Source organism: Bacillus sp. V3B, assembly GCF_024494465.1.
Taxonomy (GTDB): Bacteria; Bacillota; Bacilli; order Bacillales; family Cytobacillaceae; genus Bacillus_BD.
Map to the genome: position 1 here is coordinate 57,672 of NZ_JAETXM010000011.1, position 57,671 is coordinate 115,342.

Annotated in this window: 51 protein-coding genes, 8 pseudogenes and 2 riboswitches (2 of these 61 cut by a window edge); of the genes and pseudogenes, 44 read left to right on the forward strand and 15 right to left on the reverse strand. The window is 36.7% G+C overall.

The genetic code is table 11. The features are described 5' to 3' along the window. Nucleotides 1-154, reverse strand: a pseudogene (locus JMM81_RS13375) (transposase) (its annotated part extends 199 nt beyond the left edge of the window); the annotation flags it as partial. An 891-nt stretch (nucleotides 155-1,045) separates the two neighbouring features. Between JMM81_RS13375 and JMM81_RS13380 the strand changes: the two are divergent. The 4 genes from JMM81_RS13380 (at nucleotide 1,046) to JMM81_RS13395 (ending at nucleotide 5,153) form a co-directional block, all read left to right on the forward strand. Continuing rightward, nucleotides 1,046-1,990 (forward strand): DUF6744 family protein, encoded by a 945-nt coding sequence (locus tag JMM81_RS13380; protein ID WP_256242074.1) that lies wholly within the window; start codon nucleotides 1,046-1,048, stop codon nucleotides 1,988-1,990. A gap of 499 nt (nucleotides 1,991-2,489) precedes the next feature. Next, nucleotides 2,490-3,587 (forward strand): AAA family ATPase, encoded by a 1,098-nt coding sequence (locus JMM81_RS13385; RefSeq protein ID WP_256242075.1) that lies wholly within the window; start codon nucleotides 2,490-2,492, stop codon nucleotides 3,585-3,587. An 82-nt stretch (nucleotides 3,588-3,669) separates the two neighbouring features. Then, the gene (locus tag JMM81_RS13390) at nucleotides 3,670-4,101 is read left to right on the forward strand and encodes a hypothetical protein (protein WP_256242076.1); all 432 of its coding nucleotides are present in this window, start codon (nucleotides 3,670-3,672) and stop codon (nucleotides 4,099-4,101) included. Beyond that, the gene (locus JMM81_RS13395; RefSeq protein WP_256242077.1) at nucleotides 4,041-5,153 is read left to right on the forward strand and encodes a VWA domain-containing protein; all 1,113 of its coding nucleotides are present in this window, start codon (nucleotides 4,041-4,043) and stop codon (nucleotides 5,151-5,153) included. The genes JMM81_RS13390 and JMM81_RS13395 overlap by 61 nt, the downstream gene beginning before the upstream one ends. A 143-nt stretch (nucleotides 5,154-5,296) precedes the next feature. On the opposite strand, the gene JMM81_RS13400 is transcribed toward JMM81_RS13395, so the two are convergent. The 3 genes from JMM81_RS13400 to JMM81_RS13410 all read right to left on the reverse strand — a co-directional run bounded on the left by JMM81_RS13400 (nucleotide 5,297) and on the right by JMM81_RS13410 (nucleotide 6,422). Beyond that, on the reverse strand, nucleotides 5,297-5,620 hold the full coding sequence (locus JMM81_RS13400; RefSeq protein ID WP_256242078.1) for a Spo0E family sporulation regulatory protein-aspartic acid phosphatase: 324 nt from the start codon (nucleotides 5,618-5,620) through the stop codon (nucleotides 5,297-5,299). Between the two features lie 84 nt (nucleotides 5,621-5,704). Then, complete coding sequence (locus JMM81_RS13405) at nucleotides 5,705-6,112, reverse strand: nucleotidyltransferase substrate binding protein (RefSeq protein WP_256242079.1); 408 nt, start codon at nucleotides 6,110-6,112, stop codon at nucleotides 5,705-5,707. Next, nucleotides 6,081-6,422: a nucleotidyltransferase domain-containing protein gene (locus JMM81_RS13410; RefSeq protein WP_256242080.1), complete on the reverse strand. Its 342-nt coding sequence runs from the start codon at nucleotides 6,420-6,422 to the stop codon at nucleotides 6,081-6,083. The genes JMM81_RS13405 and JMM81_RS13410 overlap by 32 nt, the downstream gene beginning before the upstream one ends. Nucleotides 6,423-6,768: 346 nt before the next feature. Here JMM81_RS13410 and JMM81_RS13415 point away from each other — a divergent pair. The 3 genes and pseudogenes from JMM81_RS13415 to JMM81_RS13425 all read left to right on the forward strand — a co-directional run. After that, nucleotides 6,769-7,478: pseudogene (locus JMM81_RS13415) on the forward strand (IS110 family transposase); the annotation flags it as partial. 88 nt (nucleotides 7,479-7,566) lie between these two features. Continuing rightward, a pseudogene (locus tag JMM81_RS13420) lies at nucleotides 7,567-8,274 on the forward strand (IS6 family transposase). A gap of 237 nt (nucleotides 8,275-8,511) precedes the next feature. Further along, a complete protein-coding gene (locus tag JMM81_RS13425) occupies nucleotides 8,512-9,735 on the forward strand; it encodes a benzoate/H(+) symporter BenE family transporter (RefSeq protein WP_256242081.1) in 1,224 nt (407 codons plus the stop codon). Nucleotides 9,736-11,172: 1,437 nt separating this feature from the next. On the opposite strand, the gene JMM81_RS13430 is transcribed toward JMM81_RS13425, so the two are convergent. After that, nucleotides 11,173-11,811 carry a recombinase family protein gene (locus JMM81_RS13430; RefSeq protein ID WP_256242082.1) on the reverse strand — a complete coding sequence of 213 codons (639 nt, stop codon included), beginning with the start codon at nucleotides 11,809-11,811 and terminating at the stop codon, nucleotides 11,173-11,175. Nucleotides 11,812-12,224: 413 nt separating this feature from the next. Here JMM81_RS13430 and JMM81_RS13435 point away from each other — a divergent pair, with 413 nt between their 5' ends. Then, the gene (locus JMM81_RS13435; RefSeq protein ID WP_256242083.1) at nucleotides 12,225-12,596 is read left to right on the forward strand and encodes a hypothetical protein; all 372 of its coding nucleotides are present in this window, start codon (nucleotides 12,225-12,227) and stop codon (nucleotides 12,594-12,596) included. A 273-nt stretch (nucleotides 12,597-12,869) separates the two neighbouring features. On the opposite strand, the gene JMM81_RS13440 is transcribed toward JMM81_RS13435, so the two are convergent. Next, the gene (locus JMM81_RS13440) at nucleotides 12,870-13,538 is read right to left on the reverse strand and encodes an ATP-binding protein (protein WP_375162384.1); all 669 of its coding nucleotides are present in this window, start codon (nucleotides 13,536-13,538) and stop codon (nucleotides 12,870-12,872) included. Nucleotides 13,539-14,267: 729 nt separating this feature from the next. Further along, nucleotides 14,268-15,362, reverse strand: coding sequence for a PTS sugar transporter subunit IIC (locus tag JMM81_RS13445; RefSeq protein ID WP_256242084.1), 1,095 nt, complete (start codon nucleotides 15,360-15,362; stop codon nucleotides 14,268-14,270). Between the two features lie 459 nt (nucleotides 15,363-15,821). Then, nucleotides 15,822-15,918: riboswitch (glycine riboswitch) on the reverse strand. A gap of 379 nt (nucleotides 15,919-16,297) precedes the next feature. Beyond that, nucleotides 16,298-16,400, forward strand: a riboswitch (glycine riboswitch). 298 nt (nucleotides 16,401-16,698) lie between these two features. Between JMM81_RS13445 and glyA the strand changes: the two genes are divergently transcribed. The 11 genes from glyA to purU all read left to right on the forward strand — a co-directional run bounded on the left by glyA (nucleotide 16,699) and on the right by purU (nucleotide 28,408). Continuing rightward, nucleotides 16,699-17,949: a serine hydroxymethyltransferase gene (glyA, locus tag JMM81_RS13450; protein ID WP_256242085.1), complete on the forward strand. Its 1,251-nt coding sequence runs from the start codon at nucleotides 16,699-16,701 to the stop codon at nucleotides 17,947-17,949. Between the two features lie 15 nt (nucleotides 17,950-17,964). Then, the gene (locus tag JMM81_RS13455; RefSeq protein ID WP_256242086.1) at nucleotides 17,965-18,477 is read left to right on the forward strand and encodes a serine dehydratase beta chain; all 513 of its coding nucleotides are present in this window, start codon (nucleotides 17,965-17,967) and stop codon (nucleotides 18,475-18,477) included. After that, the gene (gene sdaAA / locus JMM81_RS13460; RefSeq protein WP_256242087.1) at nucleotides 18,477-19,358 is read left to right on the forward strand and encodes an L-serine ammonia-lyase, iron-sulfur-dependent, subunit alpha; all 882 of its coding nucleotides are present in this window, start codon (nucleotides 18,477-18,479) and stop codon (nucleotides 19,356-19,358) included. Before JMM81_RS13455 ends, sdaAA begins: the two co-directional genes overlap by 1 nt. 14 nt (nucleotides 19,359-19,372) lie before the next feature. Beyond that, on the forward strand, nucleotides 19,373-20,485 hold the full coding sequence (gene gcvT, locus JMM81_RS13465; protein WP_256242088.1) for a glycine cleavage system aminomethyltransferase GcvT: 1,113 nt from the start codon (nucleotides 19,373-19,375) through the stop codon (nucleotides 20,483-20,485). Nucleotides 20,486-20,804: 319 nt separating this feature from the next. Next, entirely contained in the window at nucleotides 20,805-21,200 is a 396-nt protein-coding gene (gene gcvH / locus JMM81_RS13470; RefSeq protein WP_256242089.1) for a glycine cleavage system protein GcvH, read from the forward strand. A gap of 1 nt (nucleotide 21,201) precedes the next feature. Continuing rightward, the gene (gene gcvPA, locus JMM81_RS13475; protein ID WP_256242090.1) at nucleotides 21,202-22,554 is read left to right on the forward strand and encodes an aminomethyl-transferring glycine dehydrogenase subunit GcvPA; all 1,353 of its coding nucleotides are present in this window, start codon (nucleotides 21,202-21,204) and stop codon (nucleotides 22,552-22,554) included. Further along, a complete protein-coding gene (gene gcvPB, locus JMM81_RS13480) occupies nucleotides 22,547-24,040 on the forward strand; it encodes an aminomethyl-transferring glycine dehydrogenase subunit GcvPB (RefSeq protein ID WP_256242091.1) in 1,494 nt (497 codons plus the stop codon). Before gcvPA ends, gcvPB begins: the two co-directional genes overlap by 8 nt. A gap of 344 nt (nucleotides 24,041-24,384) precedes the next feature. After that, a complete protein-coding gene (gene lipA / locus JMM81_RS13485) occupies nucleotides 24,385-25,263 on the forward strand; it encodes a lipoyl synthase (protein ID WP_256242092.1) in 879 nt (292 codons plus the stop codon). A 30-nt stretch (nucleotides 25,264-25,293) separates the two neighbouring features. Continuing rightward, nucleotides 25,294-25,599 (forward strand): HesB/IscA family protein, encoded by a 306-nt coding sequence (locus JMM81_RS13490; protein ID WP_256242093.1) that lies wholly within the window; start codon nucleotides 25,294-25,296, stop codon nucleotides 25,597-25,599. Between the two features lie 360 nt (nucleotides 25,600-25,959). Beyond that, nucleotides 25,960-27,360: a dihydrolipoyl dehydrogenase gene (gene lpdA / locus JMM81_RS13495; RefSeq protein ID WP_256242094.1), complete on the forward strand. Its 1,401-nt coding sequence runs from the start codon at nucleotides 25,960-25,962 to the stop codon at nucleotides 27,358-27,360. Between the two features lie 178 nt (nucleotides 27,361-27,538). After that, nucleotides 27,539-28,408, forward strand: coding sequence for a formyltetrahydrofolate deformylase (purU, locus tag JMM81_RS13500; protein ID WP_256242095.1), 870 nt, complete (start codon nucleotides 27,539-27,541; stop codon nucleotides 28,406-28,408). A gap of 630 nt (nucleotides 28,409-29,038) precedes the next feature. On the opposite strand, the pseudogene JMM81_RS13505 reads toward purU, so the two are convergent. Continuing rightward, nucleotides 29,039-29,746, reverse strand: a pseudogene (locus tag JMM81_RS13505) (IS6 family transposase). A gap of 98 nt (nucleotides 29,747-29,844) precedes the next feature. Here JMM81_RS13505 and JMM81_RS22935 point away from each other — a divergent pair. From JMM81_RS22935 to JMM81_RS13540, 7 genes and pseudogenes are all read left to right on the forward strand, one after another. Then, nucleotides 29,845-29,964, forward strand: a pseudogene (locus tag JMM81_RS22935) (hypothetical protein); the annotation flags it as partial. 1 nt (nucleotide 29,965) lies between these two features. Continuing rightward, on the forward strand, nucleotides 29,966-30,223 hold the full coding sequence (locus JMM81_RS13515) for a hypothetical protein (RefSeq protein ID WP_256242096.1): 258 nt from the start codon (nucleotides 29,966-29,968) through the stop codon (nucleotides 30,221-30,223). Beyond that, a complete protein-coding gene (locus JMM81_RS13520) occupies nucleotides 30,165-31,364 on the forward strand; it encodes a F510_1955 family glycosylhydrolase (RefSeq protein ID WP_256242097.1) in 1,200 nt (399 codons plus the stop codon). The genes JMM81_RS13515 and JMM81_RS13520 overlap by 59 nt, the downstream gene beginning before the upstream one ends. 9 nt (nucleotides 31,365-31,373) lie before the next feature. Then, a pseudogene (locus JMM81_RS13525) lies at nucleotides 31,374-31,499 on the forward strand (HU family DNA-binding protein); the annotation flags it as partial. A gap of 806 nt (nucleotides 31,500-32,305) precedes the next feature. Next, a complete protein-coding gene (locus tag JMM81_RS13530) occupies nucleotides 32,306-32,956 on the forward strand; it encodes a 2OG-Fe(II) oxygenase (RefSeq protein ID WP_256242098.1) in 651 nt (216 codons plus the stop codon). Nucleotides 32,957-33,576: 620 nt separating this feature from the next. Further along, a pseudogene (locus JMM81_RS13535) lies at nucleotides 33,577-33,933 on the forward strand (DNA/RNA non-specific endonuclease); the annotation flags it as partial. A gap of 196 nt (nucleotides 33,934-34,129) precedes the next feature. Then, nucleotides 34,130-34,582, forward strand: a complete 453-nt coding sequence (locus JMM81_RS13540) for a DUF3888 domain-containing protein (protein WP_256242099.1) — start codon at nucleotides 34,130-34,132, stop codon at nucleotides 34,580-34,582. A 145-nt stretch (nucleotides 34,583-34,727) separates the two neighbouring features. Here the strand turns inward: JMM81_RS13540 and JMM81_RS13545 are convergent, their stop codons facing one another. Further along, a complete protein-coding gene (locus tag JMM81_RS13545; protein ID WP_256242100.1) occupies nucleotides 34,728-34,997 on the reverse strand; it encodes a hypothetical protein in 270 nt (89 codons plus the stop codon). Between the two features lie 539 nt (nucleotides 34,998-35,536). Next, nucleotides 35,537-36,661 carry an IS110 family RNA-guided transposase gene (locus JMM81_RS13550; protein WP_256242101.1) on the reverse strand — a complete coding sequence of 375 codons (1,125 nt, stop codon included), beginning with the start codon at nucleotides 36,659-36,661 and terminating at the stop codon, nucleotides 35,537-35,539. Between the two features lie 292 nt (nucleotides 36,662-36,953). Between JMM81_RS13550 and JMM81_RS13555 the strand changes: the two genes are divergently transcribed. From JMM81_RS13555 to JMM81_RS13575, 5 genes are all read left to right on the forward strand, one after another. Further along, entirely contained in the window at nucleotides 36,954-37,712 is a 759-nt protein-coding gene (locus JMM81_RS13555) for a tyrosine-type recombinase/integrase (protein ID WP_256242102.1), read from the forward strand. Beyond that, complete coding sequence (locus JMM81_RS13560) at nucleotides 37,687-38,034, forward strand: tyrosine-type recombinase/integrase (protein ID WP_256242103.1); 348 nt, start codon at nucleotides 37,687-37,689, stop codon at nucleotides 38,032-38,034. The genes JMM81_RS13555 and JMM81_RS13560 overlap by 26 nt, the downstream gene beginning before the upstream one ends. Continuing rightward, nucleotides 38,031-40,007 carry a tyrosine-type recombinase/integrase gene (locus tag JMM81_RS22940; protein ID WP_256242104.1) on the forward strand — a complete coding sequence of 659 codons (1,977 nt, stop codon included), beginning with the start codon at nucleotides 38,031-38,033 and terminating at the stop codon, nucleotides 40,005-40,007. The genes JMM81_RS13560 and JMM81_RS22940 overlap by 4 nt, the downstream gene beginning before the upstream one ends. A gap of 22 nt (nucleotides 40,008-40,029) precedes the next feature. Then, nucleotides 40,030-40,416 carry a DUF6262 family protein gene (locus JMM81_RS13570; RefSeq protein WP_256242105.1) on the forward strand — a complete coding sequence of 129 codons (387 nt, stop codon included), beginning with the start codon at nucleotides 40,030-40,032 and terminating at the stop codon, nucleotides 40,414-40,416. A 428-nt stretch (nucleotides 40,417-40,844) separates the two neighbouring features. Then, nucleotides 40,845-41,030: a DUF8096 family protein gene (locus tag JMM81_RS13575; RefSeq protein WP_256242106.1), complete on the forward strand. Its 186-nt coding sequence runs from the start codon at nucleotides 40,845-40,847 to the stop codon at nucleotides 41,028-41,030. Nucleotides 41,031-41,820: 790 nt separating this feature from the next. Here the strand turns inward: JMM81_RS13575 and JMM81_RS13580 are convergent. Next, on the reverse strand, nucleotides 41,821-42,720 hold the full coding sequence (locus JMM81_RS13580) for a LysR family transcriptional regulator (RefSeq protein ID WP_256242107.1): 900 nt from the start codon (nucleotides 42,718-42,720) through the stop codon (nucleotides 41,821-41,823). 230 nt (nucleotides 42,721-42,950) lie between these two features. On the opposite strand from JMM81_RS13580, the gene JMM81_RS13585 reads away from it, so the two are divergent. After that, on the forward strand, nucleotides 42,951-43,865 hold the full coding sequence (locus tag JMM81_RS13585) for a VOC family protein (RefSeq protein WP_256242108.1): 915 nt from the start codon (nucleotides 42,951-42,953) through the stop codon (nucleotides 43,863-43,865). A 348-nt stretch (nucleotides 43,866-44,213) separates the two neighbouring features. Here the strand turns inward: JMM81_RS13585 and JMM81_RS13590 are convergent, their stop codons facing one another. From JMM81_RS13590 to JMM81_RS13605, 4 genes are all read right to left on the reverse strand, one after another. Then, the gene (locus tag JMM81_RS13590; RefSeq protein WP_256242109.1) at nucleotides 44,214-44,531 is read right to left on the reverse strand and encodes a Spo0E family sporulation regulatory protein-aspartic acid phosphatase; all 318 of its coding nucleotides are present in this window, start codon (nucleotides 44,529-44,531) and stop codon (nucleotides 44,214-44,216) included. Between the two features lie 621 nt (nucleotides 44,532-45,152). Beyond that, nucleotides 45,153-45,602 carry a PaaI family thioesterase gene (locus JMM81_RS13595; RefSeq protein WP_256242110.1) on the reverse strand — a complete coding sequence of 150 codons (450 nt, stop codon included), beginning with the start codon at nucleotides 45,600-45,602 and terminating at the stop codon, nucleotides 45,153-45,155. A gap of 15 nt (nucleotides 45,603-45,617) precedes the next feature. Continuing rightward, a complete protein-coding gene (locus JMM81_RS13600; protein ID WP_256242111.1) occupies nucleotides 45,618-47,168 on the reverse strand; it encodes a solute symporter family protein in 1,551 nt (516 codons plus the stop codon). Further along, nucleotides 47,165-47,518: a DUF485 domain-containing protein gene (locus JMM81_RS13605; RefSeq protein WP_256242112.1), complete on the reverse strand. Its 354-nt coding sequence runs from the start codon at nucleotides 47,516-47,518 to the stop codon at nucleotides 47,165-47,167. Before JMM81_RS13605 ends, JMM81_RS13600 begins: the two co-directional genes overlap by 4 nt. 968 nt (nucleotides 47,519-48,486) lie before the next feature. Here JMM81_RS13605 and JMM81_RS13610 point away from each other — a divergent pair. The 12 genes and pseudogenes from JMM81_RS13610 to JMM81_RS13665 form a co-directional block, all read left to right on the forward strand. Further along, nucleotides 48,487-50,247, forward strand: coding sequence for an adenine deaminase C-terminal domain-containing protein (locus tag JMM81_RS13610; RefSeq protein WP_256242113.1), 1,761 nt, complete (start codon nucleotides 48,487-48,489; stop codon nucleotides 50,245-50,247). Between the two features lie 57 nt (nucleotides 50,248-50,304). Next, nucleotides 50,305-50,681: pseudogene (locus JMM81_RS13615) on the forward strand (IS6 family transposase); the annotation flags it as partial. A 71-nt stretch (nucleotides 50,682-50,752) separates the two neighbouring features. After that, nucleotides 50,753-50,920 carry a hypothetical protein gene (locus tag JMM81_RS13620; protein ID WP_256242114.1) on the forward strand — a complete coding sequence of 56 codons (168 nt, stop codon included), beginning with the start codon at nucleotides 50,753-50,755 and terminating at the stop codon, nucleotides 50,918-50,920. A 52-nt stretch (nucleotides 50,921-50,972) separates the two neighbouring features. Continuing rightward, complete coding sequence (locus JMM81_RS13625) at nucleotides 50,973-51,200, forward strand: PaaI family thioesterase (RefSeq protein ID WP_256242115.1); 228 nt, start codon at nucleotides 50,973-50,975, stop codon at nucleotides 51,198-51,200. 686 nt (nucleotides 51,201-51,886) lie between these two features. Then, on the forward strand, nucleotides 51,887-53,212 hold the full coding sequence (locus JMM81_RS13630; protein ID WP_256242116.1) for a phenylacetate--CoA ligase family protein: 1,326 nt from the start codon (nucleotides 51,887-51,889) through the stop codon (nucleotides 53,210-53,212). A gap of 91 nt (nucleotides 53,213-53,303) precedes the next feature. Continuing rightward, nucleotides 53,304-54,260, forward strand: coding sequence for a 1,2-phenylacetyl-CoA epoxidase subunit PaaA (gene paaA, locus JMM81_RS13635; protein WP_256242117.1), 957 nt, complete (start codon nucleotides 53,304-53,306; stop codon nucleotides 54,258-54,260). 24 nt (nucleotides 54,261-54,284) lie between these two features. Then, nucleotides 54,285-54,638 (forward strand): 1,2-phenylacetyl-CoA epoxidase subunit PaaB, encoded by a 354-nt coding sequence (gene paaB, locus JMM81_RS13640; RefSeq protein WP_256242118.1) that lies wholly within the window; start codon nucleotides 54,285-54,287, stop codon nucleotides 54,636-54,638. Continuing rightward, nucleotides 54,635-55,447 (forward strand): 1,2-phenylacetyl-CoA epoxidase subunit PaaC, encoded by an 813-nt coding sequence (paaC, locus tag JMM81_RS13645; RefSeq protein WP_256242119.1) that lies wholly within the window; start codon nucleotides 54,635-54,637, stop codon nucleotides 55,445-55,447. The genes paaB and paaC overlap by 4 nt, the downstream gene beginning before the upstream one ends. A 26-nt stretch (nucleotides 55,448-55,473) precedes the next feature. Beyond that, a complete protein-coding gene (paaD, locus tag JMM81_RS13650; RefSeq protein ID WP_256242120.1) occupies nucleotides 55,474-55,974 on the forward strand; it encodes a 1,2-phenylacetyl-CoA epoxidase subunit PaaD in 501 nt (166 codons plus the stop codon). Between the two features lie 15 nt (nucleotides 55,975-55,989). Next, nucleotides 55,990-56,295, forward strand: a complete 306-nt coding sequence (locus JMM81_RS13655; protein ID WP_256242121.1) for an EthD family reductase — start codon at nucleotides 55,990-55,992, stop codon at nucleotides 56,293-56,295. After that, nucleotides 56,288-57,067, forward strand: coding sequence for an enoyl-CoA hydratase/isomerase family protein (locus tag JMM81_RS13660; RefSeq protein ID WP_256242122.1), 780 nt, complete (start codon nucleotides 56,288-56,290; stop codon nucleotides 57,065-57,067). The genes JMM81_RS13655 and JMM81_RS13660 overlap by 8 nt, the downstream gene beginning before the upstream one ends. 14 nt (nucleotides 57,068-57,081) lie before the next feature. Continuing rightward, nucleotides 57,082-57,671 carry the 5' portion of an enoyl-CoA hydratase-related protein gene (locus JMM81_RS13665; protein ID WP_256242135.1) on the forward strand. 184 nt of this gene lie beyond the right edge of the window, so only the first 590 of its 774 coding nucleotides appear in the window; the start codon lies at nucleotides 57,082-57,084; the stop codon falls past the right edge of the window.

A 57,671-nucleotide genomic window follows, 5' to 3' on the forward strand; every position in this document is an offset into this window, starting at 1 on the left:
TCTTTGATTTCTTTTGATTACTCCTTACCGAACTTATCCGGTGGGAATGGCTTTTTTCATGTTCTTCACGGTCTTGATTAATTTCTTCTTGAAGGCGTTCTTGATATGCATGTGTTTCTTTGTGAACGACTTTCCTCTCGAATTTGCGCCAATTTAATAAACGCACAAGAGGACTTCCCTAAAATGGAAGGTTAGAATCGTTAAAAGGGAAGTTAGTCGGATTATTAATATAGTAAAAAAATACCTTTTTCAGTAATATAGGTAGTTATCTTTCGTAATAAAAGGAAAACAAAATAGAATTTGTGTATAATAAATACAAAATTAGACAAGAATGGGTGAATTAATATACTGAAAAATACAAATACCTGCAAAATTCAAAATATACAATTTACATATAAATAATATATTAAATAGCGTTAATATAAAACGAGTATAGACTATATATAAAACTAGTATGTTGATGAACAGTCTTTAAATCAACAGAATTATCGAATGGTCGGACAATCAAGATGGCAAGTAGCTATTTTGTGTCCGGAGGAGATTCATCTCCCATCTATTTTTATTGGGCTACGCCCTCCTCATTCCTCAGGGAGGGAGTATTGCCGCCTATAAGATATGGAGGGAAAAGAGGGTTATTAGACCTATCAGTGTATTGAAAAATTCTCAGTTATCCAGAATAATGCTAAGTATTGGAAGTGTTGTTGAGGTAAAATATTTCATTATGCTATAATGAAATATATCCTTATAAACTTATCTATACTTCTTATTTTTAGAAGTCACCGTCAGATTTCATTCGTTTCTATACGTCTGAAAATATTCGGCTTAAAAACCCTTTAATGCTCTTGTTGATTTTCAGCAATTGCAGTGGTATATCCACTATGAGACATGATTTTAGCACGACTTTTCCTTAGGTGAAGTATGTCTAATTTTTCCTGTGATCTATTAAAAAATTTAAGATTGAGATATCAAAAGACGATTGTTTTCCCTTATAGGGGTACAGTCGTCTTTTTTTATATATAAAAACCTAAAAGGAGAGAGATTTTAAATGACAAGTGTAATGGATGGACTAAAACAACAAAATATTGTTGCTTCAAAGCAAGGAGGAGAGAATAAGCTAGGGGATCTTTTCTGGTATTCCATCGGCAATCAATTGATTTCTCGTGAGGATTTAAAGCGAAAATTTGATGATGCCAACATGGATCACAAATGGCTGCCAAATCCAATTCGCATTTCTGACGCATTTAGGAGAGCTACAGGAGAAATCCAGAAAAAACAAAAGAGGGTGCCAACCAACGATCCAACAACTTTCCTGAACTTTTTGATTAGAGAGGTCTACTACGATCATAAAAGGGTTCAACGGAACATTGTTATTGAAAAGGTTGATAAAAAAGGGAAGTCATTGGAATATAACTCCACAGCTACAATCATTGAATTTAACAAAGATGATGGTACAATCTCTATTACTACAAACGGTAGTAGAGATGAAGGAGAACAAAAGGCAAAAAGTTTAGCTTATGAATCCAAAGAGCTTTTTAATACGTATTCCAAAAACTATGATGCTCAAACACTGCGGATCATGGTCAAAAACATCCTTGATTCCATGTCGCCCACAGCAGTCCGTCCCAGTGGTGGTGTCTATTTCGTTCCACGAAATCACCAAGATAGCTTAGATGCTGTAGTGGACTTGGTGAATCGTCTTGATAGTTCAGAGGCTTTTTCTGTTCCTTTATTTGATACAAAAAGTAACAGAGGAATGGTGAACAAAAAGATCCGTGATGATATGATTTCTGCCATTTCTAAATGTAAATCTATCGTCCACTTTTCAGGACTGAGAAAATCTCAAGTTACGGATACCCTTAATGAAGCCAGGCGGGTGGTAAAAACATTTAATGAATACCAAAGTGTGGTTAATCTTGATTTTGAATTATTGAGTGATAGTTTAGTGGAATTAAAAAACTTATCGATAGCCGTTATACAAAAGACAAAATAAAAAAATAGAAAGTCATTTTTAATTAAAAGTCACGGGAAAGAGAACACTTGGGTATTTTGTATGCCAATGTGATTTCTTTCCTTTTTTTATTACAAAGAGATTCAGTCAACTACCCACCACTTAATTTTCAACGAAATTTGAAGTGGAGGCTTGAAAAAGCCCTTAGTTGTCTAGCCTAAGTTCTTCGAGAACTACGTTGGTTTGGTTATCACACCTCCGGATGATACTCTAGTCCGTTGCACTGTGCAGGCTCTGTAATAGTTCTGAATGGGTAAGAACGGTCAACCTGATTTTTGGTGATTTTGTCACAAGACCTTACCAACATTGGCGAAGGGTAACTACTCCTATAAAGGAGGAACACTTTATTATAGTGTTCACACTTTAGGCTAACGCCTAACCGAAATTCATCCCCTCCCTATTGTTGGGCTGCGCCCTTCACACGATTGAGGAAGGGGAATTCTTTCGGAAAGCTGTTAAAAACAAAAGGGAGCGATAGTTTATGAATAAAATTCAAGAAATTAAGAAAGCATTGAACCAAAAATACTTTGAAAGAGAAAGCGAAATTGAAGCCATTCTGACGGCCATTCTTTCACGTCAACATGTGCTTTTAATCGGCCCAGCTGGAACAGGTAAGTCAGCTCTTTCAGCCGAGTTTTCCAAGATTATTAAGGATTGTAACTACTTCCAATGGCTCCTCACTCGTTTTTCCACTCCAGAAGAATTATTCGGTGTGTTGAGCCTTAGCGAATTGGAAAAAGGCATGTATAAACGCAATACAACTAGTAAACTGCCAGAAGCTCACTTTGTTTTTTTGGATGAAATTTTCAAGGCAAATTCGGCCATTCTGAATAGTTTACTAACGTTAGTAAATGAGCGTTTATTCTATAACGGTGAAATGCCTGTAAAAGTGCCTTTGATGTCTATTGTTGGCTCTTCAAATGAATATCCAGAGGAAGGGGAAGGTTTAGAAGCATTGTTTGACCGATTCTTGCTGCGTTTTGAAGTAGAGTATGTGAATGATACTCAAAATTTCATTTCTATGCTGCAAGGAAACATCGATCATATAGAGATTCCTTCTATGTCCATGAATGAATTGCTAGAATACCAATTTATGACCGACATGATGTATATTCCGGACGAGGTTTATCAGACTTTAGCTGAAATTCGTATGGATCTCGAAGGTGAAGGTATCAGGCCTTCTGATCGTCGATTTAAGCAAAGTTTGTCACTCTTGAAAGCGAAAGCTTTTATGGAAGGAAGGCAACAAGTGACACGCAGCGATATTATGTTGTTACAAAACACGTTATGGGAAACGATTGAACAAAAAGAAGTAACGGCACAAGTCGTGAGAGAAAACGCACAGGATAAATTTCAAAAATTGATAGAAGAAAGAAAGCAGGAAGCGAATGAATTACAAGTTTCCATAAATAGAGATTCTTCAGTAGAAGAAAGGATAGAGGTTCGAAATAAACTGTTAATCATTCAAAATGAGTTGGATGAAATCTATAAACAGCAGAAACATCCGATGATTCCGGAATTAAGCTCTGACATTCAGAGATTTGCAGATGAAATAGCCAACAATATTCTAAACGTCTAAAAAAGACAGATAAAACAGCCAGAGATCAGATTTTTTCTTTGGTTGTTTTTTTCAAAATAAATTTAGAAGGGAAAGATAATCGATGGATCGTAGAAGTGTCAAGAACTTAAATCGAAGAGAGAGAGTTTATAAGAATCCGACAGTCAATGCGGATTCGTTTGATAAAAGGCAGTTTAATAGTTTACTGAATAAATCTAAAGGACTGCAAGAATTAAAGGGGAAAGGAGACATTGTATTTCCTATGTATTCTCAATTAATGGGGGATATTTGGAGCTCATTTTATAAAAATAAGCCACAATTGTTAGCAGAAATACCAGAAGAGTTGGCTTCTAACCAAGCCTATATACAAACAATCATGAAAGATGAAGAGTTTGAGGATTACCGGAAAAATACGAAGTTTGATGAAGTTTCTGCTGCCCTTTCAACTATTTCATTTGGTAATAAGGTATTGGAATGGATTCAAAAAAACAATTTGAGGACAGGGAGTTTAACAAAGCTATTCAACAGGCTCTGAAAGCTCAACAACAACAGAAACAAATCGAACGACCGTTTGATCAAAACCTATCAGACCAACAAAAAAAAGAGCAGGAAAAGGCTGAACAGCAAATGAAACAAAGTATGCAGCAGTTAACTGAAAAACTTCAACATAAACTGGATGGTTCAGGCCATCAACTACAGTCTATGTTAAAAAGTTCAATGATTGAAGCAAAAGACAGTAAGGATAAGATGGAAAAGCTTATTAGTGGAATGGGACAAGGCAATGGTAAAAGTGAAATTGAAAAAGTCCCTGTAAAGGAACAATTTGAATTAGCAGAAATGTTACAAAAAAATCCAAATCTGAAGGAGATTGCTGATTGGGCGGGACGATTCAAGCAGATTGCCCATGCCAAGCAGAAGCATTTACATCATGAATCTATCGAACGCAGTGGTGTAACAATCGGAAATGAAGTAGATCGTCTACTTCCAATGGAGCTTTTCAATCTGGCAATCTCACAAGCAAAAGCTGATTTTATTAGGCGTTTTGCAGAGGGTCAGACCATGATTTACGACAAAAAAGGCAAGGATACATTGAGAAAGGGCCCCATTATTCTGTGTCTGGATCAATCGGGGTCTATGAAGAAATTAGATACCCAAAGTAAAGGGTTCGCTCTTGCTTTGTTGGCTATAGCTAGAAAACAAAAAAGGGATTTTGCATTGATCACATTTTCTACAAGTGCAGAAGTTAAAGTATTTCCAAAGGGGAAAAGCACCACGGATGACGTAATCCAATTAGTTGGAGACTTTTTAGGTGGTGGAACAAACTTTTATGAACCTTTAAAAAAATCATTGTCACTTATTGAAGAAAGCCGTTTTAAACAGGCTGATATTGTATTTGTGACGGATGGCCAAGCAAATCTTCCAGCTGATTTCATGGAAGAATTTAGGCGTACAAAGGATAAGAAGAAGTTTGAATGTCTTTCAGTTTTAATTGGGGTAGAAGTTGATATTGATACAGTGGAGAAATTCTCTGATAGAATAATTGATGCTGCTGATTTCATGGAAGCCAATGAGGCATTTAGCATTTAAACCATATTTAGAGGAGATAAAGACTTTAGAATGATTCTAAGGTCTTTATCTAATAATATATCGATTTAGTGGTGGATAGTTGATTTTTGAGTTTCTTCCATATTTAGAGTAAATACAAAATAAGTTGTTTGAATTGTTAATTCCTAAACAGCTTTATTGTCATTTAACAACATGTTCCTATTTTTGGGTTTTTCGTAAGAAAGTTTTTGATAAATCGTGATGAGTTCGTCTAATTTCTGACTGCAACAAAGGGTGTCATGGCTATTTAATCCAGTTGTTAGCGCAACCTGGATTAATTCCTTTTTCAATTGATTGATTCTGTCCTCTAATTCATCTATCTCTATAGAAAACATAGAAAGAGGCGTCATATTGAACCAAGTAAAGAAAGATACAAAAAAGGCAAACGACGTAGAATGTAAAGTTCTAATACTATCATTATTAACCTTAAATAAATCTGCAGCTTCCATGTAATATAATCTCTCCTTCTTATGAACTTACGTCATCTTACGAGACAGCACGATAATATTACAGGCATGTTTGTACAAACCAAACTACATTATCTTTGATATTTCTTCCTCCAATTTATCGTACAAGTTGGATAAAAGCTGGCTATATTGACTCTTAACTTTCTCATAAATTAGTTTAGCTTCTTCCTCATCATAAAGATGAGAGGTTTTATTACGATCTACCATCATATCAATCCATTGTTCCCCGTCTTCAATTAAGCCGTATGTAAATGCTTCTCTTATCGTTGCCCTAGGACTTTTAATTTCAGTAATCCCTGTATATTCTAAGAACATTTTCATCAACTTCCAACTTAATTCAAACGTGAACTCAAATCGCTGGATAACACCATCGAAAACAATATCAGATTCTATTTGAATTTTTGTTGCTTCATTCAGTCTAGTACTCGCACGTTTGTAATCGTTAAGCTTCTCGTAGAGCCTTTCCTTGTTCATATATAACTATCCCTTCTTTCCTAATATTGGAAATTAGTTTCTCCTTATTTAGACGATCCATAAAAACAACATCAATTTTTAACGGAGTGGGCATTTCATTAATAGCTTGTTCTATTAAGTTTTGCTGAGTATGAGAACTTTCTTTTGTAAAAACAGCTAAATCAATATCAGAGGATCTATGGTAATCACCTCTTGCTCTTGAGCCAAATAATAAAATTTTATCTATGTGATCCTTCTTCAAGCAATAGCTTTGTAATACACTAATAAAACGTTTTGATATTCCTGTTTCATTCCATTGAGGATATATCATGTTTTTCACCTCAATCCTTTATAGCAACTTACAATAATTTTAACATAAATATCCAAATTATGTTTGAGTTCTTCTTCAACTAAATGGTCCTTTCATATTATAAGGTCAATCAGAAAAGAAAAAATTTCTGGTTGACCATTTTTTATATCGATATATGATTACGGTAGCTGGGGTAGAACGTAATGGCCCTTGGGACTCGATCCCGTCCGTTAAACAGTTCACCCCCTACTTGTAGAAACATGATTGAGGCTGGTCGGGACAATGATCTCGTATAACAAGCGAAGCTATGATACTACATGGAGGAATAGGGGTTAACGGTTAATAGATTTTCAGGAGGGGATAAATGATGAATCCAGTCATAGGTCTGGATGTGGCAAAAGGTGAAAGTCAGGTTCAAGCAAAAAGCAGCCGTACAAAAAGAGCTTCAAAGTAGCACATACTCTTGAAGGGTTAAATTGTCTTTTAGATTTTATTAGAGAAGTAGAAGATGTATCAGGAGGACGGCCTCCCATAATATTAGAATCAACTGGACATTATCACACACCTATTGTGCAATATTTCGAGGACAGAGGGTACTTACTGATTATCGTGAACCCTCTCATATCATATCGGGCTAAGAGTTCTAGTTTACGTAAGGTAAAGACTGATATTATTGACGCTCATCACCTCTGTGATTTGTATTATAAAGAGGACTTAGAGCCTTACAAACAACGAGGAATCCAACTTTTAAACCTTCGTAATCTTACAAGACAACACGAAAATATTACAGGCATGTTTGTACAAATCAAACTGCAATTTCAGGCAGTTCTGGATCAAGTATTTCCTGAATACTGTGGAGTTTTTGGAGCCTTATATTCGGATGTTTCTTTACTGACTTTACAAGCATTTCCTACTTCAGAAGAAATCTTGGAAGCAGGCGAAGAAACCATTGCTAACAAAATAAAAGAGTTTTGTAAAAGTCGTTCACAACAATGGGCAAACAGTCAGGCAGAAAAACTAATGGCTGCCGCAGCTCAAAACCCATTTCAGAAAGCCTTATATAATAGGGTTCTGGTGCAAAAATTTCAAACCACTTGTAAGTAATCTTTGAATCTTGGACATACTGAATACTGATACTAGTACTCTAAAAAAGGACGTGATTAGTATGGAAAAGCAAAATCTATTCAAATGGAAACATGATCAACCTGATCTTATTTTATTAACCGTAAGATGGTAACTGCGGTACAACCTCAGTTTTCGTGATTTAGTCGAAATGATGGAAGAACGTGGCTTATCGATGGCTCATATAACCATTATGCGTTGGGCGCATCAATATGGACCTGAATTAGATGAACGAGTACGACGTTATCTTAAGAAAACCAATGATTCCTGGAGAGTCGATGAAACCTATGTGAAAGTCAAAGATCAATGGATGTATCTGTATCGTGCCGTTGATTCAGAAGGGAATACCATTGATTTTTATTTAAGTAAAGTAAGAAATAAACAAGCAGCCAAGCGCCTTTTTAAGAAAACCTTGGCTTTTTCGCACGTTTCTAAGCCTCGTGAGATAACGGTAGACAAGAACCCGGCTTATCCCATCGCTATCCAAGAGTTAAGAGAAGAAAAGCAGATGCCTGAAGGCATTCAACTAAGGCAAGTTAAATATCTAAACAATATCGTGGAGCCGGATCATCGCTTTATTAAAAAACGAATTCGCCCGATACTTGGATTAAAATCCTTACGGTCTGCCAAACGAATTATTGAGGGGATAGAGGCTATGCACATGATCAAAAAAGGACAGATTCCCCAAAGGGAGAAGTCTGTCCAAAATCAAAAAGAATTCATCCATCAACTGTTTGGACTAGTTGCATAGGACCAGGGGTCACTAGAAATCTTTCGCTTTTTTATGTTTTCTTCAAGTATTTGCACCAGAACCAAAATATTTTCTCATAATGTACTCCAAATGGTAAACAATATGACAAATGAGGTTGGTCGACGTGACTCAACAGACTTATCATACATAGTTGCAAAAAAGGAATGGGAGTATGATAATCCATGATCACTTGTCGATTACAAGAAACATGAAAAAATAAAGGATTGAGGTGAAGGTATGAAGGTTGAAAAGGGTATTGGATTTAAACATGTATTTTCAGATTTTTTTAGGGATATGAATCTTCAGAACTTTGGCGCAGGGCTTGTAGCGGGTATCTTCGGTTTAAGTGCAGGGGCTATTTTTCTGAGTGCAGGTACCGCTGGTGGTCTGGGAACCGATTTCATTATGATTTGGGTCACTAGCTTTTATTTAATCAATGGATTATTTGGAATACTTGTGCCAGCTTATTACAGACTACCGATACCAATGGCTAATTCAATCCCCGGTGCCCTTTTATTTGTGGCGATTATTCCAGTCGTAGGGGTTGGACCAGCGTTAGGGGCAACCTTAATTGCAGGATTTCTATCATTTCTAGTTGGACTTTCTGGTGCAATGAAACATGTTATGCGTTTTACCCCGGCACCGATTGTCATGGGTATGATTGGCGGAGTGCTTTTGAAATTTGGTTTAAATTTAGTGGAACCGTTTGAGAGTGCAATAGTACCAGCGATCATTATGATTGGAGCATTTGCGTTGACGATGAAATTTCTTCCTAAATTTCCAGCAGTACTTGGTGCTTTAATTGCCGGTATTATCTATCTTTTGGTGATTGGTGTTAGCTTTGCAGATGTCGAATTTGCCATAGATTATCCAAGGTTTGTCTTACCAGAATTTTCGCTCTATGCTTTCCTTGCTTATGGTCTGCCGTTAACAATTATTTTAATAGGTGTGGAAACTCCAGCAGGCGTTGGTTTGGTTAAATCAGGTGGATACAAAGAGGTTCCAGCAAATGGGATCACAGCTATCAATGGGTTCGCAACGATGGTTTCCGCATTCTTCACCCTTCATAGTACATGTATTGCAGCACCAATGACGGGTATTTGTGCCTCTCGCGATGCAGGGGATAGAGATAAGAGATGGGTCGCTGCGGTTATCGTTGGTATCATTTTTGTGTCAAGTGCTGTTTTTTATAGTGGGATCATCGCAATTTTCGGAGCAACACCACCGTATTTTGTTGCTATTATTGCAGGGCTTGCTTTAGCAAAAGTGCTAGCTTCTGCCATCGGGACAGCTGTGGGCGGTGAAACACATCAATTAGGTGGGTTATTTGCTTTCTTAATCGCAGCATCTGGTATCCAGCTGTTTTCCATCGGTGCGTCTTTTTGGGCTCTCGTTTTTGGGATAGCCATATCTCTTCTTGTGGAAACGAAAGACTTTAAATTTGGCAATAAAATGTTTTGACCCATGTTTGATATCGTATTTTTCTATCAAGTCCCACATCGCACAAGGTAATTTATTTTACTTACTTCTTCTTGTTGTCCTTGTTGTTCTGGCTCTGCTCGATCTTCTTCTGCGTCTCCTTCGAGATCTTGATCTTTATGTTAGACCCGATGTCGTTCGGCTCCGACTTGCCGTCCTTCTTACTCATGTGGGTTCCTTTCATTCTTGTCTTGGGGGGCTTTCCCCTGCTGACATGAACAACTCTAGCACGCTCACGCCACCCGTCAAAGCTGAAACGGTGTGACCTACCTCACACTCATTCCTCCATCAAATCAGTTAACAAATTTTCCAATCGTTCAACTCTATCTGTCATTTTTTCCATAGCTTAAATGTTTTTTGCAATGATCATTTCCAGTCGCATTCTTCTTTCAGTTATTTCTTTTTCATGTGCCATTTTTTCACTGCAATTGGGTCTATGTTTTTTAAAAATATGTCCATGATTTATCTCTCCTTTTGAACAAAAAACAATTTCGGGCTTACCACTATCTAAAAAGAGAAAAGAGCATAGGGAAAAACTGATATCACCGAGGGTGATATACTAGGCAAAGCCTAGTGTTTTTACGATATTATGAAAACTCTCTAAATGCTCCCTTCGTGGTCACTGAATTAGTCCTGAGTGTCCCCTTTGTGGTTCGATCTTTAGACCTAAAATGTCCCCTTCACCTCCCTAGGTGGGCTGATTGTGCTCACCTGTTTTTCATTATTTTTGATAAAAAAAGAGAAGAGAGAAACCAAAGTCCCCTTCTCTTTTTTTGTTTGTTTTTTATTATTCTTTTCTATGTTTTTTGCGATAGTTAGCGATATTTCTACTTAAAGCTTCGCCTGTATTTTGTCCAATTTGGTACGTTCGTTTTACTGTTTTTACGGATGGATTGTTGCGAACTTTATTAGAAACAATTTGTCCTAGATGTCGAGTTTCCCTATCCGTTCTTTTTTCTTCTAGGGGTATGGAAACGATTCTGGATTTCAGGGGCCACTATGGGGGTAAATACCATTTAATCAATTTTGAGAAGTGTATTTGAGAAGCTTTAAACCTTGAAAATCAATAAATCATTACATTATCAATAGGGTACACTCTATTGATAGTAATCGAAAAAGCATTTGGACCGTTCTAAAATCTAGTTTGTAAAGTTATGTGCAAATTACCTTGTCAAAAATACGCAAAATAAAATGTAAAGTGACAAGCTAGCAATCTCTCATAACTGACGTAACAAAAGTATGTAACAATATCATTTGTAACAATACTTGTAAAGGGATATTTTTGATACAATATATGTTACGGGGGAGAGGATACATATGAAATTTGGATACATGGATTTTGGTGCAAAAACTTCAACACAACCTCTATAAAATTAATATTTATTAAATAACACTGATTCTTGGATCTATAAATTAACATCACTGTACATTTTCTAACCGACTTTTTTCTATTATATTGTCTTTCTCATATTCTTTCACAAATTTATAAAAAGCATTCTTTTTAATATTCAGTTGTTTCATAGCCTTTGTTGCGGTGATTTCACCATTTTTCCATGCAGCATATACTTCTCCAAAATTTTCGGGTATTGGATTTTTAGGTCGCCCAAATTTTACTCCCTTTTTTAAAGCAATATCAATTCCTTCTCTTTGGCGAGTACGAATCTTCTCACGTTCTTCTTCGGCCATCCATGATAAGATTTGCAAGACAAGATCAGCGATTAAAGAACCTAAATTATCTTTATTTTTTGTGGTATCTAATAAAGGCATATCGAGTACAACAATATCAACGCCTTTCTCTTTGGTCAGCTCTCGCCATTCGCTTAAAATCTCCTCTTTATTTCTGCCGAAGCGATCTAACGAATGGACATATAAAATATCTCCTTCACGTAATATTTCTTTCAATAACTGGTAGCGAGGACGGTCAAAATTTTTCCCCGATTGTTTATCTGTATAAATATCACGTTCATCTATACCCATTTGTAACAAAGATTCTCTTTGACGAGCTTCATTTTGATCTTTGGTACTAACTCGTTCATATCCGAATTTTTTACTCGGCATTTTTGCACTCACTCCTATCCAATTTTTTCCATTTTACCAAAGATACGTTTAAAAAACTATATACCTATTAATAAACGTTTATTAAGTAATTTTAAATATTTTTAAACGCTTATTTAAGTATATAAAAGATTAGATTTTTGTGTCCTAGAAAAGTATACTTTTTAAAATAGGGTGAATTAAAGATAGACTAAATAATAGTCAATGTGAGAGATGGGAAGTTCCTGCATTTGGACTAAATCTAAGCAGGAAAAATCAACAATACCTAGTTTATTCACTTTCTACATCTTATATCTTCCACGGTGACCACGCTGATCGGGTGGTCACAGGCACCGAATTGTTATAAGTTTATTTATTTAGGCTCATCTCTTGCTGCTGCAAATGGAATAAACCCTATACCAGTGGTCGATGTCACTGTGGATCTCTCTATACTTACAGGAATCTTTGATCGCATAAGAAAATCTTTTGGTTTAAGTAAAGAAATTATTGAAGATAATAAACCTTTGTATAATGAAAGGTTACTTTCTATTGCAAATAATGTCTTAAAATATTCTACTAAGACAGCAATCACTAAATCACTCGAAAAAGTTGCTAAAGACCAACTTGAGAAACAAGCAGTCAAAACAACATTAAAACAGATTGGAAAAAGGATACCACTAATAGGTCAAGGTATTTCAGCCACTACATCATTTATTGTAACCTTTGCGGCCAGCAAGAGTTATTGTAACGATTGCGCAGAAATTGCTATAGCAATTCTAAAAGATAAACTCTATTCCAGTACAAATTAAAATATATTTTTCGAAATAAAAATAAACCCCTTAGTTAAATAAAAGGGGTTTATTTTATCTACCACTCCTAATATAGTTAATTAAGTTCCAACCAGTTCTGTAAACCAATAATCTCCGTAAGCATTCCATAAAGTTCGTGGTCAGACCCCAACTCAGTTAAAGTTTAAAGCGATAAAGTACGAAGGTAAGGCAGAGGGCAAATGTGCTCTGTCTTCTCTAAATATAAAAGTAGAAGGTCGTAGCCAGACAACATATCCATCTTACATTTGATTCTTATCCTTTCCCTACCTTCATCTGTTCTTTGTTATGATTCTCACGCCTTAATGTGATCGCTTTCCAAATCGATTCATCCGTGATCTCTTCACAGTCCGATAAATCAGATATGGTCCTTGCAAGACGTATCATTTTAATTTCAACACGATTACTCCATTGCTGTTTGGACGAGATTTGCCTGATCATATTTCGCTGGTTTTCCTTCAAGGGACTTGTTGCTGACAATTTTTCAAATGAAACCTTAGCATTGCAAATTTGTTCTTGATATCGTTCATATTGTCTTTTCCTTGCTCCTTCTACCCTATTGCGGATTTCAGCGGATGATGGCCGTGATTGAGAGGATTGATCAAGATTAACTGATTTTAAAGAAAGCAGAATATCGATTCGATCATGGATCGGCCCTGAAATTCTATTTCTATACGATTGGATTTGTTTTGGAGTACAAGTACAGTAATGAGTATTGGAACCAAGAAACCCACAAGGGCATGGATTCATTGCAGAAATGAGAATAAAAGCAGCAGGATACTTAACAGTAGAATGTACTCGACTAATTGTGATCTTCCCCGTTTCAAGCGGTTGTCTTAACATATCCAATGTCTTCTTTGGAAACTCCGCTATTTCATCAAGAAACAAAACCCCATGATTCGAAAAAGATAAAAAACTAGATATAGGATTATGACCAACACTGAAACACTAGATTTTGTATCTAATTCATCTTTTTTATCTTTATATAATGTTGTTTCTGCAAGAATAGATAGTATGGGGGATAGATGTATTTATAAATGAGGCAAATAAAAAAGCCCACCACCGCTTCATGGTGATGAGCTAAAAAGACGTGTTTCTTCTATCGTAAGATCACTAATTCCATGCTGGGCGTTTCTAACTTGCTTGCCGACAATGAGCATCGATTCTTCCTCATCACATATCATATCGATTTTCTAAGCAATTCTTCGATATCACTTTCTTTGTAATTAAGCTCTGCAAAAGTAGTTGCACCAATTTTTATCGCCTTATCATTGGATACATTGTACATATTAATTGCCTCCCAAAAAAGAGACAAGTTGATTTGATATTTTTACCATATCATATTTTGTGTAAATATGATTGACGTAAGAAAAAATAATAATCAACCCTCCTACCCGGACAAGGTACCTGTCCCTATGTCCTTTGCAGCGGCGAAGATTAATCTGGCTATACAATCCTCACCAGCAGGGTACTGAACATCAAAAAGAGAGAGCATGTAATGTCCATGCTCTCCCTTTTCTAATCTATAGGACAGTTTTAGATTGAATCGAAGATCAATGTAAATCCAGTCCGGTGAGCACCGTACCCAAGCGACATCCGCCCCACTCGTCCACAAAAATGGTAACCGGACAAGGTACCTGTCCCCATGTCCTGCTATGCATTCATACTTTCAGGTTTCAGGTTAGATTCCTTTACTCTTGCTTCTTCATTTTTTTCTTCTAATTCCTCATCATCCCTAGTTAACAGCTCTTCTTCGGTTTTAATTGGGTAATTTTTAAATATAAATGAGCAAATCCATCCAACTGTGACTCCTAGTACGGCGACAATTAAGCCATATAGGAGGACTTGTACAGGCGGGTTCCAAGCAAATGTAGATGCAAATCCTGGAACAACCGCAGCTGTACCTGGAGAATCATTTACCAAACCTGATAAAGCTATTACAACACCTGCTATTCCCCCATAAATAAAGTTTGTAACGTATACTGGGATTGGATTGGCTGCAATAACATGAGCTTTTGTTAAAGCTTCAATCGCTACTGAAATAGTTTCTTGTGGTGTAGTTAATCCCATTTTACGGAAGAATGTGTAATTCAAGAACCCAGAACCGAAAATCGCCATTGCAGCGATAGCCATTGGTTGGCCAGTAAGACCCATAATCGCAGTTAAAGCCATTGAACTAAGCGGAGCTGTAGAAGTAACAGTCAGTACTCCACCTATGATAATTCCCATTACAATAGCTGATTGAGATTGCGCACTTTCCAGGATACTTCCTACATTCAACAGTATTCCGTTAACTGGCGGAGCAATCAGAGCGGCAATGAAATAAGTTAATGGCGTTGCAATAAAAACAATAGCTATTAAATTGATTCCATTAGGGACTCTATCTTGGAGCCATTTTACAAGGAATGAAGCAAAATATCCGGCAATGAAACCTGGTAAAATCCCCATATTAGCCAGTGGAAGCGATATCATTAATGCATAGCCTGGTTGAACTTTTAATGCCATAGCAACCAGCGTACCTGCTGCAATACCGGATAAACTTCCTGCTAAATTACCAATCTCTTGAAAGACAGCAATTCCCAACATATCCCCTAAAACAGAACCGATTAAGGCCTCAATCAAGAAACTAGCTACCGCAGCACCTGCCAAAGCATTCATAGCTTTAGATCCATACGGTGCCTTAAACGTAAATAAAGAGAACAACGCTAAAATGACTAAAAGTGAAAGGGTACCAATCAATACATCCATCAAATATTCCTCCTACAATTAAATTTTGGGGTAAATTCAATTCACCAAAGAAAAGAGAGCCCTTTCAAAAAAGTGAATTCAAATGATAATTTTTGTTTTCATCCTATTTAACCATTAGTTTGGGCTTGTATAAAATACTTCTTTACTTTGCGACACAAGATAAAATCATTAACTAATCTCTTGCAAAATGCTTGTCATATCGAAATTCCCATGAAAATGTTGCATGCATATAAACTTTGCAATTTTCAAAAATTTAAAAAGACATCTGAACAGATTGTCGAAAAAAAACTAATGAATGTGCTGAAAGACCTTAGGCGGATTAAATGAAAAATCGCTTCACACTACCCGTCCACCCCCTTTTATCAAATTTTCCATTTAACGTGTGTAACTCTCCAGTGACGTAATTTTAGGCACAACAAAAAGGACAGAGAAGGGCAGAGAAAGCACAATGTGTTTTCTCTGCCCTTCTCTGTCCTTTTACCTGAGAGTTTAGCTCAATGGAGCTGTTCCCCGTCGGTGACGTATCTATTCATACGTTCTCTCCAGAGGCGTGTCCAGTTGCAGTTTTTTCTACCTGAGAGATTCGCTCCAAGGGTCTTTGTTGGAGTTTGCTCCTTCGGCGGCTTATCATAAACGCTCTCCTGCAACTTTCATCCACCTATATTTTCTATATTTTCTATATTTTTAGAATAATCTCAAAGGCCCATCATGTCAATAAAAAATAGAAAACGCTTTCATAAATGAGTAATTATTCATACTCACTAGTGCTGCATTAATTGAAACTATGTATATATGGAAATTGTATTTGTATGGATGACCATAATATAGCATTCGTAAAATAGTAGTTTTAGAAAAAATAGTTTGAATAATAAGAATAGATTGACATTTAATTATTTAACAATTATTCTAAAAATATAAAAATTAAATATGAGCGGATGATGGTTGTGGGAGAGTGCAAAGCAAAAAGCCACCGAAGGAGCAAGTTCCAAAAATACCCTTGGAACAAATCTCTCAGGTAGATGGAACTACAACAGGACGCACCTCTGGAGAGCGCGTATACAGTAGTACGCCACCAAAGGGGAAGACTCTATGAACAATAGAGTTAAACTCTCAGGTAAAAAGGACAGAGAAGGGTAAAGAACGCTACGGCTACCCTTTTCTGTCCTTTTTTGCGTACAAAAAGGGTAGTCAAGCATTCTGTTTTAAACGGTTTTTCATAGAAAAGTAGGTCAGTAGCAAGAAAGAGATGTTAGTGTCTCTAACTCTAATAATATCTTCAGGTTATTGTTTGGTACAGCCAAAGGGATCCTGAACAAAATTTCAAGGAGGAATAAAAATGGGTTTGCAACAAAATGATTCAACTATTTTTGAAGCAATTGAGAAGGAAAAAAATCGCCAGCATACAACATTGGAGTTGATTGCCTCAGAAAACTTCGTAAGCGAAGATGTTCTAGAAGCAATGGGAAGTGTGATGACAAATAAATATGCAGAAGGCTATCCAGGGAAGCGTTACTATGGCGGGTGTGAGCTTGTCGATGTAGCAGAACAAGCAGCTATTGAGCGCCTAACGAATCTGTTTGGTGCCAAATATGCCAATGTTCAGCCACACTCGGGTGCACAAGCAAACCTTGCCGTTTTTTACGCATTACTTCAGCCTGGTGATAAAGTGATGGGGATGAACCTTTCACATGGCGGTCACTTAACCCATGGAAGCCCTGTCAGCATTTCAGGTAAATGGTTTGAGATTGTGTCCTATGGAGTAAGAGAAGATACTCAATTGATTGATTACGATGAGCTGGAAGCCATCGCGAAAAAAGAGAAACCAAAATTGATTATTGCTGGGGCAAGTGCCTACCCAAGAACCATTGATTTCGCACGCTTTAGAAAAATTGCAGATCAAGTAGGGGCAAAATTCATGGTAGATATGGCGCATATTGCTGGACTTGTTGCAGCGGGTCTTCATCCATCACCAATCCCGTATGCAGATGTCGTGACAAGTACGACGCATAAAACATTAAGAGGACCGCGTGGCGGAATCGTGTTAACAAACGATGAAGAGATCATAAAAGCGATTAATAAAGCCGTGTTCCCAGGAATTCAAGGCGGACCATTGATGCACATCATTGCAGCCAAGGCGGTTTCCTTCAATGAAGCATTGCAGCCGAGTTTTAAGGCTTATGCCCAACAAATCATTGAAAATGCAGCCACACTTGGCGAAACGTTAAAGAAAGAAGGCGCAACGCTTGTCTCTGGGGGCACGGATAATCATATTGTCCTTTTAGATCTGCGTCCATGGAACCTAACCGGAAAAGTAGCAGAGAAATTATTAGAAGAAGCAGGGATTACCGTCAATAAAAACACGATTCCATATGATCCGGAAAGCCCATTTGTCACAAGCGGAATCCGTATGGGAACAGCGGCCTTAACCACTCGTGGAATGAAGCAGGATGAAATGGTGAAAATCGCGGAAGTGATCGCAGCCGTTCTAAAGAGCAATGGGAACAAGGAAGTTCTGGAGAGAGCGAAAGAAACAACGAAAGCAATTTGTGATGTATTTCCATTATTCCAACAGCCAATTACTGTATAAGAAAGGGGCAAAAGCATGGAATTTCAAAGTTGTTTTGACATTATCGGTCCTGTCATGGTTGGCCCATCAAGTTCTCATACAGCTGGAGTTGTATCGATTGGCAAGTTCATTCATGAATGGTTAGGCGGATGTCCAGAAAAGGCTCAAATTGTATTTTATGATTCCTTTGCCGAAACTTATCAAGGACATGGAACAGATAAAGCTTTGATTGGCGGGTTGCTAGGAATGGACACAGATGACACCCGAATTAAACAATCCTTGGAATGGGTAAAAGAGTATGGAATGCAGTATCATTTGGAGTTTGAAGACAACTGCGTCTATTTTAACCATCCAAATATAACGATCGTGACAGTCAAACGTGGTGAGAACATAGTAAAGATTGGCGGTGTATCACTTGGTGGTGGACTATCGAAAATTTTTATGATTGATGAAGAGATGGTAGATATTCGTTTAAGTTCAGGTGATGACTTTACAGCCCTTGTCAAACAGTATCAGCTAAGAATGAAATTCCTTGCGGAGGTAATGTAATGGAAATTCTGTCCATGGAAGAGCTAATTGATGCCTGTGAGCGTGAACAAAAAACGATTGGTGAAATCATGCTGATGATGGAAGCGAAAAAGTCAGGAAAAGATGAAGAAACCATTATCAGTATGATGGAAGAGCGATTGATCAAAATGAAAGAGGCCGTTGATAACGGTATAAAAGATGATTCAACTGCACCAAGTGGTATTTCCGGCGGTGACGCCGTGAAATTGTATGACTACGTTAAACAGGGTAAAGCACTTTCAGGAAATTATATTAGCGATGCCATGACATTTTCATTAGCTACATCTGAAAGCAATGCACGAATGGGGGTCATTGTCGCTACCCCAACCGCCGGAGCAGCTGGTATCTTGCCCGGTGTACTGTTTTCGCTTTATAAAAATGACAGCTATTCGTATAAAGATTTAGTGATGGGCTTGTTTACGGCAAGTATGCTAGGCTACATCATTGCCAATCGTTCCTTTATTTCAGGAGCAGCAGGGGGATGTCAAGCAGAAGTAGGATCTGCAACGGCTATGGCTGCTGGGACAATTGTAGAATTAAAAGGAGGTACACCAAAGCAAGCCGTGAATGCGACAGCTATTGCTATGAAATCACTATTAGGTCTAGTGTGTGATCCGGTTGCCGGCCTAGTTGAAGTACCTTGCATTAAGCGAAATGTCATTGGAACATCAATTGCCTTTTCCGCTGCGGATTTATCTCTTGCTGGGGTGGAAAGCCGCATTCCATGTGATGAAGTCATTGAAGCCATGTATAAGGTTGGAAAAGAAATGCCGCGAACACTTAGGGAAACTGCACTTGGAGGTCTTGCGATGACCGAAACAGGTAAAAAGGTGAAAGAAGAATTATTTTGTAGGAAATCTTAATCGGAGGTGTAACAATGAGTATAGAAACAACGTTAAAGCGAACACCGCTTTTTGAAGCATATAAAAAATACGGTGCAAAGGTCATTGATTTTGGAGGTTGGGAACTTCCGGTACAGTTTTCAAGCATTTTAGAAGAGCATGAGGCTGTCCGGAAAGAAGCAGGACTCTTTGATGTCTCTCATATGGGCGAAGTGCTCGTTGAAGGAAAAGATGCAGAAAGCTATATTAACTACCTTGTCACAAACGATGTAACAAAAGTTCGTATAAATCAAGCACAATATACAGCGATGTGTTACCCAGACGGTGGCACAGTCGATGACTTACTTGTTTACAAATTAGCAGATGAAAAGTACCTGCTTGTCATAAACGCTTCAAACATTGAAAAAGATTGTGAGTGGATGGAGCAACACGTAAAAGGAGAAGTGACGCTTCAAAATATTTCAGGTAACGTTGCACAGCTTGCCATCCAAGGTCCAAAGGCAGAAAGCATTTTACAAAAGTTAACGGAAACTGACCTAAGCCAAATTGGTTTCTTCTGCTTTGCTCAAAATGTAAATGTGGATGGGATTACAGAAGTTCTTGTATCCCGTACAGGTTACACAGGGGAAGACGGCTTTGAACTTTACTTAGCGGCTGATAAAGTAGAAGCACTTTGGGATAAGCTTTTGGAAGCAGGTAAGGAAGATGGCTTAAAACCATGTGGACTTGGTGCGCGTGACACACTTCGCTTTGAAGCACGTCTAGATCTTTATGGTCAAGAGCTTTCAAGCGAAATCGGCCCACTTGAAGGCGGAATCGGTTTTGCTGTTAAAACAAACAAAGAAAGTGATTTCATCGGTAAAGACGTTCTTAAAAAACAAAGAGAAGAAGGTTTACAACGTAAAATTGTTGGAATTGAAGTAACAGGAAGAGGCATTCCTCGTCACGGTTACAAAGTATTTTCAGCAGGTGAAGAGGAAATTGGCTTTGTTACATCCGGAACCCAGTCTCCGTCTTTAAAGAAAAGCTTGGGTCTTGCTCTCGTATCTGCAGAACATGCCAAAGTGGGGACAACGCTAAAAGTTGAAATCCGTAATAAACTGGTTGACGCCGTTGTTGTCAAAACACCGTTCTATAAAAAAGGCTAATGAAAGTTTAAAAGAATAAGAAAGTCTCTCTTTTATAGAACAGTAGCCATGTATAGTTCCGGGTATATAGACTCTCGGTCTAGCTGGGGTGTTTCTAAAGGAAAAAGTGCTTCAGTACTGACCTTATTCTTATTGACGATCTGGGCGCATTAAGCGTTTGTTAATAGAGTCATCGTGTAAGATTCTTTAAAATGAAGGGATTTCCGATCACCTTACACGCAAACGGGCAATGGACAAGCATGTGATAGGAAAAACCCCTCTAATATTTTTTTGAATGACGAAAAAATATAAAAATTACAAGTGGAAGGAAGAAAAAACCATGACAAATGCAACAGCAAATTTACTATATAGCAAGGAACATGAATGGGTATTACCATTAGAAGGAAATCGAGTGCGTATTGGAATCTCTGATTATGCACAAAACTCATTAGGAGACATCGTATTTGTTGAAAATCCTGCAGAAGGTGAAGAAATAACAGTAAATGAAGTAATGGGATCTATCGAATCAGTAAAAGCTGTTTCTGATTTATACTCACCTGTATCAGGTGCAGTTGTTCTTGTGAACGAAGAATTAGAAGATTCTCCACAATTGATTAATGAACAAGCATATGAAGCAGGTTGGTTAATAGAAGTGGAATTATCTGACCTGGAAGAATTGAAATTACTATTAAATGAGGATGAGTACCAAGCATTTATTCATGAAGGAGAGGAATAAGATGACCAATACTTATAGATATCTTCCCGATACGGAACAAGATAAAAAGGAAATGCTTGATTTCTTAAACATGTCTTCTATTGAAGAATTATTTGCAGATATTCCATCTGAACTACGTTTAAAAGGCGAGTTAAATATTCCGGAAGCGGACTCAGAGCCAGTTCTTTTGAAAAAAATGAATAAGCTTGCAGCGAAGAATTTAAATGCTGATCAATATGCTACATTTTTAGGTGCAGGTACATATGATCACTATATTCCGAGCGTTGTTGATCATATGATCTCTCGTTCTGAGTTTTATACAGCTTATACACCATATCAACCAGAAATCAGCCAAGGTGAATTACAAGCGATTTTTGAATTTCAAACGATGGTTAGTGAATTAACTGGAATGGATGTTGCCAACTCATCTATGTATGACGGATTTACATCTCTTGCTGAAGCTGCGTCACTAGCAGTTGCATCTAAAAAACGTTCAAAAGTACTTGTTTCAAAAGCTGTTCACCCTGAATCTCGTGCTGTTTTAAAAACAGTAGCAAAAGGTCAAAGCTATTCAGTTGAAGAAGTAAGCCTTGCCTCAGAAGTGACAGACTTAGAACAATTAAAATCAAAAATCGATAAAGATTCAGCAGCGGTTATTGTTCAATATCCAAACTTCTTTGGTTCTGTTGAAGATTTAGCAGAAATTAAGAAAATGGCAGAAGAAAACGGTGCACTTTTCATTGTAAGTTCCAATCCGCTTGCTCTAGCACTTCTACAATCTCCAGGTAAATTAGGAGCAGATATTGTAGTCGGTGATATGCAACCGTTAGGTATACCAATGTCCTTTGGTGGTCCACACTGCGGATACTTTGCCGTTAAACAAAAATATATGCGTAAAATACCAGGGCGTATTGTTGGACAATCGCATGATGATCAAGGAAAACGGGGATTTGTTTTAACACTACAAGCGCGTGAACAGCATATTCGTCGTGATAAAGCAACATCTAATATTTGTTCGAACCAGGCATTAAATGCCCTTGCTTCTTCTATTTGTATGTCAGCACTTGGAAAGCAAGGAGTTCGTCAAATGGCACAGCAAAATATTGAGAAAGCAGACTACATGGCAAAGTCTCTTCAAAAGAAAGGCTTTAATGTCTTAAACAAATCAGCATTCTTTAATGAATTCGTTGTGGAACTTCCACGCCCGGTCAAAGAAGTTAATACTAAACTTTTAGAATCTGGTTTTATTGGCGGATATGACTTAGGAATTGATTATGGATTTGAAAATCAAATGCTGGTTGCGGTAACAGAACAACGTACAAAAGAAGAGATTGACCAATTTGTAGAAGCATTGGAGGCGGTTGTAAATGGTTGAGTATAATGATTTAATTTTTGAAATCAGTCGTCAGGGTCGTGTAAGTTATAGCCTACCGAAAAGTGACGTTGATAGCATTAACTTAGAAGATAAATTTCCAAAACATTTAATTCGTGATGAAGCAGCAGAGCTTCCTGAAGTAGCTGAACTTGACCTTGTTCGTCACTATACAGCACTTTCAAATAAAAACCACGGGATCGATAATGGATTCTATCCACTTGGATCTTGTACAATGAAATACAATCCAAAAGTGAACGAAGTTGTGGCACGTATTCCAGGATTTAGCCGCATTCATCCATATCAACCAACTGAAACAGTACAGGGCGCTTTAGAATTATTATATAATCTACAAGAAGAACTAGCTGTTATCACTGGTATGGATGCAGTCACACTACAACCTTCTGCAGGTGCTCAAGGGGAGTGGACTGGGTTAATGATGGTCAAAGCTTACCATGAGCAAAAAGGAGAAACAAGAACAAAAGTACTTGTACCAGACTCTGCGCATGGAACAAACCCTGCCAGTGCAAGTGTTGCTGGTTATGATACAGTTACCATTCCATCAAACAAAGATGGATTAGTTGACTTAGATGAATTAAAGAAACATGTAGACAGTGATACAGCTGCATTAATGTTAACAAATCCGAATACACTTGGGTTGTTTGAAAAGGAAATTAAAGAAATCGCTGAAGTAGTTCATGAAGCAGGCGGATTACTTTACTATGATGGAGCAAACTCCAATGCGATTTTAGGAAAGACAACTCCAGGAGACATGGGCTTTGATGTTGTGCATTTAAACCTTCATAAAACATTCACAGGGCCACATGGTGGTGGAGGCCCAGGTTCAGGCCCAGTTGGAGTTAAGGGAATTTTAATTCCTCATTTACCGGTACCACGTATTGAAAAAGATGGCGACAAATTTGTACTAAATTCAAATTACCCATTATCTATTGGCCGTGTTAAAGGGTATTATGGAAACTTTGGTATTAATGTTCGTGCCTACGCTTATATTCGTACAATGGGAAATGTTGGATTGCGTGAAGTTTCTGAAGGAGCTGTTCTTCATGCGAACTACCTACGCAAAAGATTAGAGCCATATTTTGAATCACCATATCCACAAATTTGTAAGCACGAATTTGTCTTATCTGGTTCAAGACAGAAAAAACTCGGTGTTCGTACGCTTGATATGGCAAAACGTCTGTTAGACTTTGGCTATCATCCGCCTACCATCTATTTCCCATTAAATGTGGAAGAATGTCTGATGATTGAACCGACAGAAACAGAGTCTAAAGAAACGATGGATGCTTTTGCAGAAGTAATGATCAAAATTACGAAAGAAGTAGAAGAAAATCCAGGAGTCGTTCTTGATGCGCCGCATACAACTATTATTGGACGATTAGATGAGGTCAAAGCAGCAAGACAACCAATTTTACGTTATACAAAAGAAGAAGCAGTAGCAGAGCAGGGGAAAGAAACCGTAAAAGCTTAAAATGAAATTTCCTCATAGTGGGGGTGCATCCCCCACTATCCATTCGTTGTGGTGCTCACGTTTCCCATAGAGAATGAGTGATTCATTAGATCTTTAGATAGGTGTATTCATATTCAGGTTATTCTTTGATTTTCTAAAGCCTTGAGAAGGAAACGTACCGTTCGTTAATGCGGGAGTATTAAATTGAAAGTTGTACATGCACTACCGAGAATAAAGGGTAAGAGAAAATCATTTTTTCTTTCCCATTCCTGGTAGTTTCATATATTCCAAATAAATACTGAATAAACGGATCCCTAAGTATGTGTTATTTTAATCAATTTATGTTGCGTTTAGGAGGGAATGATATGACCATCGATTATGTTCGTAAACCAGAATGGCTCAAAATTAAATTAAATACGAATGAAGAATATACGGGTTTAAAGAAAATGATGCGCGAAAAAAAGCTTCATACAGTCTGTGAAGAAGCGAAATGCCCGAACATTCATGAATGCTGGGCTGTACGTAAAACGGCAACTTTTATGATTTTAGGAAGTGTATGTACACGCTCTTGCCGATTCTGTGCGGTTCAAACAGGCCTTCCAACAGAGATTGATTGGAAAGAGCCAGGACGTGTGGCAGAATCAGTCGAACAAATGGGCTTAAAGCACACCGTGATTACAGCTGTTGCACGTGATGATCTAAAAGACGGAGGAGCTGGGGTGTTTTCGGAGACGGTACGGGCAATAAGGCGTCGCAATCCGTTTTGTAGCATTGAAGTCCTTCCATCCGATATGGGTGGAAAATATGACAACTTAAAAACATTAATGGATGCGAGACCTGACATTTTAAATCACAATATTGAAACGGTGAGACGTTTATCGTTGACAGTTCGTGCTCGTGCAACCTATGAACGTTCACTTGAGTTGTTAAGACGTTCAAAACAAATAAATTCCAATATTCCTACGAAATCAAGCATTATGATTGGTCTTGGGGAAACAAAGGAAGAAATCATGGAAACGATGGATGATCTTCGTGCTAACGATGTTGATATTATCACAATTGGTCAATATTTGCAGCCTACGAAACGTCATTTGAAAGTACAAAAATATTGGAGTCCAGAGGAATTTAATGAATTAAAAGAAATTGCCTTATCAAAAGGGTTTAGCCATTGTGAAGCAGGACCGCTTGTACGCTCTTCCTATCATGCTGATGAACAGGTCCAGGCAGCAAAAGCGAATCTGTAATCATGATGTGGCGAGGAGGAGAGGATTCAGGTGATTATTGAATTAACTGAGGCAGCATTAGATAAGCTAGGAGAAATAGAGTTGCGGGAAGAACAATCTCCTCGGATTGACGCTAATGTAGCTGGTGGATGTGGGGTGTCTGTCAAATTTACGCTTGTTTTTGATGAACTGCGCCGAAACGATATAGTTATCGAATATAGTGGAATTCAAATTCGAATAGATCGTTTTACCAAACGTTATTTAGATGAAGTAACGCAAATTGATTATACCGATGAACATGGCTTTCTCGTTGGAGAGAGCTTTGCTTCAAGTGCATGTGCAATTGAAATAGATTAATAAGCAAAAATTCAATATTAAGTTACATAAATGAACTTAGAAGAGTAGAAGAATGTAATTACCAATTTTTATACCCAAGTTTTCCTATTGTTATTATTAGTTATACTAATTTTCTTTTTGAAAAGCTGTGTTTAAGAAAAGTATTGACTTCTAATTATTAGAGTATTAGAAAATAGGTATTTAGGTTTGCTAGATTAACAAAATTGGATAAATGGTAGAAAGAAAAAGAAAGATACTTAGCTTAACGTTATCTTTTAAGCAAAAGGACGGAGGAGACCATCTCAAATTTTATAATATCTCTTTCTGTCCTTTTTTCTGTATTGTAAGCTTTTCAAATTAAACACAAAGGAGAGATATCAAATGATAAAAGAATATGATGTTGTCATCGTTGGTGGCGGGCCAGGAGGATACGTTGCTGCTATTCGTGCATCTCAATTAGGTTTAAAAGCTGCAATAGTTGAAAAAGGAAAACTTGGTGGAACATGCCTTCATGCTGGTTGTATTCCAAGCAAAGCATTATTAAGAAGTGCAGAAGTATATGCTAACACAAAAAATGCAGAAGAGTTTGGTGTTATTGCCCCTGAAGTTGGACTGGATTTCTCAAAAGTACAGGCCCGGAAAGAAGAAACGAAGACTCGATTATTTAAAGGCATTCAACATTTAATGAAAAAAGGAAAAATTGATGTTTACGAGGGGAAAGGGAGTATTTTAGAGTCAAGAGATGTTTTAGTGGAATTGAACAATGGGGAACAGGAAATCTTACTAAACTCCAGAAATATTTTAATTGCAACAGGGTCTCGTCCAAGAACACTCCCCGGTCTAGAAGTGGATGGGCAATATGTGATGACATCAGATGAAGCTCTGCAAATGGAAGAGCTGCCAGATTCTATCATTATTGTTGGCGGGGGTGTCATTGGAATCGAATGGGCATCGATGCTCGTTGACTTCGGATTAGAAGTAACTGTGATTGAATATGCCGATCGCATTTTACCGACAGAAGATAGAGATGTTTCGAAGGAAGTACAGCGTTTAATGAAGAAAAAAGGTGTAAAAATCGTAACAGGGGCAAAGGTGCTTCCAGAAACATTAGAAAAAGGTGAAGGTGTTTCGATTAAGGCGGAGCATAAAGGGAAGGAAATGCCATTTTCTGCAGATAAAATGTTAGTATCCGTCGGGCGATTGCCAAATGTGGAAGGGATTGGACTCAAAAATACTAGGATTGAAATAGAGCGTGGTTTTATTCAAACAAATGAGTACTACGAAACAAATGAACCGAACATTTACGCAATTGGTGATGTGATTGGCGGATTGCAACTTGCTCATGTTGCTTCACATGAAGGACTAATTGCCATTGAACATATGGCAGGTGAAAATCCTTCACCACTTGATTCGACTCTTGTTTCAAAGTGTGTATACAGCAGCCCAGAAGTAGCGAGTGTTGGTTTAACGGAAGATGAGGCAAAGGAGAAAGGCTATCAAGTGAAAATAGGTAAATTCTCATTTCGTGGGATAGGAAAGGCTCTTGTTTTTGGTGCATCAGACGGTTTTGTCAAACTTGTAGTTGAAGAAGAGTCTAATAAGCTGTTAGGAGCGCATATGGTTGGACCGCATGTAACCGATATGATTACAGAAGCTGCTCTTGCCCGAGTACTAAGTGCAACCGCCATGGATATTGCTCATACTATTCACCCTCATCCAGCATTATCTGAAGCCATTGGTGAAGCTGCACTAGCAGTAGATGGCAAGGAGATTCATGCTTAGGAGAAAGATTCTAGAATGTTGGAATACGGTATTGATAAGCAATCAATACCGTTCGATATCATACTAGACTTAGCGTGCACTGATATTGGTACTATCTATTCTATTATCTTGAAAGCGGATAATAAATCTCTCCTTATTTATAAATTTTAAGTACAACCTAAAGGATGGAGGAAGAACATTGCATACAATCATTAAAAATAACCGTGCAAAATTATTAATTTCCTGTCCAGAAAAGCCAGGTATTATCTCGACTGTAACGAACTTTTTAATAGCACACAAAGCAAATATTGTCCATTTTGACCAACATACAACGGATCCAAAAGCTGGTATATTTTTTATGCGGATTGAGTTTGATTTAGAAAACACCTATTCTTCGTTTGAAAAATTTGAACAGTACCTAGATATACTGGGGCGAGATTATGCTCTAGACTGGCAGTTGAGCAGTAGCGAAAAAAGAAAGCGTATGGCCATATTTGTTTCAAAAGCAGATCACTGTCTTCTGGAGCTTATTTGGCGGTGGAAATCTAATGAAATTCAAGTCGATATTCCTTTGGTGATCAGTAATCATGCTGATTTAAAGGAAGTAGTAGAGAGTTATGGAATCCCTTTTTATCATATTCCAATATCTAAAGAAACGAAGGAAGAAGCCGAACAGAAAACATTAGAACTATTAAAAGGTAAAGTAGACTTTATTGTTCTAGCAAGATATATGCAAATCCTTTCTCCCAATTTTATTTCTAAGTATTCAAACCGAATCATTAACATCCATCACTCTTTCTTACCAGCATTTGTTGGAGCAAATCCTTATGTGAGAGCGTTTAACCGAGGAGTGAAGTTAATTGGAGCTACTGCACATTATGTAACCAATGATCTTGATGAAGGACCTATTATTGAACAAGATGTACAGCGGATTAATCATCGATATACAGCAGAGGAATTAAAGATGGCTGGACGTCATGTGGAAAGAAGGGTTCTTGCCGAAGCTGTTTCCTGGCATGTTGAAGATAAAGTACTTGTTCATGGGAATAAAACCATTGTATTTACGTGAGTTGATCTCATAAGGAGGATCTCGTGCAAGGTTGGCTTGTTTCTTAATGGATATGAAACGAAAGATACAAAAATAGCTAAGCGTTTTTTTAAATAATCATGGCTGCTTTTTATAGTTCCACCTGTTTGATTGATCATAAGGTCTATGATGATATACTAGCCCATTGAACATTTTAAAACTACCATGAAAATAAACTTCTGTAACTTCGAAAAAAGACAATACCAAAGAAGACCCTTCTCATTCGTTAAAAAAATGGAGAGAGCCACAATTCATTGATCTATGGATTGGATTGACTGGATTAAGAATCAGTATGGACAGTTCACTATATTTTCATTCTCTGTGGTGAAGCGCTGATTTTGCGCTTCATGGATGGCTATAGGGAAATATCAGGAGGAACTGCTTCCCCAGATATATCCGTTAGAATGGGAACATATAAACTTTCTAGGAGAATATTCGTTTAAAACGGAGATTTCGAACTCCATACATTCACTCCGTCCACTTAGGATATAAAAATAACCCTGATTTTTCCGCTTAGCGTAGAAAAATCAGGGTTTTGACTTCCAAAAAGGGTTCTGGTGCAAATACCAAGACAAATTGAAAAGAGTTGTAGATCCACTTTCAGATAACCCCTTAGGTGGTTATCCTGAATAGTCTATGTATGAATTCCACTTCATTTTGGGCAGACTTCACCCCTTGATGAACCTGCTTCTTTTTAATCATATGCATCGCTTCTATAACACTCAGTATGTAAGTAGCTGTACGAAAAGATTTCAACCCTAACATAGAACGAACACGCTTCTTGATAAAACGATGATCCTGTTCTACGATATTATTTAAATACTTCTTTTGTCTGAGTTGCATGCCTGATGGCATATTTTTTTCTTTTCTTAATTCTTCCACTTCCATAGGGTAAGTCGGATTTTTATCCACTGTGATGACACGAGGATTTGAAACATGAAAAGACCGCAAAGCTTTCTTGAAGAAGCGCTTTGCAGCCTTTTGATCTCTTGTTTTGCTTAGGTAAAAATCGATTGTGTTTCCTTCGGAATCCACTGCACGATATAGGTACATCCATTGACCTTTTACTTATATATATGTTTCATCCACTCTCCACTAGTCATTGGTTTGTTTGAGATGACGATGGATTCGTTTGTCTAATTCAGGACCATACTGATGAACCCAACGCATGATCGTTGTATGAGCAATGAATAAGCCCCATTCTTCCATCACTTCCACTAAATCACGAAAACTGAGGTTATACCGTAGGTGCCATCTTACCGTTAACAAAATAATGTCAGGCTGATAATGCTTCCACTTGAATACATTTTGCTCTTCCATACTGATCACATACCTTTTTTAGAGTAGTAGTATCAGTATGTCCTAGATTTAAAGATTAATTGCATTTATCTTGAAGTTTTTGCACCAGAACCGGACTATCCATTGTAAAATCATTAGTTGAACTTCAACAAGGTGAAATTCATGTCAAAAGTGAAGTTGGAAAAGGAACAAGCTTTGTATTGGCATTCCCTGTAGTAGACTATAGTCAGGAGAATTAGGATGAAACGAATTGAATATGTGATTGCTGGTCTACTCGTGATTATAGGTATAGCTTGTCTTACAATGTCAGGATCTTATCTTATGGGTGCCGGTATAGGTGCCTACAGTATGACTTTTTTACAGTTGTATTTCTGGTTAGGAATTTCTATTGTTGTGGTTAGCGTAATTTACTTCATAATTATAAAAAAAGGGGGAAAAGATGATGAAATTAAGACTTTTTACATTAATATATTTTTTAATGGTGGCTTTACCGATTGATGTATTTGCCCATGGTACAGAAGAAGAGCATCAAAAGGAGGGTTTAATGTATGACAAGCTAATTGATGGAGGCCTACTGGTTTCAGTTCTTTTATTAGTGGTATCAGTTGTCGGTATCATAGTGATTTCAAAGAAAGCAAAATCAATAAATGTTAAGTCCCAACAGGGTCAGAAAAAAAGAAATCAATTAAAAAGAAGTTCTACAACCCTAAAATGGATTAGTGTAGCAACGTTATTAAGTTCAGTTCTTTTTGGATTTATGACCATGAAAAATACTAATGCTGAACAGGAAAGTACTACTGGATTTCAACATATACATGGGCTTGGGTACACAAGTGATGGAAATAGTTTTTATATACCGGCTCATGACGGCTTAAGGGTCTATTCAAACGGTGAGTGGAGTATTCCTGAAGGGGAGAAACACGACTATATGGGATTTTCTATGGTAGATGATGGATTTTACAGTAGCGGTCATCCTGGCCCAGGCTCAAAATTGGAAAATCCTTTTGGAGTCGTAAAAAGTAATGATTTAGGAAAATCGTTAGAAGTATTAGATCTTTATAAAGAGGTGGATTTTCACGGAATGGCTGCAGGCTATTATTCACATGCAATTTATGTTCTAAATCCCCAACCGAATAGTAGGATGGAAGACACGGGCCTTTATTATACATTAGATGAAACGAAAACATGGACGAAAAGTGATGTGAAAGGATTAGATGGTCAACCTGCATCACTCGCAGTGCACCCATCAGATGAGAAAATCATGGCAATAGGTACAAATCAAGGTGTATTTCTTTCAACTGATTTTGGCAATAACTTTGAAAGAATATTACCAGAGGTGCCAACATCAGCCATCCATTTTACAAAAGAAAACAAATTAGTGGTGGGCGGTCTAGAGGATGAGCCCGTAATGTATGAAATTAATTTAGATATGAATGAGAGGACAAAGATTTCTATTCCGAAAATAAGTAATGAAGATGCAATAACATATATTGCTGTAAGTCCTCAAAACAATTCAGAAATTGTTTTCACAACATTTGAGAAGCACATTTATATAACAAAAGATAATGGAAATAGTTGGACGAAGATTGCAAAGGATGGAACAGCTATTGATATTAAAGTGGAAAAGGAAGCAAAGTAGAGAATAATTTTCAAGTACTTCAAACGTTCAGCTAGAAAAGGGCGTAATCCACAAACCGGTAAAGAAATAGAGATTACTGCTTCTAAAGTTTCAGCTTTTAAACTAGGGAAAGAATTAAAAGAATCCGTTAAATAAAAAATAGATATTAATAGTGTGAAATACTCTGGGTATTCGAATCCAGAGTGTTTTTTATTTTAAAGATATTTACTATCACTTGTTCATAATTGTTACACCCTGTTAGAATAAAATGAAAATGCGATGATATCAAGCTATCAATATGTTCAAACAGCCTTGTTCAAAGTGTAGGATGGAGATTATATGAAATTTGGCTATGCGAGGGTCAGCACAAAGGATCAAATGTTCTTTATATATAAAACGAGTAGCGCAAAGTTATGTTTTAACTTTCACTTAGTTTTTCGCTTAGCTGTTTCCATTTTTTATTTAGTAGCCTTTAGGCTGCAATTTCCTTTAGGAATAAAGATTTAGTGAACTAAAGGTCAAAACAATAAACTTCAGAACCTTTTCAGAACCTTCTTGGGTGACAACAATTGAGACTGTAAGAAAGGAAAGGGTGCAGATTTTGAATAAAGTTTGATCAAAAATCCTGTGTTACAGGATTTTTTTTGTTCCATAATCGGGCCATATTGCTGAGGAACAATTAAAGAAAACGGGTCTGTTGGAAGAGAGAAAGTAATTGATATTTAGGTGAAGTTTCTCCTTAACCTTTTATCAATCTTTTCTTTAGCCCTTATTTTTATCACGGATATATAAGTAGAAATGAATAAACTCAATATAACAAATGGAGGTAGAAATGTAGAAAAGGCAAATTAAGAACTTCATAAAATTTTTTTTTGATTAGCAAAAAATCTAAAGGGTTTAATAACCTGTTGGTAGTATAATAAAAAAGTATTTCAATAGAAACAGGGGCTGATGAATGGAAGATGTTTGTTAAAGATGCAGAAGTAAGGGAAGTAACTATATTTAGCCATAATGGTAATATAATTAAAACAGAAGACAGAGAAATTAAAATCATTGCTAGATTTGAAGAACCGTTAGTTGTAGTTTTAGGCTCAGTACTGGATGATGAGGAATGTGAGGCACTTATTCAGTTGTCAAAAGACCTCCTTCAGCGTTCAAAAATCGGAAGTACAAAAGAAGTCAGTGATATACGAACAAGTAGCGGCGCATTTTTAACAGACGTCAAAAGTAATATTCTTGCGAGGGTAGAAAAAAGGGTGTCGGCCATTATGGGAATTCCTATAGAGCATGGGGAAGGACTACACATTCTGAACTACAAACCTGGTCAAGAGTACAAAGAACATTTAGATTATTTCGCTCCTACAAGCAAAGCGGCGAAGAACAATCGTATCAGCACGCTTGTATTATACTTAAATGATGTAGAAGAGGGAGGCACAACCTTTTTCCCGAAACTTAATTTAACTGTTTGTCCGCAAAAGGGCATGGCAGTTTACTTTGAATATTTTTATAATGATCCAATATTTAACGAGTTAACACTACACGCAGGAACTCCTGTAGTAAAAGGAGAAAAGTGGATAGCTACTCAATGGATGAGAAGGCAGAAAGTCATTTAAATCGATTAAATAAAATGATTCGTTTGACGGGTCATTTCATATGAATACAAAAATATAAACTAATAGTTATGCGGTTTTGAACCAGAAGAATGCGAAAGAAAAAACTTCACGTTCATGAGATAGAGGAATACGACTTTATTAACGGTATATGTGAATTGAAAGGGTTAGAATTGATCTGCTCATCCTGTCATAGTTTCCATCATTTATATAGGACGTACAGCGTTACAACTAAAGCACAGATGGATGAAATAGGGGTGTTCTCTCTGAACGTGATTAGAAAGTAACGTTTAGGATCAGTTGCGACATGCCGTATAAGGAAGAGGTCATAAAACAATTAAGAAAAAAGATTTATATGTCGGAACTAAATAGATTTCCAATTCGCTTTAATTAGGTATTAGTTTTTCAAGAATCGGGCGCAAGAATTGAGCAATGATGGACTGTTTAAGCAGTCCATTTTTCTTGATCGGATCTTTAATCAGTTAAAGGACAGGATAATTCAATAGGATATTAGTCTTTTATGGTAAGATTATAGAATAAGATAAGATAAGTTATGAGGGGAATAAGTTGAAAGTCATCGTTTTAAAATGAACAGCATGAAACTATTATAGGAGAGTCCTAAAATGAAAAAGAAAATGAACTATTTAATCTTACTTTTAACGATCATCTTTATGGTTGGTTGTACCAACGTAGAAGATACATCCAATACAGATGTAGAAACAGATTCACAAGAAGTAACCGCAGTTGAAACAAATAAAAATAATGAAAAAGAAGAAACTGTCACTACGGTTGTTGATGAACCAGTAGTAGAGGAAACGCCGAGTGTCCCGGTTGCGGAGGAAACACCAACCCAACCAAATAATGAACTGTTTTCAGGATACAAACTTATTGAAGTTGATGGTGGTGATTTGTCTGGATATCGTGAACCTAACGTCGTCGTTGACATTGGATATGGGGACCGTGAATATTGGGCATTTACATTAGTTATATTTAGGTTAGGAAAGCAAAACAGTTGACACTAAAGGGACCACGCATATTAGACATATCTAATATGTGTGGTCCAATTTTATTACCTTATTAAACTAAAGCATCCGTTAGTGAAAAAGTATCATTACATATTAAACCCTGTATAAATTTGGTGCATTTTCAAATGATAACGGAAAAGGAGGTAATAGGATGAAGAAATTCTTGATTTTAGCGATTTTTATTTTTTGTACAAGTTTAGTCAGTATTACTGTTAGTGCAGAAAATGAACATAATCACGACTCAGTTGGTATGGAACAGGCTTTTGATAATCTTATGGTTTCACAATTTAATGATGAAATTAACAAAGCAGTAGAAAACTTTTACAAAAAGGAGTCAGTAAGAATAAATTATAATTGGTTTGATAAAGGGTATGATGTTGTTGAAGTGTCTCAAAGTGAAAAAGGCAGAAAGTTAAGTCATCCCTTTGTTATTAAATTTACCGTTTTATCTTACGATGATAAAAAGCCGATAGGAACTGATACAATCACATTTGGAGTATCACCAACAATTGAGAATAAAGATTTGAATAAGAAAAGTATAGCAGCAGTTAATGTTGAACTTTTAAATTTTCAGCACAATAAGCCAACAAAAGAAGAAAACTAATTGAATTAGCACCCTTTTTGGTGCTTTTTTTATGAATAAAATACGCCTTATTACATTAAACTGCCACTTTACTTGAAGAAGAAATAGGAGTTGTCGCTGCGGCAACTCCTTATTCAATATTCGCATCCGTTAGTGCAATAAAAGATTATTTACTTAATTGTTTATCCAATAATGATTTAAATGTCTTTTGAGTATTGGAGTTATTTATTAGCCTTTTCGTTAAAATTCTACTTTGCAAAAACTTCCTTACTTTCCTATTCACAAAAAACAACCGATGATACTTTTCATCACTATATAACTCATTAAACCATTTATACTTTCTTAATTCTTCAATGTGTTTGTCTATCTTCTTTGTGTCTAAGGAATCATCTTGTCCAATACTTCCGAGTAATCCAGCAATAATTTCAAAAAACATAAAAAATGTTCTCCTTTAAGAAAAGTAATTACTAGTATAACTTTCCCCCATTATTAGACACAAATGTACTAATCTTTATTCAACTGATATGAACGAAACTGTCAACCCACCACACCCAAATGGTTTTAAATGGGGTTTCATTCAGAAATGAATAGAGTTATTCCTTGTTCAACTTAGCAGCCAAATATCCTTGCGGATTTAGCTTGTCAAGGGCGTACTTTCCCTTGATGAGCTAAATCCGCAATGGATACAATCCTAAAAGTTGAAAAGGATAACCTTGAAAACTTGGCACGAAGGCAAAAACACTGACGGTGGTATACAATCTGATATGCGTGGGTTGGGTACCACATTTCATTCCATCCGTCACGGAGCTACCTCGGACTAAACGCGCACGTTCGGTTTTTCAAGCCTAGTACATAGTTGAACATGAGGGTTCTCCTTCACGGGGATTTGCCTCCGAGCCAAATCTTCAATGAATCCTATAAGCCCAAAATTCGAGTTCAAAAAATCACAACTTACATGGTATGATCTTGATTAACTTAAGCAACCTTTTCATTTAGATGCTTTTTTTCGATAGCACAACCGATAGCCCAAATAAAACCAAGTAATTCTCTAGCAACAGCCACCACAGCTACTTTACCACCTTTTCCTTTAGCTGAAATACGATGATATTTCATATGGAGACGGTGTTGTGCTTTCCAAGCAATGCGTTTTGCCTCTGGATCTTGACCTTCTTGACGCTTAAGTAATTCACCTTTAAGAGATGGACGATGACGATAAGACCAACAAACTTCTACTATGGAACGACGAATTTGGGAGTTTCCTGTTTTCGTAATGGAACCTTGCCAACGGTTCGCACCACTCGAATATTCTTTAGGAACAAGACCAGCATAGGACATTAGTTGCCTTGGATTAGCAAAACGAGAAAATTGCCCAATTTCAGCCACTAAGGTAACGGCGGTAACTTCTGCGACTCCTCTTAATGTTTGAAGAGCCTGAATGACTGGAGAATGTTCACTTTGAAGTGCTTCTTCGTGTATTTGAGCTTCAATACGTTTCATACGCTCCTCAACCTCATAGATAGCATGAAGGTACTCTTGAAAAACAACTCGTTGTGAGGATCTTTCAAAGGTTAATTTATTTAACCATTCACGATGTTTTACAGTCCAGTTACGCATTCCTTGAGGTGGTCGTATTTCATGACGAAGTAAAAAGTGTACAAGTCTCTGACGAGAGCTTTGTAAATCTTCACGAGCATCATGACGAGCACGAACTAAGTCTCTCAATGCTTCATGGTCTTCGTCTGGAACCCATACAGAAGTAAGCTCGCCAGCACGAAGTAGTTGGGCTAATCTAATAGAATCTCTCTTATCTGTTTTGACACGATCGCCAGAACGCTTTGGGATAAGAGTAGGCGCAACAACCATACATTCAATGTCCATAGATAAAAGTAATCGATAGATTCCGTATCCAGTAGATCCAGCTTCATAACAAACAAGTAGATTTTCAGGATTACCTAACATTTTCATTAATTTACGAATGTTTTCTGGCTTATTTTGAATGGTACTATGAAATCTAGGCTCTCCACGACCTGAATCAGCAATCGCAACGGCAATAGTATCTTTAGATACGTCTAAACCAACAAATTTTTGTACATCCTTCATAATATCGGCTCCTTTTCGTGTGTAGCTCTACACTTGGTTTTTTATTTTGGATAGTAACATTATGACCAAGTGCAACCTACGTTAAGCGATGGGAGCCGTTTCGTTCATTATGACTAAACTGCCCCTTATATACAGTATATCAAGGCGTAGTATTTAACGTTAACAACGTTAAATACTACGCCTTTTTTGTTTCTATATTTACTACATATATTCAGTAAAAAAATATAGTAAATATAGTTTTCATAGAAAGGTGGACAAAAATACATCACTATTGATTTCGGAGGTGATGTTAATGAAAGTGCAAGAGGTTTTAATTAATGACAAAAAGAGATATCTGCTTATTGATGGCGATAACAAACCTATCGTCCCCGTTTTAAAGTTTCTTAAATATCTAGATAACATTGGAAAAGCAGAAAATACATTAAAGTCATACTGTCATTATTTAAAGTTTTACTTTCAATTTTTAAACGAAAAAGAAAAAGAGTACAAGGAAGTGGATCTTGACCTTCTAGCGGAGTATATATCTTGGCTAAGAAGTCCATATCAATCTACTAAAGTAGTTCAAATTCAACCAACAAAAGCAAGGAGATCAGAGCGAACAGTTAATACTATGGTGACTTGCGTTCAAAGTTTCTACGATTACTTGATGCGAGTTGAAGATTATGAAAAGGATCTATCCGAAAAAACAAAAAAGCAGGTGATTGGGAATCAGCGATCTTTTAAGCCCTTTTTACATCATATCTCAAAGGGAAAACCATTTAACAAAAACATATTAAAAATAAAAGAACCCCGAAGAGAAGTTTTAACACTCTCTAAGGCTCAGGTGCAAGCTGTTCACGATGCGTGTAGTAACATCCGAGACGCTTTACTGATTCGGGTTTTATATGAAGGTGGTCTTAGGATTGGAGAGGCTTTATCTTTGTGGATTGAGGATTTTGATATTGGCTCCACTACCATTCGAGTACGGAAATCAAAAACTGTAAGTGGTGAAGGACGCAAAGTGTATGTATCTGCCGATACTATGAATGTTTTTCAAAGATTATCTTATTGATATTCACGATGTAGATACAAATTTTGTTTTTATTAATTTATCTGGTCCTAATAAAGGTGAACCGTTAAATTATCGAGCAGCTATCGATGTGATAGAGCGTATAAGAAGGAAAACTCAGATTGATGTTACACCCCATATGTTGAGGCACACTTATGCCACTGAGCTTCATGAACAAGGCGTAGAGGTATCAATAATACAAAAGTTATTAGGCCACGCACAGGTCCAAACAACTATACAAACATACGTCCATCCTTCGGATGAAACAATTAGAACAGAGTGGCAGAAAGCACAAGAGAATAGGAACGGTGAGAAATTAAAGTGAAATTAAATCAAGCTAATAAACAGGAATCCAGAATAATTCTACGGTACAAACAAATTGAAGAAGAGTTATGTGGGTATTGGAAAAATGATCGATGGGATCCACTAGAATGCCCATTCTACACTAAAGAAACAAAAATAAATAAACAAGTCATTAAGTTCAACAATACTTTAAATTCAAGAATCACAAATGAGTTCAAATATTATTTCTTCAGATGCCTGACTGAATCGGTATTGAAGATGGAGACAGTATGGAGAAGGTCCTCTGCGTTAAATAGACTACAAGGATTCATTTTAAACTTTTATTCAGACATAAATTCAATTCTAGATATCTCATATGAGAGATTTTTATTTCACTATAAATCTCACCTTTTTGAACAAGGTTGTAACAAGTTAACAGTTAAAGGTTATGTTCAGCTATACAATCGAATTTATGCTTTTTTTCTTGACTGGTATGATGAACGGAATGAAACTGAAAAAGACATCTGGAATGTGCGTAAGTTGGGGATTGATTATAATAAAAGTTCGGCTACCGATTGCACACTAAATTTCAATTCTGTTCCTCCCCCATTTAGGGAATTAATAAAAAGATATATTAAAAATCGTGTCCTGATACAAGAATCCCTTAGCTGGGGATCCGCAATTCAACATATAGCAAAGCTACCAGTCTTCTTCCATTTCGTTCACACAAAGTATCCAAAATGGGATGGCTTAGAACAACTAAGTAGAAGAGATATTGAGGATTTTATCCACCATTTACGGAAAACCCCTATGGGTGGACATAGCGTTCATAAGGGGCAAGCTCCTTCGGGAAATTATATTAATCGTTCTATCTCCTTTTTAGAAACATTTATTGAATATATACAAAGGTTTGAATGGAACGAAGCACCAATAAAGTCTGTTAGACTACTATTCTTCCCAGAGGACAAGCCGAAGTTACCTCCTAAGTCGGTGGACAAGGTTAAATACATATCCGATTATGTGTGGGAACAAATCATAAATCATATGGAAAAGCTACCTGAAGATATAAGACAAATTGTATTATTATTGGAGGCAACAGGATTCAGAATCTCCGATACTTGTGCATTGAAGATAGATTGTCTGATTCATAGAGAAGATGGATGGTGGATTACGGGTGAACAGCGAAAAGTAAAGGACAAAACGCATCGGGTACCTATTTCTGAAGAAATAGCAAAAGTCGTTCTTTCACAAAAAGAGATAACAAGAAGGAATTCAACATCAGAAACAAACCCTTTTAATTACTTATTTCCTACGTATGGTGGGACAAGGAAAGGTCAACCTATTTCAAGGGAAAATGTAGTAAATAATCTAAATAAATTAGCTGCAGATAATAATATAGTCGATGAAAAAGGCGATATTTATCGATGTAAACCACACGCATTCAGGCACCGATTTGGAGTTAATCTTATCAATAACGGAATGAATATTTTACATGTACAAAAGCTCATGGCTCATGCGAGCCCAGAGATGACACTAATATATGCCCAGATTCATGATACAACTCTTCGTAAAGAATGGGAAAAAGCTTCAAATAATGGAGCCGTGAAGCTACAACAAGGCGGCAAGTTAATCCCCACTACACTAGAACAACAAGCTGATGAAAACGGCTTAGAGCTTGAATGGATTCGTCACAACTTAGATTCTATTCGATTAGATCATGGATTTTGTATTAAAAGTCCAAAAAACAATTGTGATTATCTAGAGCAGACATTAGAGCCACCCTGTATTAAAAACAACTGTCGCAGTTTCCATGTAGATCAGACATTTTTAGATTTCTATAATGAACAAATCATAAAAATGGAGTCTGATATAAAGATTTATCAAAAGTCTGGGAGAAATCGTTCAGTTGAGATTATTGAACCCAAGTTGAAAAAATACAAAGAAATTAGAGATGGAATTGTAAGAAACGGTGGGATTTATGGGCTTCCTAAACCAAGAAGAGAATTAAGAAACTGAATATGGAATGAGATGAAATATAATGGCTAATAAGAATCCGAATACAGAAGCTTTACTTCGAAGTATTGAAGATAAAACGCAAATGACAAAGCAAAAGGTAGAAAACACTATTAAAGAAATGATTAAACAGCAAGTAAAGATAAACTTTAACTCCGTATCAGCAAGATCAGGAGTATCAAAACCATTTCTATATAAATATAGCGAAATCAGGGCTAGAATTGAAACATTAAGAAAGCAGGAAGAAAACTTAGATACGCCAAAGCAAGTTAAACGAAACATGACAGAACATTCTAAGGATGTGATAATTGAATCACTTCGAAAAAGAAATAAGCTTCTAGAAGAAGAAAACAAGAGATTGAAAGAACAATTAAAGGTAGATTGGGCAGCAATCTATAATGAAATCGATTAATATAAATCGTATCTTTGATAACATGTAAACAATGAATGAGGTTCGATAGAACCTCATTTTTTTCGACGATACTGTATATATCTGCCATTTAGTTAAGGAAGGTCGTACATATATTAATTCAAAAAAGATAAAATGAGGATGAAGGTGAAAGAGCTGAGTTACAAGTTTTACCTTCAGGTTCACGAATAATAAAGTTGTTTATAAGCTTCGGCATCTATTCAGAGATGAATTATATGAAACTGAAATATATGAAAAATAACAAAGCATATCCGAGATATTCCAGATCTGCTTTCATTGTAAATACTCTAAATAACATTGTTAACTATTTTAGTTATGTGATTCACTTTCGCTTTTTTGGATTGCGGCTTTTTTAGGCATTAAACATGCATCCGAATTTATATTGTCTACTTTATAGATCGCAATGCACTTTGTCTGAAAATGCCACAAGTAACAATAACAGATATGACACAACTATTATTTATGATTACAATGAGCAGCCAGATATTAATGCCGGTCGTTGTGATAATTGTGGTCAATCTCATTTTAAGAGTACAGTACAGAACTTAGTGTTTATTCGGGAATGTATAAAATGTGGAATGAAAAAGTCCATTTAACTCGATTAATCTAACACCCCAAATGGCAATGGTTATACAGATCATTGCCATTTTTATGTCGAAACTTGTATTCTATTAACCTTTGTAAATGTAAGCGTTTTCTATTATAATGATAATGGGTTGGATGGCACGCGTGGCTGTCATAGTATTTGGCGTAGGTGGGGCCGATACCAGGAAGAGGGCTTAAAGAAAATAGCCTTTTTTATTTGTTTTTTTATGCGGTTAAAAGGGTTCTTGAGAAGACGAAAACGCAGATGTATCAACGAATGTATAAAACCATACATAAACATACCCCCCCTTAGGCACCTAAAGGGGGGGTATGTCCAAATAAAAAAGAATAGTGGGTCACTATAAAATAAAAAAAGTAAGCAAATCTGAAGACACAATATGGGTTAAAGGCAAGTATGTTCCAACACCTATCGAGTTGAAAAAAGTACAGAGAGCGAAATGAAAAAGCTACAGAAAAAGAAGCCAAGCGAAAAACAGATTGGTCTTTTTGAAATTATGTGAACGTCTATCAATAGATGAAAGTATTCCAGATAATTACTTACTTTTGTCCAAAAAAATTGCTGATTATTCTCAAAAAGCTCATTATGGGGTCCCGACGTCAAAACGTATAATACCCGCGAAATGTCGACAGGACCCCATACCCATCAAGTTAAGAAAACAGATCAACCCCAAAACGATAAAATAAGCTTCTTTTGTTACAAAGAAAATCCCAAATATCGTTCTTGGGGGAATATAAACTCTTAGCTTGATGGACATGCGACAGGACCCCTTAAAGAAAAGGTCATTTCCTAGTTTCACTCCATTCTAGAGAGTGTTTGACGAATGCCTTCATTTCATTTGAATGATTTAATCGGCTACGGATTGCAAGAGCAGTTGTATGCTTAATCGTTGTCTCTAGTCGTACTATGGCAATATTGGATTGAACAGAAAATTCAGCTTCTCTCAATGTTATTAAAGAAACGCCTAATCCCTCTTCAACTAGTCCCGCAACGATATCAATTTGACTGCTTTCATATGTAATTTTTGGTGTAAAGCCTGCTTCTTTACAGGCATCGATACAAATTTGATACAGGGTACTAGCGTGATTTATTAAGATAAAATTTTGATCTGCAGCCTCAGATAGGTTAATAGAGCGTCTCTTTGCAAACGGGTGAGATTTGTGGGTAATTAAAACCACTTCATCCTCAATCATCGGATAAGTTGTAAAAGTATTTAAAGGATTCATGTCAACAGGAAGAGCGATAATAGCCATATCTAATTCTGATTTCTTGAGAAGATCAATCAGTTCATTTGTCAGTTCCTCTTTGACTTCTAACTGAATCCCAGGATATTTTCTTTGAAAAGACGCAAAAAGTGAAATGAGTCCCCTACTGCTATAAACAGGAATGGTACCTACTGAAAGACCCCCACGTTCAATTAAGGTAAATTCCTTCATTGCAGACATCATGTTTTCATATTCGGCAATGATACGGCTGGCATATTTTGAAAATTCTTGACCAGCAGCCGTTAGTTTAACGTTTCGCGTAGTGCGATCAAATAGTTGAACCCCGCCCAATTCTTTTTCCATCTTTTTTAAGTATTTGGATAGTGAAGACTGTGAGATAGAAACTTCATAAGATGCATTCGTTAAATGCTGATGTTTTACAATTGCCATCACATATTTTAATTGTTCAAGATTCATAATTTAGATCCACTCCTATTTATTCTATATCGGAATTAATTATACAGTAATCGGAATTGTTTACACTATTTATATAATGTAAATTATCTTTAGAAGGAGCAATCATTTGCACTTCTTACTAACTTTAAGCCCATTCAATCTTATTGTAAGGAGTATTTATTTAGGTGGTATTGTAATCGTCTAAAGCATAATTAAACAAATGATTCCTAATTAGAAAAGGAGAGGTTTAAATGATTCGTTATAAAAAATTAGGTTATGTTGTATTAAGTGTAACAGATCTTGATAAATCAGTTGATTTTTATGAAAATGTTGTTGGACTGCAGTTTGTTGAACGCGAAAGTGAAATCGCATTCTTAAGAAGTAGTAGAGACCATCACAATTTGATTCTTGAACAAGCAGAGGCAGCAGGTTTGAAAAGAGTTGCTTATGAACTTGAAAAAGCTGATCAATTTCAAGGTGTTTTTGACTATTTAACAGAACAAGGCTTAGATCCGGTAGAATTGAGCGCAAAAGAAACACAAAGTTTGGCTCAAGGTAGAACATTGCGATTTAAAGATCCGCATTTAGGTGTAACCTATGAATTTTATGTTGAAATGATGCAAATGGGGTTGCCATTTGTTCCTAAAAAAGCAAAAATTACAAGATTCTTACATGTTGTATATGAAACAAATAAATTTGATGAGCTATTAGACTTTTTTACTAACACATTAAACTTCAGAGTATCAGATATCTCAGGTAGAGAAACTGCATGGGCATGGTTAAGAGCGTTCCCTTCGCCATATCACCATGATTTTGCCATTACGAAAGGTCCAGAAAATAAATTGAATCATCTTGCTTACCAAGCTGAAAGAGTTGATGATGTTGGTATTCAAGTGAATAAATTGAACAATGAAAATGTTCCAATTCTTTTCGGACCAGGAAGACACCATCCATCTGGTAGTATTTTCCTTTACTTTGCTGATCCTGATGGCTTAACGCTTGAATATAGCCAAGGGATGGAGGAATTCCCTGAGGAAGGAGCAAGGGAACCACGTCGCTTAGAGCCAAGTTTAGATACACTTGACGAATGGGGAGGAACTCCGAAGCCTGGTTTTGGTAAACGTGGTAAGTTGATCATTGAGGACCTTGAAAAAGTCAATCAATAAATAGTAGTAAAAAGATTCGTAACTACTAGAAGGGAAAAAATAGAGCCTGCTAAGATCAAACATTCTTGTAAAGAGATTTGGTAATCGTTTTGGAAATGTTTTTTGGTAAACTTCAAAGCTGATCGTATCAATAACCATTAAATTTTTATGATGTCATTACAAAAACTTGATGTTTTTTGTAAATATCGTTAGTTAAACACTTATCAATTTTCCATATAAAGTAAACTGCTTTGCGGTTAATAGCAGAAACCCTGTCACTGGGCCTAAAAGGAAAGTTTCATCATTTAAATTTTTTATTCCAACTAACGTAGATAGTTCAATAAGAAGGCCAAAAGTTTGATCAAAATTCTATATTTCAATACAGGACTTTTGGTCAAACTTTTGGCTATTATCAATCGTTAGTTTTTGATAAATCGTGATGAGTTCGTCTAATTTCTGACTGCAACAAAGGGTGTCATGGCTATTTAATCCAGTTGTTAGCGCAACCTGGATTAATTCCTTTTTCAATTGATGGATTCTGTCCTCTAATTCATCTATCTCTATAAGATCCATAGAAAGAGGTGTTATGTTGAACCAAGTAAAGAAAGATACAAAAAAGGTAACCCACGTAGAATGTAAATTTCTAATACTATCATTATTAACCTTAAATAAATCTGCAGCTTCCATGTAATATAGTCTCTCCTTATAACTTTTATATAAAACGTTTATCCAAACTCTCCTGATCTCTAACCGTTTAGTGAAATATTTTACACAGTAGAAACTCTTTCTGCAAAGAAAGATAAGGGTACTCTTGAGAAGTGTATTAGTACCTTAGAACCCCACTGGCTTTAGCCATGGGAGTTGTCAGATTAAAACGACCCTTTTTCAAAGTTTTGGGTTAAATGCTTAATAATTGTCTTCATTGGTTTATCAATAAATAGATCTTTCCTATATAAATAGCGGCTACTCTTTTCTTGGTTCTGGTGCAAACCTCGAATTTTATCAAAATATAACCAGAAATATAAGGTTAATACCGAACATTTCTGGTTTTTATATCACGAAAATTCGTTATTAATTTTTTTATTCCGAGTAAAATTGCCATAAAGTAGGTAATATTCATAATGGTTTGTCTATCTGATTCTTTTTGCACCAGAACCAGCTGAAGACCTATAAAAGATCAAAATCCTAAAATCCAAAATCTTAATACCAAAAGCCTTGCATATACAGCGAAAAATCTGGATATTCTCATTCGCTAGTTTGAAAAAACAACCGGACAAATCTATTGATTTGTCCAGTTTATAAAAAGCTTTATTTATCCTGTTTAACAAAATAATGACTCTTTCGGTAAACCATTGCTTCCATTGTTGCGATTAGTTCATTTTCACTTTGAACATCGATTTTGTACCAAGCAAGTTTGTGATTTTTCTTTACTTCTTTCGCATTTGCAGTTAAAGTACCACCACGTTTGCCAGCTGATATAAAGTTAACATTGGTTGTTACGCCCACTGCTGTTTTGCCATATGAGTTGCTCGCAGCGGCGAATACGTAATCTGCAAGTGAAAAGATAATTGCCCCGTGAACCGTTCCGTGTGAATTAAGCATGCGGTCGTCCGGAGTTAATTCAGCTTCCGCTGTACCAGGTCCGAGTTTTGTCAGCTTCATGCCAAGAAAAGATGCGAATGGTTCGTCTTTTAGAATTTGCTTAATTTCATCGTAATGTAAATCGTGAATTGCCTGATCATTTAATTGAATAGTCATGTAATTCTCCTTTGCTTAATGATTTTTTGCTGAGCTTATGCCATATCCAGTGTTTGATTTGAACAGTACTTCCGCAAATTCATTTTTGTCTTCTTTTTCTTTAGACAATACTGTACCTAAATATGCACCTATAAAGCCAAGAGGTACGGTAAAAATGGTCGGGTTGCTCATTGTGAAGAGAGGGTCTCCTGTGAAAATGCCCATTCCAGGTTGCGGATTCCATACATTAGGGCTAAGCAAAACTAATACAAGAGAGCTGACTAACCCAAACAACATGCCAGTGATCGCGCCGGTTGCATTAAATCGTTTCCAGTAAATTGTGCAAAGAATTACTGGCAAGTTGGCACTTGCTGCGATACCTAATGCAAGTACAGAAAGGAAAGCAACGTTCAGCGACTGTGCGAACAATGCGAGCACCATTGAAATAGCCGCTACACTAACTGACGCGATACGTGCTACAAGAACTTGCTGCTTTTCGGTCATTTTTCCGTCTTTAATAATTTCTCCATAAATGTCATGAGCAAAAGCGGATGCCGACGTTAAAACAAGACCGGATACTACCGCTAGAATAGTGGCAAATGCGACAGCTGAGACGAATGCGAACAAAAATTCACCGCCCACCGTTAATGCGAGAAGCGGCGCGGCCATGTTTCCGGCAGAATTAGCCTCAACAATGCGGTCAAAACCGACGAAAGAAGCAGCACCGAATCCTAGGAAAATCGTCATAATAAAAAATGCGCCAATAAACCATGTTGAATATACAACAGATTTTCTTGCCGTCGCAGCATCTTTTACAGTAAAGAAGCGGACAAGCAAATGCGGAAGTCCTGCTGCGCCGAGGACAAGTGACATATTAAATGAAATCATATCAAGTCCATCAGTGTATTTATTACCTGGATTTAAAAAGTCTTTTCCGAGCGGTGTTGCTGTCTGAACATGGTGGAACATTTCTGCGATGTTAAAGTTAAATCGGGAAAATACGATAAACGTCAATACAGTAGAACCGCCCAGCAAAAGAGCAGCTTTCGTGATTTGTACCCAGCTTGTCGCTCTCATTCCACCGAAAATAACATAAATGGTCATTAATACACCAACGAGAAGAACGGAAAGACCGTAATCGATGCCAAGTAGCAGTTTAATCAATCCACCCGCACCGACAAGCTGAGCAATCATATAAAAAATAGAAATGACAAGAGTGTTTGCTGCGGCGATCCCACGCACCTTTTTTGACTTAAAACGTGCAGAGATCATATCGGCTAGTGTATATTTTCCAAGATTACGAAGCGGCTCCGAAACAAGGTATAATAAGACGAGAAACGCGATAAGATTGCCAATGCTCATATAAAAGCCATCGAAACCGATCAGCGCAATTGCCCCTGTAATCCCGAGAAAAGAAGCAGCGGACATAAAGTCACCAGCAACGGCCAATCCATTTTGCCATGCAGTCAAACCACCGCCAGCTGTATAAAAATCGCTTGCGTTTTTCGTTTTCTTAGAAGAGTAATACGTAATTGTAAGCGTCAACAATATAATTCCTAAAAAAAGCGTAAGAGATAACGTGCTCATTGGCCCAGCTCCTTCTGATATTTAGTTAAAATATTTTGGGCCATCTTGTCATACTTCTCTGATTTCTTAAGGTAGACAATTCCACCGATCCAAACGACAACAAATTGAAGAAGTGCGTACACCCATGCCCATGTTATACCGAGAAAAGCTTCCCCTTTTAATACATCTGTAGAAGCAGCTAAAATAGGTAGAACAAAATAAAAAGTAAGGAAGAAAATAGTGACTGGAACAATGAATGCTTTTTTCTTTTGGAGCAAATCCTTAAAATCTTCGGTTTCAACCAATTGATGATAGAGCTTCTTCTCGACATGTTCTTCGGCAAAATAGCTTTTTTTTACTGGTTTTTCCATAATAACCTCCCCTTAAATAATACATTTTTAAAACGAGAGTGGCATAAAGTGATATATGTTTCTCTCGTTTTAAAATTACCATAATCAGAAAATTAAGTAAACATAAAATATTATAAAAATATTTTATTTTCCGATATTGACAACGTATAAGTGTTGTATTAATCTGAAAAAACATTACGAGGATTTTTATTTTCGTTTTCATTTCGTTATAAGATAAATGAGAGGGACTAAAACAATGTACAATCCAGAAGATTAACAACCTCCGGACATGACGGTTTCCATTTTTTGTTATTCTCATAGTGTCTGAAGGGCTTGAATCATTGGTGCGTGCATACCTTCTATAGCTTGCCTTTGGATTTCTTCTTCCAAACGGTATAATCGTTGTTGAATTTCAATTAATTGATGCATAAATTCTTCATAACCTGAGGTGTTTTTTAAAAATACAAGGGATGACTGGTGCAAAATATTTGAAGGAAAGAATATTCTATAGGGTCCGATTTGGGGAATACACGAGCTTATTAACAGTGATTTAATTAAAGATCACAATATCGTTGTCGATGTTAAACACCCTAAATTAGGTAAATTCCCTCTCATTCAAACACCCGTTCATTATTCACGATCTAAAGTACAGCTTCAGCCTATTCTTCATTTGCTGGGGGAGCATTCCAAGGCAATTTTGAAAGAATTAGGATATAGTGACGAGATTATAAAAAAATTAACGATGGAGCAAGTTATAAGAATTATTGAAAATCATGCTAATAAAGTGACTTTGAAATAGAGTCACGATGAAATAGAATATTAAATTGCATAAAAATGCCGATGCAAAAAGATTTAGTCGATATTTTGATCAACCTTTTTTATAAAAGTAAATGCGAGATATAGCGTAGAATCAGTGCTTGTCGCATACTTTTAATCAATCTTTATTCAAAAGCTACTGAATTTTAACGAAGCCATTTGGGGGTTACAGGATGGATAATAGAAGGTATAGATGGAGCAACAATCAAATAAGAAATCATGTAGAGGTACTCGATGGAGTCATAAATCCTCATATTATCCTAAAAAACGCGACCTATTTAAATACCTATTTGCAGCAATGGGTAGTTGCGAATATTTGGATATATGAAGATCGTATTGTTTATGTAGGAGACAATCTTCCTGAAAACTGTAATGGATACGAGGTTATTGATTGTCAGGGGCAATATTTAGTACCTGGATATATTGAACCGCATACTCACCCTTATCAGTTATACAATCCTCTTACGTTAGCAAAACATGCGGGGGGATTCGGCACAACGACTTTCATTAGTGATAATATATTCTTTTTCCTTGAGCTCCCTACTAAGGTAGCCTTTCAATTATTAAATGAATTTAAAAACCTTCCATCAAGCATATACTGGTGGTGTCGTTTTGATGGAAATACCGAGTTATCAAATCATGATGATATTTTTAATAATGAAGATGTGATTTCTTGGCTCCAACATGAATCAGTGCTGCAAGGCGGAGAGCTAACAGGGTGGCCGAAATTATTAAATGGAGATAACCGAATGCTATCCTGGTTACAAGAGACAAGGAGATTACATAAAAAAGTAGAAGGGCATTTTCCAGGAGCTTCCGAACGGACTTTAGCAAAATTCATGTTAATGGGCACAGATTGTGATCATGAAGCCATGACAGGTCAAGAAGCACTTACACGTCTAAATCAGGGCTATACAGTATCTCTTAGACATTCGTCTATTCGGCCTGATTTAGAAATTCTTTTAAAAGAATTAATAGGGTTAGGTGTCCAAAAATTTGATCGATTTTTCTTTACCACTGACGGGTCACATCCATCCTTTTATGAAAACGGAATGACAGACGAACTAATAAAAATGGCCATTAATCATGGGATACCATTAATGGATGCTTATAGTATGGCAAGTTATAATATTGCCCGCTATTATAATTTGGAACATTTACATGGATCCATTGCTACAGGGAGAATAGCAAATATCAATATTTTAGAGAGCAAAAGTAACGCAACACCTATCAGTGTATTAGCAAAAGGGAAATGGATTAAGAGAGATGGAAAAGATAACGATGATTCATCCTCCATCGATTGGAGCAAGTATCAAATATCTCCTCTTCATTTAAAATGGACTTTACAAGAAGAGGATTTGAGCTTTTCAACCTCAATTGGCATTAACTTAATAAATAATGTCATTACCAAACCGTATGAAAGTAGTATCGATTTAAGTAGGGATGAATTATCACTTGAGCATGATGAATGTTTCCTTATGATGGTTGGGCGAGACGGATCATGGAGAATAAATACAGTAATGAAAGGGTTTGCTCAACATTTAGGTGGATTTGCAAGTTCTTATTCGGGTACAGGAGACATCTTAATCATAGGAAAAAGAAAAACAGATATGCTAATCGCTTTTGAACGAATGCAAGCAATAGGTGGTGGTATAGTTTTGGCGGAAGAAAATCATATCCTACACGAAATTCCTTTACCTTTAACGGGAATCATGTCTGATCTAGATATGGGATTTTTAATTAAAGATGAGAAAAAAATGATAGAGTTATTAAAAGAAAGAGGCTATAAATATAACGACCCTGCCTTCACCTTATTATTCTTCTCTGCGACTCATTTACCATTTATTAGATTGACTCCAAGTGGTTTATATGATGTAAAAAATAGAAAGGTTTTAGTTGCTCCAACAAAAAGGGGAAATTACCAGATGCAATAGGACTTAATTCTTTTATCCCATGATTAACATTAAGGGTTCTGGTGAAAAAACTTCAATAAAGTCGATGAAACATATATCAAAGTAAAAGGTCAATGGATGTATCTGTATCGTGCAGTCGATTCCGAAGTCTCAGTAAAACAAGAGACAAAAAAGCCGCAAAGTGCTTCTTCAAAAAAGCTTTGCGGTCTTTTCATGTTGTAAGGCATTGTGTCATAACAGTGGATAAAAACCCGGCTTAACCTATAGCAGTTGAAGAATTGAGAAAAGGAAAAAACATGCCATTAGGCATGAAACTCAGACAAAAGAAGTATTTAAATAATATCCTAGAACAGGATCATCGTTTTATCAAGAAGCGTGTTCGTTCTATGTTAGGGTTGAAATCTGCTCAAAATGAGGTGGAATTCATACATAGACTGTTCGGGATAATCACCTAAGGGGTTATCTGAAAGTGGACCTACAACTTTTTTCTACTTGTCTTAGTATTTGCACCAGAACCGAATAGGAAATGATGGTAGGACAATATAAAAGGAATGAGGAAAACACTAAAATTAAACAAGTTGATGCTATTTCGCTAACTGAAATCGCTAAAGATTTTGATCCTCTAACATTGGAAAAGAACAGGGAAATTGATATTGTTATTGAAAATAACCCTGACCTTACTGTTTGCCAATAGAGTGAAAATGGAAAGGTAAAATAACGAAAACGGTGTTACAATGGGTGGATTTGTGGCATCTGCAGCAGAAACGATGATGGTTTATGCTCTTTCTTCTAAACTCACTTCTAATCAAACATTTGCATCAATTGATTTGCATACAACATTTCATAGACCAGTCATGCAGGGAGATGTAGAAGTCGAAGCCAGGGTTGAAAGGATGGGAAGGAACATCGCATATGTACTTGCTGATTTACATCAAAATGGTAAAAAGCGGCAAGTATCGTTTCGTCTATCTTGATCATGACTGACTAACTACTTCTTGAAGAATTAACCAATATTAAATATTCTTCCGAAAGGACTATGCAGATGAATACTGGGAAAATATTTGAGTTATTTGAAGACTCAATAAGTGATATTAACGATGGAGCTAAATTAATTGTTGGTGGATTCAGTATGTCCAAGATTTAGAGATTAATTGCAATGGTGTTGAAGTTTTTGCACCAGAACCAATTAATTATATAGATCACACTTAATTTTTCGATATAAACATTACTGGTCAGTCGACCTACTTTCACTTCATTGTTATGTACTTTGTTACATAAAGGCTCGTTCAAGCAGGACAACTGATCATTTTCTATGTCGATTTAACAAGCGGCACCTATATAAAATAAATATTTTTTTATATTTACAAGTTTAACATCGTAATAATATATTAAATTATTATGGTAGCATTTATTTAATAGGTTACCATCCTTAATAAAATCAAATAATTTTATAAAAAATCTTTATATAAAAAAAATAGTATGTGAATGTTTTACTATAATTCTGAAAATTCATAATATATTTACAACCGTCAAAACATGTGGTACCTTATAAACACAAAGTATAACAACAATTAAACGAAATTGTTTATTGTTGTTATACTTAATGGTTAGCTCTAGATGATTTACCTAGACGTTCATTTATGAGAGGAGAGGGAAACAAGTGATTATTCATGGGGAAGAATTATATTCACGTAAAGAAATGGAAACGCTTCAACTAATGCGTTTAAAGGAAACTGTAGAGAGGGTTTATAACAAAGTACCATTCTATCAAAACCAGTTTGAAGAACGAAATATTAAACCAGCAGGAATCCAATCGCTAGAAGATTTGAAAAAACTTCCGTTCACGAAGAAAAAAGACCTTAGGGATCATTATCCTTATAATTTATTTGCGGTTGATATGAAGGATATTGTTCGGATTCATGCTTCTTCAGGGACAAGTGGCAAGCCGACAGTTGTCGCCTACACAGAAAATGATATCCGTAACTGGTCTGACATGGTAGCGCGTGCGATCTCCATTGCAGGCGGAGAACCAAGTGGTATATTCCATAATGCATATGGGTACGGACTATTTACTGGAGGCTTAGGTGTTCATTATGGTGCTGAACGGCTTGGAATGGCAACGGTTCCAGTGTCAGGTGGAAACACCGATCGACAAATAACCGTTATTGAAGATTTCCAACCAACCGTTATTGCAGGTACACCATCCTACGTATTAAAAATAGCGGAGGAAATGGGTCAACTAGGAAAGAATCCGCGTGAAAGTTCATTGAAGTTTGGGATTTTTGGTGCAGAGCCATGGTCAGAGGAAATGCGTAAATTATTAGAAGAATCATTTGCTATAAAAGCCTGTGATATTTATGGATTGAGTGAGGTCATGGGTCCTGGTGTAGCGATGGAATGTCATGAAGCACAAGATGGTTTACATATTGCAGACGATCATTTTATTGTTGAAGTGATTAATCCAGATACTCTTGAACCAGTAATGGATGGTGAAGAAGGGGAATTGGTTTTCACTAGTCTCACGAAAGAAGCTTTTCCTGTTATACGATATCGAACAGGGGACATTGCTTCTATTACAAGAGAAAAATGTAAATGTGGCCGCACTACAACAAGGATGTCCCGTGTTAAGGGGCGTATTGATGATATGCTGATTGTTCGTGGTGTTAACGTATTTCCTTCTGAAATTGAGCATTATTTAATTCAAATAGAAGGGCTATCCCCTCATTACCAAGTCCTTCTACATCGAGAAGGCACTCTAGATATAGTAGAACTTCATGTGGAAATTAATGATGAAACCTATCAAAAAGTAAACAGCGATATGAAACATGAATATATTTCAACTATTATGAAAACAGTTCAACATTCGATGAAAAATCATTGTTTAGTAAGTATGAAGGTAAAGGTGTTAGCTCCAAGAAGTATTCCAAGGTCAGAAGGAAAGGCCATTCGGGTAATAGATCAAAGAAGTCAACCAGTATTATTATAAAATAAAGAATTTTAAAAAAACAGTTGATTTTTATATAACAATAAAATACAATTGCGTTATATAATCGTTATATAAAAAGGGGGATTATAAAATGTCCAATGTTGTTGCATTAGATAAGGAAGCTGAACAAATAGAAACTTTTATTCAACGGATTGAACAAGGAGAAAAAATTGAAGCAGACGATTGGATGCCTGAAGAATATCGGACAGTATTAATTAAATTAATTTCAATGCATGGAATAAGCGAAATAATGGGAGCACTTCCTGAAAAGGAGTGGGTTCCTAAAGCTCCATCACTTTACAGAAAACTAGGAATTATGGCAAAAGTACAAGATGAAATGGGACACGGTCAATTATTGTTACGAGTAGCCGAAGACTTACTAAAGCCATACGGAAAAGACAGAGGCGATTTAATGAATGATTTATTTAAGGGAGACCTTAAGTTCCACAACGTCTTTCATATGGCAACAGAAACTTGGGGAGATGCAGGATTAATTGGCTGGCTTGTTGATGGTGCTGCGATTATTACGCAAACAGATATGTTAGGGGCTTCATACGGTCCATATGCAAGAGCATTACAACGTATTTGTGCCGAAGAGGTGTTCCATGCCCAGCATGGTGAAGCGATTATAATGGCACTTGCAGAAGGAACGGAAGAGCAAAAAGAGATGGTACAGGATGCATTAAGTCGTTGGTGGCCAGCACTTCTCATGTTTTTTGGTCCTGCTAGTAAAGATACGACAGGAGCATCGAAACAAGATGCAACGATCAAATATAAAATTCGTACGAAAACAAATGAACAGCTGAGGCAGAGCTTTTTTACAAAATATATTCCGCGTATTTTATCACTAGGATTGACGATACCAGATTCAACGATTCATTTTGATGAGGAACAGCAAACGTGGATCTATCAACAGCCGGATTGGAACGAATTTAAGAAAATTATTAAAAACCAAGGTCCTCGTTCTCAAGCTCGACTCAATCTGCGCAGAACTTCCTACGAAAGTAATGCGTGGGTACGAGAAGCGTTAAGCGCAAGAATTAACTAATAAACGGAAAGGAGTAATGAAGAAATGGTAAACGATAACAGCACATTTTATCAAGAATTTGAAGTGTTTAGTAAACGAACTCCTAGCTCGGCATTCCAACATCAATTCAGCTTGCTTGCACCAAACGCAGAAATGGCCTTGGTAATGGCACAAGAGAACTTTATGAGGCGGGAACCAGTTGAGGATATTTGGGTGGTCAATCGAGTAAACATTCGCGGACTAGATCAAGAGGAGAAACAAATCCTCAATCGTATCGATAATAAGGATTACCGAAATACAAAAGGCTACGGGTATTTAAAGAAAAAATGGCGTCATTACGAGCAAAAAATGTTTGATGAAAAAGAAATCCTGTCATGGGGAAAGGAGCAAGGTAAATGAGTCAAGCTACCTTAACTTTAAGTCCAGAATATAAGAAAGCACTAATTGAACTCTTATTTCAACTAGCTGATGATGACTTTTTATTTGCATATCGTGGTTCAGAATGGCTTGGATTAGCACCGCATATTGAAGAAGATGTGGCTTCCTCTTCTATTAGTCAAGATAGTATGGGGCATGCTGCCATATTTTATAAATTACTTGAAGAATTAGGAGCAGGTAATGCGGATGCATTAGCACATGCACGTCCTGCTAATGAAAGAAAGAATTGTATTTTAGTAGAAAGAGTGAATGGACCAGGAAACTATATGGAAGATGCACGGTATGACTGGGCATATGCAGTTGTTAGAAACTATTTCTATACACTTGCTAAGAAAATAAAAGTTCAGTCTTTAAAACAAAGTGACTATCAACCACTTGCGGATGTGGCTGTAAAGGTTGATATGGAAATACACTATCATTTATTACATTGGAAAACATGGTTTGTCCAATTGTTAAGTTCAACAGAAGATGCTAAAAAACGTATGATACAGGCTATTGAAAAAGTAATGAATGATTTTCCTGATGTCTTTTCTTTCGGAGATGGAGCACAACGAATTCATTCATACGGTTTAATTGAAGAAGAAATCGTTTTAAAAGAACGCTGGATCGCTGCTTTAGCACAGGTATTGGAAACGGCTCAGATAACCATCCCACAAACTACAGGTGTCGAAAGTGAAAATGGGAGAAACGGGGAACATTCAGTAGAACTAGAGGAAGCTCTTGAAATACTAGGGGAAGTGTACCACCAGGATACTGCTGCTGCTTGGTAAATTGAAAAGAGAAGAGGTGTGAACGAATGATAGCACCCTTACAACTGACACAGGAAGATGTGTTGCGTGTATTAGAGAGTGTGAAAGATCCTGAAATCGATACGGTGAGTATCATTGATTTAGGTATGGTTGAAAAAGTTTTCATTCAAAATAAAACCGTTCTGATTGATATATTACCAACCTTTGTAGGTTGTCCTGCTTTAGAGATTATTCGAAACAATATCATAAAGGCTGTAAATATAATCGAAGGTGTTGAGGAGACTCTTGTGAACTTTATCAATTCTCCTCCTTGGACCTCAGATCGAATCACCCAAAAAGGATATTTAGGGCTAAAAGAGTTTGGAATTGCTCCTCCTCCTAAACACTTCAAAGAGGATAGCTCTTGGCATATTGACTGCCCGTTTTGTGGATCAACTTATGTCACACTAGATAATATCTTTGGTCCAACTGCCTGTCGTAGTATTTTGTATTGTAAAAGTTGTAAGAATCCGTTTGAAGCGATGAAATTAATTTCGAATACGATGTGAAATGAGGATGAAATAATGGTTAAATTGATTGCGTTTTATAAACACCCTGAGAACAAAGAGGCATTTGATGAACATTACTTTAATGTACATGTTCCTATTACAGAGAAAATTCCTGGTCTTCGTAAAATGAAAGTGACAAAAGGAACAGGTTCTCCTATGGGCGGCGAAGCCAAATATTACTTGATTTGTGAAATGTATTATGACAGTCCTGAGGCATTGAAGGCAGGTCTTCGCTCTGAAGAAGGAAAAGCTTCCAGTAAGGATGTAATGGGATTTGCAGGTAATCTAGTTAGTTTTATGATTGGTGAGGAAAATGAGTGAACCATTTGAATTCATTGAGGTATATTCGAGAGATGGAGTAGGCGTCATTATACTAAATCGCCCGAACCAATTAAATGCACTAAATCGGAAGCTAGTTAGTGAAATTGTTACCGCAATGGAGCGTTTTGATCAAAATGATGAAGTCATTTCTATCTTAATTACTGGGAAGGGCCGAGCTTTTTCCGCAGGGGCAGATATCGATGAAATGTCTAATAATAACTCGATTCAACTAGAGTTATTAAATCAATTTGCAGATTGGGATCGTCTTGCCTTAATCAAGAAGCCAATAATCGGTGCTGTGAAAGGATTTGTTTTTGGTGGCGGATTTGAATTAGCCCTTTGTTGTGATATTTTAATTGCTGCAAGTGGGACACAATTCTCTTTTCCAGAAGTCAATCTTGGTGTCATGCCGGGAGCGGGTGGTACACAGCGTCTGACCAAACTTGTCGGGCGAGCGAAAGCCTTAGAGTGGATATGGACCGGTGATCGCATTCTGGTTGAAGAGGCTTTAGCTGTGGGAATCGTGAATCGAATTGTTTCAGAAGAATTATTAACGGAAGAAGCGATGAAATTTGCGATAAAGCTAGCCAAGCAACCTCCTTTAGCCTTAAGGCTTATAAAGGATTCGGTTAATAAAGCGGTTGATTACTCCTTATATGAAGGTATGCAATATGAACGTAAAAATTTTTATCTCTTGTTTTCTTCTCAGGATCAAAAAGAAGGAATGCAAGCGTTTATAGAAAAAAGAAAGCCACAATTCAAAGGGGAATAAGGAGGTGGCCTATGATGTATGAAACCATTCAATACACCGTTCAAAATGGGGTAGCAACGTTAGAACTGTCCCGTCCTGATAAACTGAACGCATTTAATTCACAAATGATCTGCGAAATCATAACGGCCGTGAAAGAAGCGTCAAAAGATAAACAAGTACGCTGTCTCGTTTTTACTGGGGCAGGTCGTGGATTCTGTTCTGGACAGGATTTAGCAGATGTTGATGAAAATATGGATCATGGACAAGTATTAAGAGAACAGTATGGTCCGATGATGAAACAATTAATGAGCTTTGAAAAGCCAATTGTGGCAGCTGTTAACGGTATTGCTGCAGGGGCAGGCTTTAGTCTTGCACTTGCGTGTGATTTTCGATTAGCCTCTGAAAAAGCCAATTTTTTAAATGCTTTTATCAACATTGGATTAATTCCTGACTCTGGAAATCTTTATTTCTTACAAAATTTAGTTGGTTATGCAAAAGCAGCCGAGCTTTCTATCTTAGGAGAAAAAATTTCTGCAGAAAAGGCCTTTCAATTAGGACTTGTAACAAAAGTGATATCAACTGAAACATGGGAATCAGAAGTGAATCAGTTTTCGGAATATTTAGC

Excerpts from the sequence above, each read along its gene's own strand:
- paaB (WP_256242118.1), top strand. The coding sequence starts at position 54,285 with ATGGTAAACGATAACAGCACATTTTATCAAGAATTTGAAGTGTTTAGT.
- JMM81_RS13390 (WP_256242076.1), top strand. The coding sequence starts at position 3,670 with ATGGATCGTAGAAGTGTCAAGAACTTAAATCGAAGAGAGAGAGTTTAT.
- JMM81_RS13570 (WP_256242105.1), top strand. The coding sequence starts at position 40,030 with ATGGCTAATAAGAATCCGAATACAGAAGCTTTACTTCGAAGTATTGAA.
- JMM81_RS13655 (WP_256242121.1), top strand. The coding sequence starts at position 55,990 with ATGGTTAAATTGATTGCGTTTTATAAACACCCTGAGAACAAAGAGGCA.
- JMM81_RS13585 (WP_256242108.1), top strand. The coding sequence starts at position 42,951 with ATGATTCGTTATAAAAAATTAGGTTATGTTGTATTAAGTGTAACAGAT.
- JMM81_RS13555 (WP_256242102.1), top strand. The coding sequence starts at position 36,954 with ATGAAAGTGCAAGAGGTTTTAATTAATGACAAAAAGAGATATCTGCTT.
- JMM81_RS13395 (WP_256242077.1), top strand. The coding sequence starts at position 4,041 with ATGGATTCAAAAAAACAATTTGAGGACAGGGAGTTTAACAAAGCTATT.
- JMM81_RS13545 (WP_256242100.1), bottom strand. The coding sequence starts at position 34,997 with ATGTTTTTTGAAATTATTGCTGGATTACTCGGAAGTATTGGACAAGAT.
- JMM81_RS13610 (WP_256242113.1), top strand. The coding sequence starts at position 48,487 with ATGGATAATAGAAGGTATAGATGGAGCAACAATCAAATAAGAAATCAT.
- JMM81_RS13515 (WP_256242096.1), top strand. The coding sequence starts at position 29,966 with ATGAAACGAATTGAATATGTGATTGCTGGTCTACTCGTGATTATAGGT.
- JMM81_RS13430 (WP_256242082.1), bottom strand. The coding sequence starts at position 11,811 with ATGCCGAGTAAAAAATTCGGATATGAACGAGTTAGTACCAAAGATCAA.
- JMM81_RS13405 (WP_256242079.1), bottom strand. The coding sequence starts at position 6,112 with ATGAACAAGGAAAGGCTCTACGAGAAGCTTAACGATTACAAACGTGCG.
- JMM81_RS13560 (WP_256242103.1), top strand. The coding sequence starts at position 37,687 with ATGTTTTTCAAAGATTATCTTATTGATATTCACGATGTAGATACAAAT.
- sdaAA (WP_256242087.1), top strand. The coding sequence starts at position 18,477 with ATGGAAATTCTGTCCATGGAAGAGCTAATTGATGCCTGTGAGCGTGAA.
- paaA (WP_256242117.1), top strand. The coding sequence starts at position 53,304 with ATGTCCAATGTTGTTGCATTAGATAAGGAAGCTGAACAAATAGAAACT.
- JMM81_RS13540 (WP_256242099.1), top strand. The coding sequence starts at position 34,130 with ATGAAGAAATTCTTGATTTTAGCGATTTTTATTTTTTGTACAAGTTTA.
- gcvPA (WP_256242090.1), top strand. The coding sequence starts at position 21,202 with ATGACCAATACTTATAGATATCTTCCCGATACGGAACAAGATAAAAAG.
- JMM81_RS13530 (WP_256242098.1), top strand. The coding sequence starts at position 32,306 with ATGTTTGTTAAAGATGCAGAAGTAAGGGAAGTAACTATATTTAGCCAT.
- JMM81_RS13590 (WP_256242109.1), bottom strand. The coding sequence starts at position 44,531 with ATGGAAGCTGCAGATTTATTTAAGGTTAATAATGATAGTATTAGAAAT.
- JMM81_RS13425 (WP_256242081.1), top strand. The coding sequence starts at position 8,512 with ATGAAGGTTGAAAAGGGTATTGGATTTAAACATGTATTTTCAGATTTT.
- JMM81_RS13380 (WP_256242074.1), top strand. The coding sequence starts at position 1,046 with ATGACAAGTGTAATGGATGGACTAAAACAACAAAATATTGTTGCTTCA.
- JMM81_RS13660 (WP_256242122.1), top strand. The coding sequence starts at position 56,288 with ATGAGTGAACCATTTGAATTCATTGAGGTATATTCGAGAGATGGAGTA.
- JMM81_RS13595 (WP_256242110.1), bottom strand. The coding sequence starts at position 45,602 with ATGACTATTCAATTAAATGATCAGGCAATTCACGATTTACATTACGAT.
- JMM81_RS13600 (WP_256242111.1), bottom strand. The coding sequence starts at position 47,168 with ATGAGCACGTTATCTCTTACGCTTTTTTTAGGAATTATATTGTTGACG.
- JMM81_RS13520 (WP_256242097.1), top strand. The coding sequence starts at position 30,165 with ATGATGAAATTAAGACTTTTTACATTAATATATTTTTTAATGGTGGCT.
- JMM81_RS13445 (WP_256242084.1), bottom strand. The coding sequence starts at position 15,362 with ATGGATGTATTGATTGGTACCCTTTCACTTTTAGTCATTTTAGCGTTG.
- JMM81_RS13605 (WP_256242112.1), bottom strand. The coding sequence starts at position 47,518 with ATGGAAAAACCAGTAAAAAAAAGCTATTTTGCCGAAGAACATGTCGAG.
- JMM81_RS13385 (WP_256242075.1), top strand. The coding sequence starts at position 2,490 with ATGAATAAAATTCAAGAAATTAAGAAAGCATTGAACCAAAAATACTTT.
- lipA (WP_256242092.1), top strand. The coding sequence starts at position 24,385 with ATGACCATCGATTATGTTCGTAAACCAGAATGGCTCAAAATTAAATTA.
- JMM81_RS13455 (WP_256242086.1), top strand. The coding sequence starts at position 17,965 with ATGGAATTTCAAAGTTGTTTTGACATTATCGGTCCTGTCATGGTTGGC.
- JMM81_RS13580 (WP_256242107.1), bottom strand. The coding sequence starts at position 42,720 with ATGAATCTTGAACAATTAAAATATGTGATGGCAATTGTAAAACATCAG.
- gcvPB (WP_256242091.1), top strand. The coding sequence starts at position 22,547 with ATGGTTGAGTATAATGATTTAATTTTTGAAATCAGTCGTCAGGGTCGT.
- JMM81_RS13620 (WP_256242114.1), top strand. The coding sequence starts at position 50,753 with ATGATGGTAGGACAATATAAAAGGAATGAGGAAAACACTAAAATTAAA.
- gcvH (WP_256242089.1), top strand. The coding sequence starts at position 20,805 with ATGACAAATGCAACAGCAAATTTACTATATAGCAAGGAACATGAATGG.
- glyA (WP_256242085.1), top strand. The coding sequence starts at position 16,699 with ATGGGTTTGCAACAAAATGATTCAACTATTTTTGAAGCAATTGAGAAG.
- JMM81_RS13550 (WP_256242101.1), bottom strand. The coding sequence starts at position 36,661 with ATGAAGGATGTACAAAAATTTGTTGGTTTAGACGTATCTAAAGATACT.
- JMM81_RS13400 (WP_256242078.1), bottom strand. The coding sequence starts at position 5,620 with ATGGAAGCTGCAGATTTATTTAAGGTTAATAATGATAGTATTAGAACT.
- paaD (WP_256242120.1), top strand. The coding sequence starts at position 55,474 with ATGATAGCACCCTTACAACTGACACAGGAAGATGTGTTGCGTGTATTA.
- lpdA (WP_256242094.1), top strand. The coding sequence starts at position 25,960 with ATGATAAAAGAATATGATGTTGTCATCGTTGGTGGCGGGCCAGGAGGA.
- JMM81_RS13410 (WP_256242080.1), bottom strand. The coding sequence starts at position 6,422 with ATGATATATCCTCAATGGAATGAAACAGGAATATCAAAACGTTTTATT.
- gcvT (WP_256242088.1), top strand. The coding sequence starts at position 19,373 with ATGAGTATAGAAACAACGTTAAAGCGAACACCGCTTTTTGAAGCATAT.
- paaC (WP_256242119.1), top strand. The coding sequence starts at position 54,635 with ATGAGTCAAGCTACCTTAACTTTAAGTCCAGAATATAAGAAAGCACTA.